Genomic DNA, 57,671 nt, shown 5'->3' with positions numbered 1-57,671 from the left:
TAATTGTTGCTTTAATTGCTTACTTCTCACAAGAAGGAATATCTACCAAAGAAGCATTAAAAAAGGTGCTTCAATTGATAGAAGGCTCTTATGCTATTGGATTAATTGATAAAGAAGACCCCACAACTCTTTATGCTGCTAAGAAAAAATCACCATTATTAGTGGGCATGGGAAACGACTTCAATGTAATTGCATCGGATGCAATGGCAACGATTGATTTGACCAGTGAATATATTGAAATTCACGACGGTGAATTATTGATGATTCAATCGGATGGCATTTTAATTGAGGACTTATCGGGTCAAGTCATTGACCGTTCTTCTTATATTGCAGACTTAGATGCTAGTGATCTTGATAAAGGAACTTATCCGCACTATATGCTTAAAGAAATGGATGAGCAAGCTGCTGTAGTTCGTAAAAATATTCTTTATTATCAGAATCAAGATAGTGAATTTACTATTGAAGCTGACCTTTTATCTGAAATTAAGCAAGCGGATCGTCTTTATATTTTAGCTTGTGGGACTTCTTATCATGCAGGTTTAGTAGGTAAAGTGATGATTGAAGACTTGGCGAAAATACCAGTGGAAGTTCATCTTTCATCAGAGTTTTCTTATCACTTGCCGTTATTAAGTCAAAGACCTTTCTTTATATTTATTTCTCAATCAGGCGAAACAGCTGATAGTCGACAAGCTTTAGTGAAAGTCAATGAATTAAACTATCCATCTTTAACTATAACTAATGTCAAGGGATCTACTCTCTCGAGAGAATCGGATTATACACTTTTATTGAATGCAGGACCGGAAATTGCTGTGGCTTCTACAAAGGCTTATACAGCTCAATTAACAGTCTTAGCGATTTTAGCAGATGTTCTTGCAAGCCAAAAGGATTTCTCAATGAAACATGAGTTATCATTAGTTTCTCAAGCCATTGAAAGGGTCCTTACTCAAAAAGATGCTTTAAATTCTTGGGTAAAAAATGGACTTGCAGATAAAGTGCATGCTTTCTATTTAGGGCGTCATATGGATTATTTAGTAGCCATGGAAGCAGCTCTTAAACTAAAAGAAATCTCATACATTCACACCGAAGCTTTTGCTTCAGGAGAATTAAAACATGGAACAATTGCTTTAATAGAAGAGGGAACGCCTGTTACTGCATTAATAACTGACCCAGTAACAGCTTCCATTACGCGGTCTAGTTTAGAAGAAGTGAAAGCGCGCGGAGCCAAAACGTTTGTAATAGCAAGTGAACCATACGCAAGTGAAGGAGACTTTGTTCTTCCATCTGTGCATCCGCTCTTAACTCCAATTGTGAGTGTGGTTGCCTGCCAAATGATTGCCTATTTAGCAACAGTTGAACGGGGGCTTGATGTAGATAAACCACGTAATTTAGCTAAATCGGTAACGGTGGAGTAATTTATAAAAAAGATGAGAAATGACTGAGGTTTTATCCACAGAAATTTAATTAAAAAGTCATCTGAAGGTTCTGTTTTTTAAATCGAATAAACGCTATAATAGATAATGAAATATAAAATTAGGAGCGAATAAATGAAACCGTCAATTTCAAAACTTCAGCTACAGGTGAAACCATGGGCACTTGCCTATTCCATCTTTATGGTTACTTTAGGCTGTCTCGTCTATGCTGCTGGGGTAAACAGTTTTGTAATCCCCAATCATTTTGGTAATGGTGGAGTGGCAGGTATCGCGATTATCTTAAAATATATCAAGGATATTCCTACTGGGACCACAAACCTCATTATAAATTCTTTTATTCTATTGATTGGTTATCGATTTCTTGAAAAACGTACGTTAATTTTTACAATTTATGCCATGATTGTAACCTCCTGGGCTTTAAACACTGTCTTTCCACCTGTTTTTATTTCAGAAAACCGGCTAATTTCGGCAATGGCAGGCGGAGTTGTAATGGGTATTGGTTTAGGATTAATTCTTAAAGGACATGGTTCTTCGGCTGGAACAGATATTATCGCCATGATTTTAAAGAAATACCTTGGGATTAATTTTGCCACAGCTACCTTTTTATTAAACATGTCAATTGTCTTAGCTTCTGGGTTTGTTATAGGTGCTGAAAACACTATTGTTACTATTTTTATGAAATTTTTAACCTCAGCTGCCTTAGAATTTGTTACGGATGGCTTTAGTCGTCGGAAGGCAATGTTAATTATTACTAAAGAACCAGAACAAGTTTGTCAGATGATTACCGAAGAAATTGCAAGAGGGATCACTGTTTTCAGAGCTTATGGTTATTACACCCATAAGGAAAAAGAAGTGTTATATATTGTTGTATCTAAACAGCAAGTGGTGAAAATAGAGCGACATATTGCTTCAATTGATCCAAATGCTTTTGTTACAGTTAGTGATGTTCAAGAAGTTATTGGACAAGGATTTACCTTTTATAATCCTAATAATAAAAATCGCCGTTTTTACGATGAATAATAAAAGAACTCGTCTTCAAAATTGGAAGGCGATTTTTTGGACGAGATAAAAATTAGAGTCAATTTTATAATACTGTGAGCTAATTATGCTATGTATTCTTTAATGAATGACGGAGGGAAAATGATGATTAAAGTATATGGTTTAAAGCAATGTTCAACTTGTCGCAAGATTATGAAGTATTTGCAGGAAAATGGTTTGGAATTGACTGAGATAGAAGATATTCGCGACAATCCCCCCTCTCTTTCGGAATTAAAAGTGGCTTATCAATCGACAGATGGCAATATTCGCAAAATGCTAAATACTTCTGGACAGGTCTACCGAGATATGAAATTAAAAGACCGTTTAGATAGTATGTCTTCTGAAGAAGTTTTAAAGCTAATGAGTAAAAACGGTATGCTAATTAAAAGACCATTTTTAATTGAAAAAGAAAAGGCAAGTAGTGGTTCTAATTTAAAAATAATTAACCGAGTGTGGGAAATTAACAAAGCTTAAAACATAAAAAGAGGTTATCAACTATATAGTGATAGCCTCTTTTTTAAAAGAATGATGTTAACCAATGTAAAATATAAGTTGTTCCAAAACCATAACAAGCTAAGGAAACAGGTTTGCCAAATAGCAAGGATAAAATGAAGTACTTGCGAGTCATAGTAGTGATTCCAGCTCCATAACAGAGAATATCAGCTGGCGAGAAGGGAAAAAACATTAAAAAAGTAAAAAGCCAATTTCCCATGTTTTTTCTTTCGTAAAGTCTGATCATTTTACCATAAGACTTATCACCGAGTATGGCTCGGACAGTAGGTTTTCCATATCTTCTACCAATCCAAAAGTTGACCCAAGATCCGAGATAGATGGGTAACAAATTGAGGACGAAACCCCAAAAGGGACCAAAGGCTAAGATTCCAATGGGAATAGTAATCGCTCCCGGCATAACTGGAATAATGGTTTGAGCTATCTGAATGATAATAAAAATCAAGGGCGCCCAAAAGCCAAAACCTTTAATCATTACTAGCATTTTTCTCTCGTCGGTAAAAACACCTGCTTGAATTCCCCACATAACTAATATGAAAGTAATTATGAGTCCCAAAATATTGAGGAAATGCATCCATTTTCGGGTTAAAATTTGTCTTTTTTCATCCATCGGGTCACACTCCTCAAAAACATTTTAACATATGTTGATGATATGACAATCATAGATGAAAATTAACCAAAATCAGACAGACTTAAGTCTTAATTAATTGATTGATCGGACTGAAAAGGTTCAACCGATAATTGATAGTTACGAATATAATTGATAAAGTTTTTAACGGATTCAGGAAGGTGTGTATTTTTACGATAAACCAAGTAAAAGTTTCGTATAGAATTCACTCCTTCAATATCGAAGGTTAAAACTTCTTTATGTTTCACATCAGGCTGAACAGCTAGCTCTGATAGAATGGAAATCCCAACCCCCAACTTAATAAATTGTTTTATCGTTTCATTATTATTTACTTCAAAAACTTTATTCAGTTTGAGTGGATCGATATCCAACTCTCTCAGTATCAATGCTGATTCTTTAAGTGTTCCTGAACCTTCCTCGCGAGTAATGAAAGGTTTTTCTAAGATCTTCTTAATTGGATAAGCTGTTTCTTTATATTGTATGAATTCTTGATTATAAGGGGTAACAATGACTAATTTATCCGAAAAGAGCTTCTCAAAAGTCAAGTTACTATTCATCGATTGAGAGCCAACAATACCAATATTTAAAGACCCTAGGGCAATATCATTAATAATATCAATGGTATCACTTTGGTGAAGGGAGACCCGCATCTCTTTATTATCTTTGGCAAATTCCGAAAGAGCTAACGGAAGAAGATAAGAAGCAGCAATGGATGAGGCACCGATTGTGATTTCATGGTTGTTTCTTTGAGAAAAGGTGGTTTCAATGTTACGTGACATTTTTAATAAGGATTGTGCGTACTTATAAAATTCCTGTCCTTGGGTAGTTAATTCATGGCTTTTAGTTGTGCGTGAAATTAATTCGATGCCTAATTCATTTTCCAATTGTTTAATGTGCAAAGAGACAGTTGGTTGAGAGAGGTAGAGTTGGTTAGCAGCTTCTGAAAAACTACCCCATTCTACTATTGTTATAAAGGTTTGGATTTGTTTTAATTCCACAAAAGTCACTACTTTCTGATATCGATTTAATATTTATTTTTGATTTTAAGGTGAGAGAGGTATTTATTAGAAAAAATAATAAATAATTGTCGAATCGTTTAAAATTACTCAGATAGATCTTTTTGAATGTCTTTAAGACATTCAACGGCGACCATGAGGTCTTCTTTTTTCGTATAATGCGATAGTGAGAATCGCACAACTCCTTGTTCCTTGGTTCCTAATGCTTCATGCATTAAAGGAGCACAGTGACCACCACCTCGTGTTATAATTTCAGCTCGGTCAATCAGTTCTTCAACTACGATGGCCGAGTCAAAATCGCCTAGATTAATTGAAAGAATTCCACAGCGGTCTACAGTAGGATTAAAATGACCGTAAAATTTTATTTGGGGAATGGATTGAAGTTCCTTATAAAAGATGTTTAAGAGATTCCTTTCATAATCTCTTACTTTATTCACTCCATAATCAATTAAATAATTTACACCTGCTGCAAGACCAGCAATTCCATGACTATTTAAAGTTCCGGCTTCTAAGCGTGAGGGGTAATCAAGAGGTTGATGATGACTAAAGGTATCAATGCCTGTTCCACCTGATTTTAGTGGATGAATCTCTACATCTGGGTGAACATATATACCACCAGTTCCTTGCGGACCTAAAAGACTTTTATGTCCTGTAAAACAAAGAACATCTATGTCCAAAGCTTCTACGTCGATAGGTATACAGCCAATTGTCTGTGAGGCATCTACAATACCTAAAAGATTGTGTTGGTGTAGAATTTGAGTGATTTCCTTGATCGGATTAATGTCACCAGTAACATTGGAAGCATGAGTGATGACCATTCCTTTAGTGTTGCTTTGAATGGTATTATTTACTGTTGCCGGATCAATAATTCCTTTCGAATTGATGCCTAAAATAGTCAGTTCAAGACCATTTTCTTCTAGTTCATAGAGAGGTCTTAGAACGGAATTATGTTCCATGACAGTCGTAATAACATGGTCACCTTTCTTAAATAATCCTTTAATAACTGTATTTAAACTATCTGTAGCGTTATGAGTGAAAATTATTTGCCGAGGGTCTTTGCCGTTAATCAATTGATTCAAAGATTGACGGGCTTGAAAAATGCTTCGAGAAGCTTGCATGGCTGAATCCGAAGAACCTCTGCCAGCATTGCCAGAATGCTGAATGGCGTCAATGACCGCGTCAATGACTACTTGAGGTTTATTTAGGGAAGTGGCTGCATTATCTAAATAAATCATAAGATCTTCTCCTCTTTAAAATTTATATTATCATTCCCATTATATCTTAATAGATAAGGGCCTTCATGGTTAATTTGAATTGATATCGCTTTCATCAGTTATTCTGATAAATGCTCAAGGCTGTTCTAACAAAGCTTGTCGGTGCATATTTGAAGTGATATGATTAGCCAGTAAAAAAATATATATAAGGAGGTGTCTTATGAAAAAAATGTTTTCATGGTTGATGTTGACTGTATTATTTGTTGGGCTTATGCAACCATTTGCTAGAATTAATGCTGAAGATGAAGTTGAAGAAAACACTACCGAAGCTTCAAGTGAGGAGCAATACCCTGTCGATCCGGCCAAACAAGTTTATGTTGATGCAGAATGGATTAAAAATGTCTTAGATGGTAATTCAGACATTGAAAAATATGTATTGGCGGAAGTCACTTGGGGCGAAGCCGATGCAAGTCCAGATTATTTGAGAAAACACTTGCCTGGAGCGATTCATATTAATACGGATTCGGTTGAAGAGGGTCCTGTATGGAATTTGCGATCTGCCGAAGAAATTGAAGAATCTTTATTAAAATATGGGATTGATAAAGATACGACGTTGATTTTATATGGACCTGATACAGGTGTAGACCGTGTAGCTTATGCTGCATTGTACACAGGAGTTGAATCCGTTAAAATTCTAGATGGCGGCTTAGCTATTTGGGAAGCAGCAGGTTACGAAATAGAAGAAGGTGAAGTGGTCCCTGCAGCTGTTAAAGAATTTGGAGTCGAAGTGCCTGCTCATTCTGAATATCTTATATCTTTAGATGATACTGTGGATGCTTTAACTAATAATGACAACTTTCGCTTAGTCTCTCTACGTTCTGAAAATGAATGGTTAGGTATAGAATCAGGATACTCTTATATTCCTAAAGCGGGAGAACCTAAAGGAGCAGTTTGGGGACGTCCATTATTGAGGGGCTCTGGAGAAGCTAATAGTTCAGGAATGGAAGATTTTAAAAATGAAGACGGTACAAATAAAAGCTTCGATGAGATTTTGGCTTTTTGGCAAGAAGAAGGTTTTGATGTTGAAAATGATTTAACCTTTTATTGTGGAACTGGTTGGAGATCTAGCCTTCCATTCTTGTTGATGTATGAGCGGGGTTTAGATGTTACCATGTTTGATGGTGGATGGAATGAATGGCAAATGAATGATGATTTGGAAGTTCAAATTGGTGATCCTCAATCAGATTCGGTAAAATATAAAACAGTTGGAGATTTAGAAGAAGGAAAAGAAACCAATTAGAAAGCATCTTCAAAAATACAAGGAAGCGTGCTCGCCATTGACGACGAGCATGCTTTTTATTAAGGAGAATATTAATGAAAAAAATTCTAAAATTATTAAGTTTAGCTGTTATAACCAGTTTAATAGTCAATACTACATATGTTTTTGCCAATGAGGGAGGCCCATTAAACAACTTATCTTTTGAAGAAATAGTAGAGCAAGCAAAAGGAAGTGAAGTTAATTTTTATGGATGGGGCGGCGATGAAAAGCTTAACCAGTGGTTAGATGAAGTATATGGACCAAGACTTAAAGAAAAATATGATATTACGTTAAACCGTATTCCGATGGATATCGATCAAATTTTGAGTCAATTAGTGAGTGAGAAGCAAGCTCAAACTAGCGAAAGTGAAATGGATATGATTTGGATCAATGGCGAGAATTTTAAATCTGCTCGAGAAAATGAACTCTTATATGGTCCATTCACAGAAATTTTACCAAATTATCAAGAATTTCTAGATATAGAAGATATAGAAAACAATCAGGATTTTGGCTATCCAATTGAAGGTTTTGAAGCTCCTTACTCAAAATCTCAGCTTGTTTTAATTAAAGATTCAGAAGTAACTAAAGAAACTCCTACAGATGCTGAATCCTTGTTAGCATACGTAAAAGAAAATCCTGGAAGCTTTACTTATCCGGCATTGCCAGATTTTACCGGTTCCGCTTTTGTTCGGAATATTATCTATGAATTTGTTGATTATCAAGAATTTCAAAAGATGGAAACAGATAAAGAAGAGCTGAAAGTTCTCATTCAACCGGCTTTGGATTACTTAAATGAATTGGCTCCTTATTTATGGAGTGAGGGGAAAACTTATCCAAGCGATGGTCCTGCCTTAAACAATTTATTTATGGATGGAGAAGTTGCTTTTCATATCAACTATAACGCTTATGAAATTGCTCGATCAATTGAACAGGGAATGTATCCATCGACTGCCCAATCATTTGTTTTTGAAAAGGGCACAATAGGTAATACTAACTTTATAGCAATTGGTAAAAATGCATCACACAAAGCAGCCGCTATGGTAGCAATAAATGAAATGCTATCGCCAGAAATGCAATTATCAAAATACGAACACCTCGGTCTAATTCCGGTAATCGATAATGATAAATTAAATGATCAATTAAAAGCAGACTTTGAGGAAGTAGAAATTGGCGAGGGGATAATACCACAAGAACAACTTTTATCTAAGCGACTGCCAGAAATGCCCGCACAATTAGTGCCTTTGATCGAAGAAATTTGGCTAGATGAAGTGGCAGGAAAATAAAATGGAGCTTACGAAGAAGAAGCGTTTTTATGCAGTTCTCTTATTTATGCCTCAGTTCATTTTAAGTTTGTTTTTACTGTTAGGTGTAATGATTGGAATAGTGCAGTCTTTTGGATACATTCCTTCTTTAAATTTAAATGAGTTCAGTCTGACTTACTATCAAGATTTATTAAATGATAAACAATTTAAGCAATCAGTGTTTTTTTCATTGAAAATTGCTTTTTATTCAGCTTTTCTTTCAACGATTATGGGTCTAGCTTGGGCTTACTTTTGGCTTGTTCAAGAAAAATTAAGTAGATGGCAACAGACGCTAGTAAAAATTCCTATAATTGTTCCTCATTTAGTGGTCGCACTGTTTACTTTACAACTGTTTGGACGAACCGGAATATTTGCACGAATTTTATTTGCAATGGGAATTTCAAATGCCCAAGCTTGGTTTGATGCATTAATGTTTCAACCAAATGGTTGGGGCATTATTTTTTCTTTTATGTGGAAAGAAATTCCTTTTGTTTTATTTTATTGTTATCCTATAATAAGTTCAATCAATAATAAACTTGGCGAAGCTGCACAGACGCTTGGAGCCAGTCGCTTACAAAGTTTTATTAAGATTGTGCTACCCTTATCAAAAAACACAATCTTAGCTGCCTTTTTCATTATATTTATGTACGCTTTTGGTTCCTACGAGCTAGCAGCTTTATTAGGACCAACTTTACCTAAGGCATTACCAATTGCAGCTTATCAAGCATATATGCATCCTGATTTAAGCCAACGTCCTTTGGCAATGGCATATAATGGAATTTTAATACTCATTAGTTTGATGGCCGTTGTAGTAATTTATCTGATAGCATTTTATCCACAACTAAAGAAACAACTATTCAGTGAAGAAAAGGTGGGTCGAGATGTATCGTAAGACTATTCATTTCTTAATATTTATAGTTATTTTTTTGCCAATTAGTATTTTATTAATCTGGGCATTTACTGCTCGCTGGCCATGGCCTCATTTGATCCCGCACAATTTGTCCCTAAGAGGGTTTGAAAATCTGGTACGGCAACCTAATCAATTACTAACACTTATACTATCTTCAGTATTTATTTCGTCATGTGTAGCCATGCTGTCATCTTTGATTGCCTTAATGACTGCTAGAGCGACGGTAATGGCTAAAGGCTTCTTTAAGAATTTTATTCAGTTGACTATCGCCCTACCTTTTCTAATTCCTGTGATTGTTTTTGCTACAGGTATTCATCAAAAAATGTTTGAATGGGGCTGGGCTAATAAGCTTTGGGGCGTGATATTAGCCCATTTGATTTATTCCTTACCCTATGCTTCATACTTAGTGATTGATGCCTACCATGCGGTTGGCCTTCATTTAGAAGAGCAAGCATGGGTATTAGGAGCAAATAAGTTGAAAGCATTCTGGAAAATAACTTTTCCACTGCTGCTCCCTGTTCTTGCGACCAGTTTGGCTACGTCATTCATTGTTTCTTTTAGTCAGTATTTCCTGACTTTAATGATAGGTGGGGGGAAGATTCAAACCCTATCAGTAATTATTTTTCCTTATTTACAAAGAAACGATCGTACAATTGCTAGCATATACGCTTTGTTCTTTTTAATTATTAGCTTTTTAGTTATGGGACTACTCTCTTGGCTTTCCAATTTATATCAAAGTAAATATGAAAAATTCGACTATTATTAGGAGGTGAACCGTGTCTTTAATCATTAGAAATATATCAGTGAGTTTGGGTCATAACAAAGTCTTAAAAGATCTTAATCTTGAAGTTAAAAAAGGAGAGTATTTAGCTTTACTTGGGCCTTCTGGATCTGGAAAAACTACTTTTTTGAAAACACTAGCTGGACTAATTGAAAATGCTGAGGGAGATATTTTACTTAATCAAACTTCTATTATGAAAGAACCAAGTCATTCCCGTCCAGTTTCGGTGGTTTTTCAAGATTTAAGACTTTTTCCGCATTATAACGTTAAAGAAAATATTGCTTTTCCTATGAGGTTAAAGAAAATGAAAGCTAAAGAGATCGATGAGCGGGTAGCATCTTTATTGAATGATGTGCATTTACCTGGTTTACAAGCTTCTTCCATCCATAAACTATCAGGTGGTCAACAACAAAGGGTAGCACTCGCAAGAGCCTTAGCCAATGAACCTCAGGTTCTTTTGTTGGATGAGCCTTTTTCCGGACTCGATGAGCCTCTTAGAAGGGAGATGGGCCAGTTAGTACATAACTTACATGTTAAAAAAGGGCTGGTAACCATCTTAGTGACACATGATAAGCGAGAAGCGGTACAATTTGCTGATCGTATCGCTTTTCTGCATGAGGGTAATTTAGTGCAAGTGGATTATCCTAAAAATGTCTTTGATCATCCTAAAAATGAATATGTGGGTAGTTTCTTTGGAGTGTTGAACCGTTTAAAAGTTATTGAAGAAAGTAGAAAAGACTGGTTAGAGATGGATTTTAATGTTAAATTAAAAGACTATATTGGCAAAGAAATTTTTGTCAGACCAATTCGTGTGGAAGTTAAGACAGAACGTTTATTTTCCTCTTCCAGTCTCATTTTCCCTGCTAAACTAACCCATTTTTTTGAATACCCAGAGTATGTAGATTTAAAATTTCAATTAATCAATTCAAGTGAACAATGGAGTGTCAATGTCTTGCACCAGTCATTAAAAGATTATAAAGTAGGCGAAAAATATTGGCTTTATGTTAATCATGCAGATATTATTAGTTTTGAATGATAGATTTAAATAGAAAAAGCCCAATTATAAGTTGGGCTTTTTGCTTACAATCGTTTATGAAGCTTTTTCAATAATTGGAATTTTTTTATTTTCTTTTGTACCATCTAGAGAATTCTTGACATTAGTATAGCCCTTTTCGGTTAAGAAGTTAGCTATTTGAGCGGATTTATTACCAGAATAACAGAAAGTAATAATTTCAACTTCTTTGTCTTCAGGTAATTGTTCTAAAACAGTTTCTGGCTTATCAACTGAAGCATGAATGGCTCCTTCTACACTTGCTTTTTCAAAGTCTTTAAGATCACGTGCATCAATGAAAATGGTTTTGCCTGCTTCGGCTGCTTCAATGAAGGTATCTGGCAAGATAGATTCATAAGTTACTAAAGTATATTCAAAGTCTTTAACCCCTACAGCATCTTTAACATCTTCAAAGCCATTATCGATTAAAAGATTAGCAGCTTCTGCAGACTTATTACCTGTGTTGCAATAAACAATAATTGGCATCTTTTGGTAGTCTTCTAATCGTTCTAATTGTTCTTCTAATTGATCTAAAGGGATATTAATGGCATGTGAAAGATGTCCTTCTGCATAGTCTTCTTCAGGTCGGACATCAATTACCAAATATTTTTCCTTTTTCTTTTTATCTAGTTGGATTTTTTCAAGTTCTTCGCCTGTCATTATCTCAGCTTGGGCGTAAACGTTCGAAAGACCCAAAGCAAAAACTGCTACAAAAGTGACAATAAGTTTTAAAGATTTTAAAAGTGTTTTTTGCATTATACCCACTCCTTTATTTTGATGTCTTTATTTTATTAAAATGGTCATCTAATCACAAATAGACTTATTAAATAAATACGGGCTATTTATTAGTAATATCAATAAAACATTCATTCAAAAAAAGTAGCTGTATGCTATAATGAGCAAGGTTATAAGAGGAGGTCCAAAATGTTAAGTAAAATATATTGGGCGATTGAAATATTAATAGTCACAGGTGGTTTTTTTGTGAATGAATATGCTAGTAAGCGGATAGGACTCTATCGCCATGTGTATTATCGAGAATTTCAATTTAATCAGTTTTGGTTTGCTGAAAACTATCATTGGATTTGGTATGTTGTAGCTATTTTCATTATTTTAATTGCTATTATTGCTCTATTTAAAACTAAAAGCTGGATTCAATTTTGTTATCAATTTTCTTGGAAAACACATTGGGCGATACTGTTGATCGTTTCTCTGTCTGAACTAATTATTATGAGCTTTTTTACAGATAAAAGTCTTTTAATTATGTATCCGTATTTCCTAGTAGGATTACCACTTTTAGGAGTTGGAAATTTGATAGGTTGTTTATTAATTTTTTTATTCCATCCTCAGACTAAAGAATGCGAAATTAAGATAGGAGCCATATAATGTCGACTGCAATTATTTATTTTGTCAAATTACCTTTAATTGGATATAACAAAACTAGATTACAAGGGTTTTTACCTAAGGAAGATATTCACCATCTATCGATTCACCTTTTACAACAAACTTACAAAGAAATTTGTAAGGTGGATGCAGACATCTTTCTTTTTGTAGCACCTGCTGATCAAAAATTAGCCATTCAAAAATACTTAGCTATTGATAGTGATAAGATATTCGGCCAGCTTGAAACAGCTCATTTAGGAGAACGAATGTCGCGAGCCATGCAGCAAATTTTTAACCGTGGCTATGATAAAGTTCTTTTATTAGGCTGTGATCTAGTTGACATCAAGCAATCTTTGGTTGAGCAAATGATTGACATGCTAGACACTGAAGATGTTGTTTTAGCTCCTACCTTAGATGGAGGTTATGGCATTATAGCCAGCCGTTTGTTCTCTAAGTCTCTTTTTGATTTAGAGAATTATTCACACGATGAAGTATGCCAAAGGACGATCAATAAAGTTTCTGCAGCAAAACTTTCCTATGCGTTGACAGAAACCATTCGTGACCTAGACACGCGGGAAGATGTGGTGCGTTATCTATCAGGAGATCCAGATGCAGTTTATTTTAATCAGGGGGAATATAATGCCAACTTTCTAATTGATAAGGGCAGAAAGATTTTTAGGATTGCTTTAGGTTCGCAAATGAATTTAGACAATCAAATTGAATATGAATACTTAGCACTGAAGGGTTTGGCTTCTTCAGGGGTTGTGCCGAAGGTATATCAATGCCAGCCTCATACTAAGTTGTTAGGTAAGGGTTATTTAATTGAAGAATACCTCCCCGGTCATCCCTTAGACTATCAAAAGGACTTATCCAAAGCTGCTAATATTTTGGCTAGAATCCATAGTGTAGATAGCCAGACCATTCCTCATCTTATTAAGGCTAATAATCCCTTCCAACTGATGTATCAGGAATTTGTTGACATGTATAGTCATTATCAAAAATGGAAGGGCAGAGATCTTGAGGTTATTGATCTAATCGATGCATTGATGGCAGGTCTGAAAAAATATTCGTTCAATAATAAATTAAGCAATCCTTGCGTTATTAATACAGAACTTAATTCACACAATTTTTTGATTAATTCTAAAGGTGATTCCTATTTAATTGACTGGGAGAAGCCTTTGGTTGGTGAGAGGGAACAAGATATCGCTCATTTTCTAGCTCCCACAACCACATTATGGAAAACAGACCACTTACTTTCATATGAGCAAATCTCCGCTTTCATTAAAGAGTATGATAAGTCCTCCCAGGTGAAAATTAATAAAGATAAGCTTAAACAATATCTTCATTTTACTTGTTTAAGAGGAGTCACTTGGTGTTCGATGGCTTATGTTCAATATTTAGAAGCACAAAAAGTTAAGTCAAATGACCACTCTTTTGAAACCATCTCCCGCTTTATTAGCCCTGTTTTCTTACAAGAAATTAAAGCTTATATTGAAAAGTTGGAGGATATTACCTTATGAATTATTTGATCAGTGTGATTATTCCAGTTTATAACGAAAGAAAAATTTTACCTCAAACTTTAAAGCATCTACAGCATTTAAAGGACGAAGAAATTGAAATTCTGTTTGTAGATGGTGGTAGTGAAGATGGAACTCAAGAATTTATTAGCGAAAATCAATATAAAGTCCTGAATGGTCCAAAGGGTCGTGGTAGTCAATTAGCTGTAGGGGCTAAAAAGGCCAAAGGAGACTATCTTTTATTCTTACATGCAGATAGCTACTTTAAACGTTCTCCAAAAAAGGTCATCCTGAGTAGTCTGTTGAAAGGAAAGATTGGAGCTTTTCCATTAGACTTTCAAACAGATAATTTATGGCTAAGAGCGATTGCTTATGGATCAAATTGGCGACTTAAACATCGACAGATAGCTTTCGGTGATCAAGGGATTTTTATGACAAAAGATTACTATTGGGAACTAGGAGGTTTTCATGCTTTATCTTTAATGGAAGACTATGATTTATTTTTACGAAACAAGGCTAAGGGTGAAGAATTAGTTGTAGCAGATCAGTTCATTTATACCTCGGACCGTCGTTTTAAAGAAAAAGGTGTCTTTAGAACACTTCTTAAGATGCAATATTGCCAGTATCTATTTCGTAAGGGTTACTCAATGAAAGCAATCACTCAAGTCTATTATTCGTAGAAGGGGATTCGAATGAAAAAGAGAAGTATTAAAGAAAATATCATTGCAGCCATAGCCAAAAGAATGGTGGTTACCATCGATGAAGCCCCCTCTAATGTTGAATTAACTAAGCCTCTTTCAGAGTGTAGGGTAGCATTTATCACAACAGCAGGAACCCATTTGAAAAGCGATGCCCCTTTTAATATTAAGGGAGATCATACTTTCCGAATGATTCCTGGGGATAGTCGGGTGGAAAATATTATGATTACTCATGATCATTATGATCATGGACCGGCAGATGAAGATTTAAACTGTGTCTTTCCCATACAGATGCTTCAAGAGATGGCAACAAAGGGCAAAATCGGCTCTGTTGCACCGCGCCATTATGGCCTAATGGGTTATATACCAAAAGTAAATTTACTAATTGATGAAACAGCACCTGCGATTGCCCGTCAGTTAGTTGAAGATCAAGTAGATTTGGTACTCCTTTCTCCTGGCTGATATATTTGCCATCAGTCCGTTGGGCTAATCCAAAGAGAAGTAGAAAAGCAAGGGATCCGTACCGCTTCAATTATGCACTTACCTAAAGTGGCAGCCAAATCGAGACCACCTAGAATGTTTACCATTGATTTTCCTTTAGGTTTAACTTTTGGAGAGGCGAATGATTCTATTAAGCATTGGCAAGTTATGGATCAATTCTTAGATTTTGCTGTATCAGGTGGGGCAGAGGAGATAAGACCTTTTAAAAAAGCTTAATTATTCAATCACATAATGCGAATAGCGGCTTACTTTCAAATAATTAATTTATTTATACTAGCGTGATTACTTTTAGTTGAATGACTCCAATGGCATGATAATCTTTGTGAGAAAGGAGCTTAAAAATATGGACTATCTATTATTATTTATCGAGGGATTAATGACTTTTGTCTCTCCTTGCTTACTGCCAATGCTTCCACTTTATATTGCATTCTTTGCAGGCAGTGAAGGGGAGAGCTCTACTAAACAAACCTTCATTAAAGCAATTTTATTTATGTTAGGATTTTCTACGATATTTATCTTATTAAGTCTTTTTGTGTCCACTGTAGGATCCTTTTTTATGATGCACCGACAAGTCGTTAACTTTATCGCAGGAAGCATTATGATTATTATGGGTGTCGATTATCTTAATGGTCAAAAGCTAATGACTAAGTTAAGGCCTCATTCGCGAGGTTCCTATGTGGCCAATCCTTATTTATTTGGTCTAGTCTTTGCCATTTCTTGGTCGCCATGTGTTGGAACATTTTTGGCTTCTGCATTAACTTATATAGCCAGTGTCGCTACTAGCTGGACTTCATTTTTGCTTATAATTAGCTATTGTTTAGGTTTAGGTATTCCTTTCATTCTGTCTGCATTATTGGTAGATGAAAGTAAAAAAGTCCTTACATTTATCAAGGAACATTATCACTTAGTCAATCTATCTTCAGGCTGGTTTTTAATCCTTTTCGGTTTATTAACAATATCAGGCATCTTAGAAACGCTTTTACTACAACTAGTCTAGGAGGAATACAATGAAAAAGTTATTAACGTATGGTTTGCTTTTAATCGTTATTATAGGTCTGGGGGGCTTTATTTATAACAAAGTTCAAGATCAAAGTTTATCTATCGATAAAAAAGAAACAATTCAAGAAACTGTCAATGAGATCGATTTAACATTTAACAAAACAAGCGAAGAGGTTATTGAAGGAAAAGAAGTATCTCTTCAAACTTCAAGGGAAGAAAGTAGTCAGCTTAATAGCACAAATGAAGAAAAACAAGATCGATATGGTCATCTTAATGTAGATAGTGTAAGGATTAAAGATCAAGTAGATAAATCAATGACTTTATCTGAAAATTTTGGTCGACCTATGGTTGTTAATGTTTGGGCAACTTGGTGTCCACCATGCAAAAAAGAAATGCCTTATTTTCAAACGGCTTGGGAAGATTACCAAGAAGATATTGATTTTTATATGATCAATGCCACTAATTCGCAACCTGGCGAAACTAAAGAAGCAGTGAATGAATATTTAGAAGACCTTAATTTGACTCTTCCTGTATTCTATGATGTTAACTTTTCAACCATGGTGTCCCTACAAGCTACCTTTTTGCCCGCTACTATTTTTATAAATGAAGAAGGAGAGGTAGTATACCATCATATTGGCCTAATCAATGAAAAGCAATTACTAGAGCAAATCGAGGAATTGTTATAAAAATGTAAAATTTTGATGGTGGTGGAGTTTAATATTTAGGAGGTTCTTATGAAAAAAAATAAATTGGCAGTGATTGTTGTACTTGTATTATCACTTTTATCTTATCTCTTTATTCCCTCGGTGCAGTCATTTATTAACGAGTCTATTTCAGCCATGAAAGCAGTTAATTTAGAAGAGACAATTGCTTATATTCGTTCTTACGGAAATGTTGCTGCTGGTGTTTCCTTTTTCTTGATGATTTTGCAATCGATTCTTTCACCCATTCCTGCTTTCTTAATCACTCTATCTAATGCTGCCATTTTTGGATGGTTTTGGGGAGCGGTATTGTCTTGGACATCTTCAATGGCTGGAGCGACCTTATGCTTTTACATTGCTAAAATTTTGGGACGCGACGCAGTTGCCAAGATTACCAGTAAAACAGCCTTAAAATCTTTAGATGTGTTTTTTGAAAAATATGGAAAGTACACCATTGTAGTTTGCCGTTTATTACCATTTGTTAGTTTTGACCTAGTCTCTTATGCAGCTGGTTTAACTTCTATGAAATTCTGGCCATTCTTTTTAGCAACCGGAATCGGTCAATTGCCGGCTACTCTTGTTTATTCTTATATTGGACAAAACTTCGGTGGTGGCGGTAAACAATTATTTATTGGATTAATGTCACTATTTGCTGTAACAATTGTCATTTATATTGTTAAATCGATTTATAATGAACGCCATGCAAAAAAAGCAGCTAAGTAAATGGTTTAAGGTTTGCTTAGTGATTGCTTTAGTAGCTTTAACTATCTGGCTGACCTTAAATTTTTCAACCGAGCGTGTACGAGAAATAATCTTACAATCAGGGTCTTCTGCAAAATGGATTTATGTATTACTTTGGGTTTTCTTACCGATGGGGTTTTTCCCTGTTCCTTTCCTAGCTTTTGCTGGAGGAATGGGATTTGGATTATGGTTAGGCTCCATCTTGACTTTTATAGGTGCGGCTTTGAATCTAACTTTCATGTTTTTAATTTCGCGCTATTTATTTAGGCAACCGGCACAAAAATTTTTATTTAAAAGATATCCTAGTTCCAAAGGGATATTGACCACCGATAACCAACATTTAAAGTTAGTTCTTGCATTGGCTCGGATTATGCCTGTAATTCCCTATAATGTTGAAAACTATGCTTTTGGCTTAACGGATATCTCATTCTGGGACTATCTTTGGATTTCTCTCATATGCATTTTGCCGGGGACATTTATTTTTGTAAATGTTGGCGATAAGGCTTTAGAACCTAGTGATGCCTCTTTTTCACTATCAATAATATTAGTGGCTTTACTAGTATTCGGCACAGCCTTTTTAGGGAAATTTATTAAGAAGAAAAATCCAGAAGTAGCCCAAAAGCTTGAAGTAGATGAGGAGGAATAAGGGATAATGAAAGTTTTAATTGATTTTGATAATACTTTTTTCACACCCCATCGCGACATTGATGATGGTTTGGCGCTGATGTATTTATTAGGGAGTCCAGAAGTCGCTATAGTGGGTATCACTTCGACATTTGGGAATTCGACCATTGAGCAAGTAGACCAATCGACCCGTCAATTAATAAGCAAACTTGGCCTTCATTCAATTCCTTATGCAAAAGGTGCAAGTGAAACAGCTGATTATTTAACACCAGCAAGCCAGCTATTGGTAGATTTGGCTAATAAATATAAAGATGAGTTAATCATTATTGCAGTCGGTTCAATGACCAACTTGCAAGGGGCCTATCTAAGAGACAGTAATTTCTTCAAAAAAGTTAAACAACTTGTCTTAATGGGTGGGATTACTCAGCCGTTGATCTTTGACAAGCAAGAAATGCGAGAAATGAACTTTTCCATTGATCCGCAGGCTGCTTTTACCGTTTTAACTAAGGGAAGAAATGTTTCTATTTTAACAGCTAATCACTGTTTAGATCTTTTATTTACTCGATCAGAATATGAAGAAGCTTTTTCTAACCAACAATCGGCCATTGCTCATTTAATTCAAAACTATGCAGAACCTTGGTTTGTCGATAATGAAGATGAGTATGGTATTAAAGGCTTTTATAATTGGGATTCATTAGCAGCGGTCTATTTAGTAAATCCTGAATTATTTGAGGATCAATGGACTTCTTTTAATGTTTCTGTTAATAGTCTCTCAATGGGTTCTTTAATAGCGGAAGATTTTGATTTCAGTCCTTACTCAAGCTCTAGACCTTTAAAAAAAGCTTTAATCAATACACCTGTTGTTAAAAAGGCAGATCAAATACGAAAGAATTTATTTCAGCGCTGGCTAAATGTTAAATTGGAAGATTAAATAGCAAAGGAGGTTTTTGGATGTTCAAATGGCATAATTTACTAATAGCAATTTGCTCAGGGTTTATTTTTGCTCTTCTAGCAAGCGCTTTAATGTCATATTGGGTATGGTTAGAAATGCGAGTGCATACTTGGGTATTGTGTTGGATAGTTTTTGTTCTATTTATCATGGTAAGTTTTTTGTTCAAGATAAAACCAATAACTTACTTCCTAGGACTTATTAGTGTCGTTACTTTAATGCTTGTTAAATCACCTAATATTTTTTATTATAATGTTCGCGATATGTTTTTTTTAGATATGAAGATAGGTCAAATTAAAATGATTACTTTAATTTTGATGATAGTCATGACTCTTTTAATGATTTACTTTTGGTTGAAAGATCGAAAGCTAAAAAGTCAGCAAGTTTAATTTTGAAAGGATGAATAATATGAACAAAATGATTAAAAAATTAATGACACTTGTCTTTGCCTTCGTTACCGTTTTATCTTTATCTGTCCCAACACTTGCAGAGGAAGATGCTCCTGCAAATTTACCGACAGAGGAAAACCCGATGGTGGTCGATAAGGAAGCAGGCACCATTTCGATATATGCTTACGTAAATGGAAAATACTTAGAAACATCTACCCGTCATGCCGTGGTCTTCGATGATGGTAATTTTGGTGGAAAATCGGTATTCGGAACAACTGCTAATCAAAATAAATTCTATGAAGCTTTAATAGAAATCGGGGCAGAACCAGGCGATAATATGACGGCTGAAAATGCGGAAGAAACGCATGTTGCAGGGGATTTAATGGATATTAAAGTAACTTGGGAAGGCGCTGAAAAAGAATACAACCTAAGTGAAACAATTATTGATTCTAATGGCAATGACTTTGAATTCCGCTTTGGTGGAAATAAAGGGCGTGCCCATGATAAACATACAGGTTGTATCACTTGTTTAGATTCATGCCCAGTCGGACTTATTTCAAATGCTACTTATACCTACGGGGCCGTTGAAAAAAGAGGGGAAGTAGCGTTTTCAGGAAATGGTGAGATTTTACCAGAAGAAGGGACTCCGGTAATCATTACTTATTCAATCCACAAAGAGGATAGTAAAGATAAGAAAGTTGAATCAAACGAAAAAGCTGAAGCAGAATAATAATTCATTGGAGGTCTGTATCTAAAAGATACAGCCCCTTTTGCTTAAAGAATGTTGCTTAATAGACTCATAAAAGCACTTGCATTTTCCTTTAAATATTGTTAATATTGTAAGAGTCTTCTTTAAAGATTTTAATTGGGAGCGGATGGGTTCTGGTGTGCCCTCTGGTCTTCAAAACCAGTATGAGGCGTTAAGAGCGTCTTGGGTGAGTTCGATTCTCACACGTTCCCGCCAGGAAACTAAACTAGCCTAGTTAATCACAGTTTAACTGTGATTAACTAGGCTATTATTTTTGCTTTTAATTGATTTGTTTTATTTCGATAATTGCTCTTGTCTAACCCAACATCTTGTGTTAATCTAGCTTTAAGACACAATATATAGACAAAATGTAAATAATTCTGGGGAAGCAGGTTAGAATCCTACACAGTCCCTATGCTACTGTATTTGAGCTCGCTCATAAGTCAGATCGCCAGGTTATTTATTACACTTATCACTTCTCAGGGTTTAGTGATCTTTGGAAATATTCTTTAGTAGTGAGTATAGGTACACCTATGCTTTGCTTTCTTTTGATTTTACCATCGGCTTTCCTGGGAAGGGAAAGCCGTTTTTTGTCGAGGAGGAGCATTTTATGGAAAAAATCACATTATATAGTAAAACGGGTTGCGGACAGTGCGTTTTCTTAAAAAGATATTTAGATAGCAAAGGTCTTAACTATTTAGAAAAAAATGTCGAAGACGAAAGTTACTTAGAAGAAGTAAGAGAACTCAATTGTCAGAGTTTGCCAGTTGTTCTCATCGGGCAATCAGCTCCTGTTGTTGGTTTCCAACCGGATGTAATTGAGAGGCTACTCAGTCAATGTTAGCGATTGTCTTTATTAGCTTAACAGGTCAAACCCGTCGTTTTGTTGAAAAACTATCAGCTGATTACCAATTAGAATTGGACGATCTTACATGTGACATGATAGTCAATCAGCCCTATTTATTGATTGTTCCCACTTATCAAGAAGTGGTAAGAGACTTAGTGGATGATTTTTTTGAAAATGAAGTTAATCGACAAAATTGTCGCGGAGTAGTAGGTGGTGGTAATTTGAATTTCGCCCAATTATTTTGTTTTACTGCTAAAGACATTAGTCGTGACTATCAAATTCCTTTAATTCATAAGTTTGAATTCCAAGGAAACGAGTCAGATGTTTCATATATTAAGGAGGTAATGCTGAATGACTGAGAGACAATCATTAAAGAAAAAAAGCTATTTCCAATGGAATAATCAATTGAATATACCGGAAGATGGAGCTATTCCTCTTTATAAAGATCAAAAGGCATTGGAAGCTTATTACCAAGAAGAAATTGAAGCCAATAGTCCAAAGTTTGCGTCTTTAGAGGATCGCTTAAATTATTTATTGGAGAATGATTACTTAGAAGAAGACCTCATCAATAAATATTTAGAAGCTGATGTAAATGATAAAGATCCTTATGCTTTTATCAAGAAACTATATGACTTCTTACAAGCTAAGAATTTTAACTTTAAATCTTTTATGGCTGCTTACAAATTTTTCAATCAATATGCTTTAAAATCAAATGATGGTCGTCAATATCTGGAAGGGTTCATAGATCGAGTGGCTATGAATGCCTTGTATTTAGCAGATGGAGACCGACAATTGGCTATGGCTATTGCTGAAGAATTAATTTCGCAACGCTATCAACCCGCTACACCTACTTTCTTAAATGCAGGTAAAAAGCGTCGAGGTGAAATGGTGTCATGCTTCTTGTTAGATGTTGATGATTCCATGCTGTCGATTGGTCGAGCCATTAACTCAGCTTTGCAACTTTCAAGAAAAGGAGGCGGAGTTGGCGTTAATTTGTCTAATATTCGAGCAGCGGGCGACCCTATTAAAGCGATTGAAAATGCTTCTTCAGGTGTCGTTCCTGTCATGAAATTGTTAGAAGACTCGTTTTCTTATTCCAATCAGTTAGGGCAGAGGAATGGGGCAGGTGTAGTTTACCTAAATGTTTTCCATCCAGATATCTTAGCTTTCTTATCGTGTAAAAAAGAAAATGCCGATGAAAAAATCCGTGTCAAAACTCTCTCTCTAGGAATTGTAGTGCCTGATAAATTTTATGAGTTGGTAAAAAACAATCAACCAATGTATCTTTTTAGCCCTTATGACATCGAAAAAGAGTACGGTCTCCCTTTTTCATACTTTGATATAAGTGAGAATTATCAAGCTTTAGTAGATAATCCAAGAATCCGTAAAAAGAAAATTCAAGCGCGTGAGTTAGAAACAGAAATTTCTAAATTACAGCAAGAATCCGGCTATCCCTACATCATTAATATCGATACAGTTAATCGAGCGAATCCAGTCCATGGAAAAATCATTATGTCCAACCTCTGTTCAGAGATTTTTCAAGTTCAAGAACCTTCACTCTTAAACGATGATTTATCTTATCAAAGATTAGGTAGCGATATTTCCTGTAACTTAGCTTCCACTAACATGGAAAAAATGTTGACCAGTCCTGATTTTGGTAAGTCAGTAGAAGTGGCTGTGCGAGCTTTAACCACCGTTTCTGATAAAACTAAAATTGCCGAAGTGCCAACGGTTCAAAATGGTAATGATCTTTATCATACTATTGGCTTAGGAGCGATGGGCTTTCACACTCTCTTAGCAAAAAATAAAATCACTTATGGGTCTAAAGCATCTATCGAAATTATTGAAGCGTATTTTATGGCTCTCAACTACTATAGCTTGCTTGCATCTAATAAATTAGCAAAAGAAAAAGGGCAGACATTCCACAAGTTTGAGCAATCAAAATATGCAGACGGGTCTTATTTTGCTCCTTATATTGAGGAAGCTTTTAAATTTGAAGAAATGGCAGCGGCTGAACTTTTCAAAGCTGTAAAATTACCCACTCCTAAAGATTGGCAAGATCTAGCAGCTAAGGTTAAAGTAGATGGTCTTTATCATCGTAATCGTTTAGCCGTTGCACCGAATGGGTCAATCTCTTACCTTAATGAAACTTCTGCTTCCTTACACCCGATTACTCATCGAATGGAATTAAGGCAAGAACAGAAAAATGGGGCCATTTATTATCCAGCTCCAGGACTTTCAAATGAAACGCTGCCCTATTATCAAACAGCTTACGAGATGGATCAAAGAAAAATTATAGATGTTTATGCCGCCGCTCAAAAGCATATTGACCAGGGAATGTCTTTGACTTTATTTATGCTATCAGAGATTCCAGCAGGTCTTTATGAGTGGAAAAAAGCAGGGCTTAATCAAATGACTACACGTGATTTGAATATTTTACGTCACTATGCCTTCTCTAAAGGGATTAAGTCACTTTACTATGTCCGAACACATAGTCTGGATGGTGAGATTGTTGGAGCTAATCAATGTGAGTCATGTATGATTTAGGAGGAAATTATGACCAATTATTTACATTATCAAGCTATTGATTGGAATCGTATTGAAGACATAGTAGATAAAATGACTTGGGAAAAATTAACTTCTCAGTTCTGGCTAGATACGCGTATTCCAGTTTCAAACGATTTGAAAGATTGGCGTTCACTGACTGAGGTTGAAAAAGATGTGGTCAATAAAGCTTTTGTGGGATTGACTCTTTTAGATACTTTGCAATCAGAAGAAGGCGCAAATGTCATGCGAAATGATATTCGCTCCCCTCACGAAGAGGCAGTGCTGAATAATATTTTATTTATGGAATCAGTCCATGCCAAATCTTATTCGACTATTTTTATTTCTTTAAACGATTCAGCTACCATTGATGAAATCTTCGAGTGGGGGAATAATCATCCCTCCTTGCAGTACAAGGCTAAAGTAATTGAAGATGTTTATCTTTTACCTTCTGGAAAAGAAAGTAAAGAACAAATAATTAACGGCCTCAAGAAAAAAATAGCCAGTGTTTTTCTAGAATCCTTTCTCTTTTATAGTGGTTTTTATACCCCTTTGTACTATTTAGGAAATAATAAACTAGCCAATGTGGCTGAAATTATCAAGCTAATTATTCGTGATGAGTCGGTTCATGGAACCTATCTAGGCTACAAATTTCAATTAGGTTATCAAGAATTAAGTGATCAAGAACAAGCTCAACTTAAAGAATGGGCCTATAATTTAGTGTTTGATCTCTATATGAATGAAACCCAATATACTCAGGAGGTATATACAGAGATTGGTTGGGTAGAAGAAGTAGATTGCTTTGTTAAATATAATGCCAATAAGGCATTACAAAATCTAGGCTTTGAAGCAGTATTTGATGGAGCGAGTGCGCAAGATATTAATCCAATAGTCTATAACGGTCTGTCGACAGAAACAACTAATCATGATTTTTTCTCTCAAGTAGGTTCCGGTTATTTAATGGGCCGAGTAGAAGCAATGGAGGACGAAGATTACCAGTATTTATAAAGGAGTGACGATAAGACAATGGTTCAAACTGCAACATTAAAACAAGAACAATCGAGTAAAGTTAGAATTAAAATAAATAAAAGAGACGGCAGTATTGAAAAGTTTATTAGGGGGAAACTAAAAGCCTCACTAAAAAAAGCGTTAGATACCAAAGACCATGTTTTAATTGAAGGTATATGTAATGAAATAGAAAGACAAGTTGTTCACTTGATGAACAGTTCTGACATCAAGCAATCGGTTATTGAGCAATTAAACAAGCGAGGATTGGAAACAGCCGCAAATAAATATGTCGCTTTTGCTGAAACTAAATTAGCAGACTATCAATCGCAGATGCGGTTACAGGACCGTATGGATCAACTGATTAAACGCGATCCGACTTTAGTCAATGAAAATGCCAATAAGGATAGTCGTGTTTTTAACACCTTGAGAGACCTTACCTGTGGGGTTACGGCCAAAGCCATTGGCTTGAATATGCTGCCCGAGCAAGTAGCTAATGGACATTTGAAGGGGAACATACATTTTCATGATCTAGATTATTCGCCCTATAGTCCAATGACTAATTGCTGCTTGATTGATATTGAGACTATGCTGAAGCACGGTTTTCATATAGGGAATGCAGAAGTGGAAAGTCCGCGATCTATCAATACAGCTACAGCACAAATTGCTCAAATTATTGCCAATGTTTCTTCTTGTCAATACGGGGGATGCTCGATTGATCGAATTGATGAGGTGCTGGCTCCTTATGCGGATTTAAATTTTAAGAAGAATCTTAGCTTAGCTAAAGAATTGACGGATGATCCTCAACAGGCTGAGAATTTTGCTAAGAATAAAACGCAAAAAGATATATATGATGCCATGCAGAGTTTGGAGTATGAAATCAATACACTTTATTCATCAAATGGTCAAACACCATTTACTACACTTGGATTTGGTTTAGGAACATCTTGGTATGCACGCGAAATTCAAAAAGCTATATTGAAAATTCGTTTGAATGGTTTAGGTAAAGAACACCGTACAGCTATTTTTCCTAAATTAGTTTTCAGCTTACGCAAGGGAACTAACCTTTTAATGAAAGATCCCAATTATGACATTAAACAATTAGCCCTCAAGTGCGCTTGTAATCGGATGTATCCAGATGTTCTAATGTATGATAAGATCAAGGAACTAACTGGAAGCTTTAAAGTGCCAATGGGATGCCGATCATTTCTTCAAGGTTGGCAAGATGAAAAAGGAAAAGAAGTAAATAGTGGACGAATGAATTTAGGGGTAGTCACCTTAAATCTTCCCCGTATCGCTATGGAGTCGGATCATTCCTTCGATAATTTTTGGGAATTGTTGCATGATCGCCTGGAAGTTGTCGGTCGAGCTCTTGTGTATCGAGCAGAGCGAGTCAAACAAGCTAAGACGGAGAATGCTCCAATTCTATACCGTGAAGGAGCTTTTGGTCATTATCTGAAAGCTGATGAGAATGTTGACCAATTATTTAAAAATAAGCGCGCCACCATATCTTTAGGTTATATTGGTCTGTATGAGATTACGGCTTATTTCTTTGGTTCTAATTGGGAGCAGAATGACGCGGCTAAAACTTTTTCATTGAAAGTAATCCAAGAACTTAAAAAGAAGGCCGATCAATTAGCTCAGCAATACGATTATCATTTCTCTGTTTATTCGACTCCGAGTGAGTCCTTGACGGATCGCTTCTGCCGTTTAGATCGAGCTAAATTTGGTGCTATTAAGGATTTGACAGACAAGGATTATTACACTAATTCTTTTCATTATGATGTGCGTAAAAGTCCAAATCCTTTTGAAAAAATTGATTTCGAAAAGGACTATGCTCCATATACTTCAGGAGGTTTTATTCATTATTGTGAATATCCCAATTTACGTCAAAATCCTAAGGCCTTAGAAGCAGTTTGGGATTATGCCTATGACAAAATTGGGTATTTAGGGACCAACACCCCTATCGATCATTGCTATGAATGTGGCTTCCAAGGAGAATTTAATCCTACAGAAAAAGGTTTTGCTTGTCCGCAATGTGACAATCGTAATCCTGAAACTTGTGATGTAGTGAAGAGAACCTGTGGTTACCTCGGTAATCCGAATATAAGACCGATGGTCAAAGGACGTCATAAGGAGATTCAATCCCGTCAAAAACATTTAACCGAAAGAATGTGTGACCAGTGATTGAAAATTTCAAAAATCCTAAACCAAAAGAATGGCTAGCCCAAGATTATTGTTTAGGAAAGATAGCAGACTATAAACCTTTTAATTTTGTGGATGGGGAAGGAGTACGTAATAGTCTTTATGTCAGCGGCTGCCTCTTTAATTGTAAGGGTTGTTTTAATCGTCGGGTCCAAAACTTCAATTATGGTGTGCCTTATACTAAAGAACTTGAAAATCAGATTATTGAAGATTTAGCCCATGATTATGTTCAAGGTTTAACCTTATTGGGTGGCGAACCCTTTCTTTCTACACCAATTCTAATTCCCTTAGTCAAAAAAGTGCGATCTATTTATGGAGACCGTAAAGACATTTGGTCTTGGTCGGGTTATTATTGGGAAGAGCTATTAAAAGATTCCTCTGATAAACTAGAACTCTTGTCATTAGTGGATGTGCTTGTCGACGGTCGCTTTGATAATGACAAAAAAGACCTCAGTTTGCAATTTAGAGGAAGTAGTAATCAAAGGATTATTGATGTTCAACAATCTTTACGGCAAGGGCAAGTGTCCTTATGGCACCAAGGTTCTTATCATTAAAAACTGTTATTATAATTTATTAAACAATTAAGAGGCTGGACCAAAAGCCTTAAAAACAGTGGCGAATCATCAAATATGAGATTCGCCACTGTTTTTGTGGTTTAAAGAATAAAAATAGTGACCAGCAAGCATTAAAGGGGTGGGAAGTTCGTAAATAATGAACTGATTGGGTGAGTTTTATAGCCATTAAGAAGAGACCCAGGTTATTTATTGTCTTTTTTCTCCTCCAAGCTGTTCGCATACTAGAATTACACCCTTCTTGCGATCGAATACTCTCTCAACAACAATCTTAGGTTGAGCATAAGCGCAAGGAATACTTATCAGCACCGGCGCATACAGCTTTGTGCCGTCAAGAAATAAAACTTTAACTTGGAAGAGATAATTGTCTTTTAAAGCGAAAGAACAAACTGATTAAAGACGCTTCACGATCCTTAGGAAGACCAAAGTCTAAATTAAGTAGAAGATTGTACTCAGTCAGCTTCTCATTTTCATACATAACAGAAGCTTTTTAAGAGTTAAAGATCGTCAGAACAAGTAATTGATTTCAATGATAAAAGGTGGCTTACCAGTAGGTATTTTTGGAATGGGTGAACCATTAATTTATGCAATAAGATGACCTTTAGGATGACCATTTATTCTAACGTGTATCGGTGGTGAAGGTGCAGTAATTGGCGCAATGGCTAATACTGGTGAGAAAGCCATCGGGTCAAGTAGTGGGACTTTAATACCATTAAGTGCAGATATTCATTCTTTACCAGCCGTTTTAGCCGCAATAAAAAGCATCAAAAACTTTACTACAAGCTAAATCGACGACTATGTCACCTAATTGAGGTTTAGCTTTCTCATGAGGATTGGCGAAACCCAACCCTATATTTGATTCCTCCGGTGCAAAAGCTATATTTTCAACAGATTATCCAATAGTCCGTCTTAATTTATTATTATCTAGCTGTGTTTTATTTTTCTATAACAATCTCATGATAAAAGTCAGCGACTGACTTTTTGATACGATTAGCAAGCATTTTTAGTAGGTGCTTATTTGATATCGGACTAGCTCCTTTTAAATAAAGTCTTTTTCATTATAAATCTAAATAAATAAAAAATCACATCTTTTGTTTATAAGTGAAAAGATGAGGCCAACCCCTTTGCAAAATGTAAAATTTGTGATATTGTGAACCTATACACATAACTAACTATATGGAGGTTTAATTATGAACGCAATTTTAGGTAAATTTGTTGAAGATGGATTATTTAACGAGAAAGTAGCAAACGCAATTGAAGAGGCTTTTGCAGAAAAATCTTCAGTAATTATTGCTGGACACCGCTCAACTGGATCTCGCCCTTTGATGGCTAACATCATGCAATTAGCTAAGAAAACGCATGATTCTGTTCAAGTTCGTAAAGCTGAAGACTTAGAAAAAGAAGGCGACTACTATTTAATCTTTGGAGCGCCAGCTGATCAAGTTGAAGATTTAGTTGCAGCAGCATTGAAAAAAGGTAAAGCAATCGTTACATTAAAAGAACCTGAAACACCAATCTCTATCATGAAGGTTATGAAATCAGTTCTCAAAGAAACTGAAGGCTTTGATCATAAAGCTTTACAAGTTTCACTTCGTAAAGATGGTGTAGGAGCAGACGCAACACCTTTCACTGACCGTGTAGACTTATACTATGTTAATGAAAAAGGTCGTGTTAAATCTGAAAAAGTTGAGTTCTAATCAAAATTTTAACTTAGCAGCACAAGTCAGACTTGTGCTGCTTTTATTATGAAAACTAATAAATCCAAGTTTTTGATTACTGAAAACAATAATTAAAAAGGCTATAATAGGACTATCATAAAAGGAAGTGGGGAGATATAAATGATAGATAAAGAAAAAATGAATGAATTAGAAATATGTGGTGGATGAAACGCTAAAATTGGACCAGGCAGTTTGTCTGAAATTTTAGAAGGATTACCCAAGCAATTTGATGGTAATTTACTAGTAGGTTATGATTCTAGTGATGATGCAGCAGTTTACCAAGTTTCACCGGATGTTGCAGTTATTCAAACAACTGATTTCTTCCCTTCAATGGTCAAAGATCCATATGTTTTTGGTCAAATATCAGCAACCAATGCTTTATCGGATGTTTATTCAATGGGAGGAAAAGTGATTACGGCACTCAACATAGTAGCTTATCCTGATAACAGTCAACCGCTCGAAAATTTAGCTGAAATTCTACGTGGGGGAGCTGAAAAAGTCTTAGAAGCTGGAGGAGTTCTAGCGGGAGGACATACAATTCGTCAATCCACACCGCTATATGGTTTAGCAGTAGCAGGAGTTGTGCATCCTGATAAAATAATTACCAACAATGGTGCAAAAGCTGGCGATGCTATCATTGCGACTAAAAAATTGGGAGTAGGCATTGTAACCACTGCACATAACAAAGGATTAATTGATGAAAAGGCTTTTGATGAAGCAATAGAATTAATGACAACTTTGAATAAGTATGCAGCTGAAGTCATGTTGGATTATCAAGCTACCGCATGTACAGATATAACTGGCTTTGGCATTTTAGGTCATTTGATGGAGATGTGTGATGAGCAGTTGACGGCAGAAATATTTGCCGATAAAATACCAATTATTGAAGGTGCCTACCAAGCAGCTAAAGAACATTTAACCACTGGTGGTGCCAAACGTAACCGCGCTCATTATGCTAAGAATATTGATTTTCAAATTGAGGATTCAACTATGGAGGAAGTGCTATTTGATCCACAGACCTCAGGAGGCTTATTAATAACAGTTCCTGAAGATCAGCTAGAAGCAATTTTAGTGGCTTATAAAGAAAAATCCATTCAAGCCGCTCATATTGGTTATATGGTTGAAAAAAAAGACAAGGCAATTGTGGTAAAATAAGTGAAGTTTAGGAGGAAATAATTTGACTGATTACATTGTAGTTATTGCAAGTGACAAACTAGGAGAAGGTAATAATGATCTAGGTCGTACACTAATTAAATCGTTTATTAGTGTATTAGCTCAAGAAGAGGAACTACCAAAAGAAATTTTATTATACAATGGTGGAGTAACCTTAGCAGCAGAAGGTGCTGACACCGTCGAAGATTTACAAACGCTCCTTGACAAAGGGGTTGCAGTTAAAGCTTGTGGGACTTGTGTTTCGTTCTACGAATTAAAAGACAAGCTTGCGGTCGGTGAAGAAACCAATATGCGCTATATTCTTGAACAATTAAGATCTTATGACCGAGTTGTAAGACCCTAGTTAGTTGATAAGAAAGGAATTACTTAATGAAAAATGTCGTTTTAGGAACGGCAGGCCATATTGATCATGGAAAGACCACGCTCATCAAAGCCTTAACAGGTATCGAAACAGATACTTCTAAGGAAGAGAAGCAGCGTGGCCTTTCTATCAATTTAGGCTTTGCTTATATTGATTTAAATAATGGGGAACGAGTTGGTATAGTAGATGTTCCCGGACACGAAAAGTTCATCAAAAACATGTTAGCAGGTGCGGCCGGTATTGATCTAGTAATGCTAGTGATTGATGTGAACGAAGGCATAATGCCGCAAACTAAAGAACATGTTTCTGTCCTTAACTTGTTAGGTATTAAAGATTTCATCATTGTCTTAACAAAGGTAGCGGATGCAGATGAAGAGCTTAAACTACTAGTTTACGAAGATATTCGTGAACAATTTGAAGGAACGCCATTGGAAGACGCACCTATCGTTGAAACGGACGCTATTTCAGGCATTGGTATTGAAAAAGTAAAGGCCTTACTGGCTGAAAAGGTTGAGAAGATTCAACGGGATAATGAATCCTTACCGGCACGCTTAAATGTTGATCGAGCTTTTTCTGTTAAAGGATTTGGGACTGTCGTAACAGGCACTCTAATTGATGGTTCTATTCGAGTAGGTGACGATTTAACGATTTATCCATCTGGCATACCAACTCGGATCCGTACAATTCAAATTCACGAACAAGATCAAGAAGAGGCGCATGCTGGCAATCGGACCGCTATCAACTTAACCAAGGTCGACCTTGATCAAATTGGTCGTGGCGATGTCCTAAGTGCAGCGCCTTTAGAGTCTTCATATATGTTGGACACCAAGGTGCAATGTCTTAAAGATGCCAGCCAACCGATGGAACTTTGGGATAGAGTACATGTGCATATTGGAACGCGTGAAGTTATTGGTAGACTTGTACCCTTAGGCGTTGAAAAAGTTCAACCGGGACAGACAGCTTTTATGCAAATACGTTTAGAAGAACAAATTGCTGTAAAGAAAGGCGATCGTTTTATTTTAAGAAATTATTCACCTGTAATTACAATCGGAGGGGGCGAGGTTCTCGATCCTACCCCTAAGAAACATAAACGATACAATCAAGATGTCATTGAGTCATTAGAAGTGCTAGAATCAGGCACTATGTCAGATGTGTTATTGGATTTCTTATCCCATCGTTCTGCCGGCTTTACATCCATTAAAGAAATGGCTGACTATCTGAATGAAGAAATGCGTACGATTGAAGGATATGTGAAAGAGATGGTCGAAGCCGGTGACTTAATGAAATTTGGCCAGTTCTATATGGCCCGAGTTTCATTTGATGCCATTCAAAAAGAAATGGAAGAAACATTATCAGAATTTCACCAGGTGAATAATATGATTGCTGGTATGTCCTTAGAAGAATTCCGTTCACGCTTTAATAAAATTGCACCTAAGGAGCTAAATGCAATCATTCAAACCATAGTTGGTCAGGGCCACTTTGTAATTGAGGGCGATTTAATTCGCTTAGTTGACCACTCGATTGCTATTACGCCAGCTCAAGCGAAAGCAAGAAAAGCTATTGAAGCAAAATTAGCTGAAACCCCTTTCGCACCGCCACTTTTTGAAGAAGTGGTTGGTAAAGATAAAAACATGCGAGAAGTTTATAGGTTGATGCGTAAACAAAATGAATTTTACCGTTTGGATAAGCAAACTGAGATTCACGTTTCTTACTATAATGAAGCGCTCAAAAGGTTGAGAGATTTCCTTAAAGAACATGATACAATTGCCTTGGCAGATTTTAGAAACCTTTTAGGAACTAGTCGTAAATACACTCTCTTACTGTTAGAGGATTTCGATAAGCGTGGGATAACCATAAGAAATGAGGATGTACGTGTAATGAACCCTAAATATCTGCAAAAGATTGAGGAGGCTTTCATTTAATGAAACATTTATTATCATCACTACCAAAAGTTGATAGAGTTCTACAAGATGAACGTATTAGAAAATGGACCGAAAAATTAGATCCAGCTTATGTTAAAGAAAGTATTCAAAAACAAATTGACTTTATCAGGCAAGGTGTCTTAAGTGGGGAGATTACTGAGGCTAGTTCATTAGAGTTTGAAAGTGTGATAAAACATATTGAAGAAGCTTTAGCTAAAAGACTGAATCCCTCTCTTAAACCAGTAATTAATGCCACCGGAACAGTTTTACATACCAATTTAGGACGGGCGCCTTTATCTCAAACAGTTATTGATGCTCTTGTTGATTTAGGGCCCAATTACTCTAACTTAGAGTATGATTTAGAAGAGGGCAGACGTGGCTCTAGATACACTCACTTAAAAGATGTATTGAAACAAATAACAGGTGCAGAGGATGCGTTAGTAGTTAATAATAATGCTGCAGCAGTACTTTTAATGCTTTCAGCCCTAACAGAAGCTAAAGAAGTGGTTATATCTCGTGGTGAGTTGGTTGAAATTGGCGGCTCATTTAGGATACCTGATGTGATAACCCGTGGAGGAGCCCTGCTCCATGAAGTAGGATCTACTAACAAAACACACCTTAGTGATTATAAGGCTGCTATCAATGAAGAGACCGGAGCTTTATTAAGAGTCCATACATCCAATTATCATTTAGTTGGCTTTACTGAAAAAGTGGATGATCAAGAACTAGTAGACTTGGCTCATGAACACAGTCTTCTTGCATTAAACGATTTAGGTTCAGGCCTATTTATGGATATGCAAACATTTGGTCTGCCTTATGAACCAACGGTTCAAGAAGCCATTCAAGCGGGATACGATGTAGTAACTTTCTCTGGCGATAAGTTACTAGGTGGGCCGCAAGCAGGGGTTATAGTTGGTAAAAAAGAATTGTTAGATAAGATGCGTGCCCACCCATTAACTCGTGCCTTACGAACTGACAAGCTAACGCTTGCAGCCTTGGAAGTGACCATGCGACAATATTTAAATCCAGAACTGGCCTTTAGCAAAATACCAGTCTTACAAATGATTAGCCAAGATCGTGAACAATTACTTAAAAAGGCTCAAAAATTCCAACAAGCCATTGGGGAATTAGCCGGTTCTTGGCAAGTAGATTTGATAGAAGGACAATCGCAAGTAGGGGGAGGATCATACCCTGGATCAACACTATCAACCATCTTGGTTCAAGTCGACCACCGAAAGTTGTCGGCAAGTCAAATTGAATCTTACCTAAGGAGTCAAGATAAGCCAGTTATAGCACGTGTTCAGCAAAATCATGTACAATTTGATGTTCGCACACTTTCTTTAGCAGACATGGAGCAAATCATTAGTTATTTAAAACAATTGTAAATAAAAGAATAAGGTTTAAGATTGAAGACCAAGAGGCGACAACATAAATTACGCCAACACCCAGTAAAAATCTGTCCCTGCTGTGGTAACAGTGTTAGGGACGGATTTTTGTCATGTATAATAAAAAGAAAACGGGTGATTTCCATGACGTCAGTCAATGCAGACAGTAAACATTTGAAGGGTTTTTGCCTGCAGTCTTAAAGTTTATGCTTTATCTTTTTCTTTAAATAAGAAGTTTATGCAATGATATTGTTTATCTATTAAACGTTCCCATGAGTATTGCATTATTAAATCATATATATGAGGATCGATGGCTTGTTGCGACTGTAATCGATTTATTTGTAAAATAATAGATTGACTTAAGTTTGCAATAAATTCTGGGATATCTTCTTGATGTGCTTTATCTTGGTCAACAATGCGTGGAAGCGGAACATATTCAATCCATTGAGATTGGTTAATCTCATCAGCTAAGAAATTCTTTAAAGGGGCTAATTCAGAAACTACTGTACGCAAACCACAAGCCATGGCTTCTAAACAAATAGTTGCTAAACCTTCATAATATGATGGCAGAATAAAAATATCAGATTTTTTCATCCAACTGGCTAATTCTAATTGAGGAAGTGCTGAAAGAAAGTGAATATCTTCTATTCCATAAGAAGAGACAATTGTTTTTAATTCTTTAATTTCACTAGGATCGCCGTTACCAATTAGTAACAGTTGGCTTTGAGGAAAAGATTTTTTGACTTTTTCAAAAGCTAGAACTAATTCAAAGACACCCTTAGAACGAGTGATTTTACCAGCATAGATTAAATTTATTGAAGACTGCTTGGACTTTCGTGAACCTTCTAGATTAAAAATGGCAGAATTAAAACCATTGCCGGTAACTATAATTTTTTCAGCATCAATTTGAAACTCCTCGATTAAATTGTCACGATCATCTTGAGTTAAAGAGAAAATCAAAGCCAGTCGGTTCATATTACCCAAATAGCGTGTTTTTAAATGAGGGTGGCGTCTAGCTTGCCGAATATCCGTCCCATGACTGATACCAATCACCGGAATTTCAGGAAAAGTATCTAGCACCAAAGAAGTTAAGTACCAAAGATGATGGGTTAAGATAATATCCGGTTGAAATTCTTCTTTTGCTTGCATTAATCTTTTAATAAAAGCTTGTTGCCATTGTTCAGTCTGCTGATCTGTTAATTGAGAATAAATAGAATTTTGATAAGGCATCACATCTGACATACCGACAATTGAGAAGGGGAGTTCATTGGATTGGAAATGAACAGGGTAACAATTATCTGTTTGCAATAATTCTTTAAAAGGGGGTTGAGTGGCGTAGATAATGCCATTATCTATGCCTTTATCTTTTAAGCCCGTGATTAAATTTTGAAAATAAATGCCAGAACCTGTTTGAGCAGGTAGCTGGGCTAAAACATGTAAGACCTTCATGGAAAAACCTCCTAAATCTGACATTATTATAGCTTAAAATTGATACACATGCTTATTAAAAAATTATTTATTATAAATTTAAATAAATGTTTAAAGCTTGCTGTTAAAGTGTTTTTGGAGGGTGGATTTAGTGAATAATGAATAAAACGTAATCGTTTATAAATTGGTTTGACAAATATGAAAGCTAGGGTTATACTACAGTCATAGTAGTGATATATTGTTGTTGCGAACATTTTATTTCGAATATCTTAGGAGGTAACATTATGTCAATGGATAATAAAAAATTATTGATCATTGGAGACCGTGACGGTATTCCAGGACAAGCAATCGAAGCTAGTTTAGAAGGTAAACCAGTTGAGATTTTAATGTCATCAACAGAGTGCTTCGTTTGAACGGCTGCAGGAGCCATGGATTTGGAAAACCAACGTCGTATTAAAGAAGCTGCTGAAAAACACGGTGCAGAAAATCTTGTTGTAATCTTAGGTGGGGCTGAAGCAGAATCTGCTGGTCTAGCAGCTGAAACAGTTACCAACGGAGACCCAACTTATGCGGGTGCTTTAACAAACACACCTCTAGGTTTAGCTGTATACCATGCAACTGAACCTGAGTTCAAAGAATACGCTGATCCAGACATTTACGATGAACAAATCGGTATGATGGAAATGGTATTAGATGTTGATTCAATCGCTGAAGAAATGAAATCAATTCGCGATCAATTTTCTAAATATTCAGTATAATTTTTAAAAATTATATCTAAAAGGAGGGCCAGTAAAAGCAGTTTGCTTATGCTGGCTTTTTTATTCAGAGAGTTCTAAAGACTTGCTTTTTTAACAGATATGTGAAATAATATACAATATAAACTAACCATAAAAAAGGAGAATGCAAATGACTCTTCCAGTATTGAAAGGTGCAGCTTATACTCTAGCACATACACCTAATATGTTAATTCATAATGGTACGACTCAAACCACTGAGCGCATCACCACTCCAGATTCTGAATATCTTAAGAATCTAGATAAACATTTACGTAGTTACGAAGAGGTTCTAACAGACCCTAATAACCAAACGTATATTAATAATATGCATTATTCTGAATTGAAAAAAATTGAAGAACCACGTTTCAAAACTAAAGCTGAAGGTGGACGTTACTCAAAACGTGGCGAAATTATGCCAGAGATTGAATTTTACGGACTACTTTCAATCGTAGACGTATTTGACTTAGTATATCTTGAAGAAGGATTTGCTGCTAAGGTAAAAGAAGTTATGGCAGAAAATGAAATCTTTAAAGATGATGTGGACAAGATTAAAAACACCGAATCGGCTGAATGGTTACAAAAACATATCGATGAGTATGAAGCTGAGGGACTATATTATGAAGGTGAATTAGTCGGCGTGGTTTCACGTGCCCACGATATTGACCCTAACTTAAATGCTCATATCATGCTAGAAAACTTAGTTAACAAAGCTTCAGGTGTTTTATCTTTACGCCACTTATTACGAGATACTGAAGATATCAATGCTGAAGACATTGAATATGTGATTGAGGCATCAGAAGAAGCAATCGGCGACATGAACCAGCGTGGTGGGGGTAACATGGCTAAAGCTATTGCAGAGCTTTGCGGTCTAAAAAATGCTTCAGGATCTGACTTACGTGCTTTCTGTGGGGCACCAACACATGCCTTGATCAGTGCAGCTTCATTAGTAAGAGCTGGAACATATAAAGCAGTAGCGGTTGTTGCCGGAGGTTCTACTGCTAAATTAGGTATGAATGGTAAATCTCATTATGAAAAAGATATGCCATTATTAGAGGATTCAGTAGCTGGTGTGGCCTACTTAATTTCTCAAAACGATGGAAAGAGCCCAGTGATCCGTACAGATGTTACTGGACGTCATACTGTTTCATCTGGTTCTTCACCTCAAGCGGTTATGACTGCTTTGGTAGGAGATCCTTTAGATAAAGCAGGCTTAACTATTCCAGATGTTGACATTTTCTCAGTTGAAATGCAAAACCCAGATATTACTAAATCTGCTGGTGCTGGAGATGTGCCAACTGCTAACCTTAAGATGATTGGTGCGGTAGGAGTATTACGTAAAGAATTAGAACGTGCTGATTTAGCTAACTTTGTTGCAGAAAAAGGAATTCCTGGTTGGGCACCAACTCAAGGTCATATTCCTTCAGGAGCTCCTTACCTAGGATTCGCTTATGACGATATGACAAGTGATTCAGGTATTAATCGGGCAATGATCGTTGGTAAGGGTTCATTATTCTTAGGACGTATGACTAACTTATTTGACGGGGTATCAATAATTATTGAACGTAACTCAGGAGAAGTTGAAACAGCTGTTGACGGCGACTTGAAAGAAGTTGTTAAAGCAGAAGTTGCTAAGGCATTACGCCAATTTGCTGAAAACTTTTCATCAGAAGAAGAATAGAGGTGAGCAATACGCATGTCTAACCAAGTGAATCAAGCAATTAAAGATGTTATAAACGAATTAGCTCATACGTTAGAGAGCGGTCAAGTTGGACCATCTATTAAGATTGGTCTAACCATCAATGGCTCTGAACTAGGGTTTGATGTTATGCGTGAAGCAGCTGCTCTGGCAAAATCAGAAGGTCTATTTGAAGTCGTTCTGATTGGTGAAAAATTAGACTGGACTGAAGAATACGAACATTATGAAGCTAATGATGAATCAGCGGTTGAAGAAACGCTTGAAAAATTATTAAATGATGGAACTATTCATGGGGCAGTAACACTTCACCATACATTCCCGATTGGTGTATCAACTGTAGGCCGTGTAATTTCACCTGCTTTAGGGCGTGAAATGTTCATTGCTACAACTACTGGTACTACAGCTACTGTCCGTACAGAAGCAATGGTCTTAAACGCTATTAATGGTATCGCAGTGGCTAAAGCCAAAGGAATTCAAAACCCAACAGTTGGAATTGTGAACGTTGACGGAGCTAATACTGTTGAACGTGCTTTAAGACAATTACAAGAAAAAGGCTATGATATTACATTTGGCGAGTCTGCTCGTTCAGATGGTGGCGTAGTTTTACGTGGTAATGACTTGTTATTGGGTTCTGCAGACGTAATGGTTTGTGATTCTTTAACAGGTAATATCTTAATGAAACTATTCGGATCATACACTTCAGGTGGTACTTACGAAACAACTGGATTCGGATATGGTCCAGGTGTTGGAGATGGATACGACCATATTATTAATATCGTATCACGTGCTTCAGGAGCACCTGTTATTGCCAATGCATTAAAATATGCTTTCCAAATGGCTAAAGGTAAATTAACGACTGTAGCTAAGCAAGAATATGAATCTGCTAAAAAAGCAGGTCTTAAGGATGTTCGTGAAGGACTTCAACCTAAGGCTACTGTAGCTGAGGAAGAAATTAAAGCACCAGCTAAAGAAGTAGTTACAGCTCAAATTAACGGAATTGATGTATTAGACCTTGAAGATGCTGTTAAAGCATTATGGAAAGAAGGTATTTACGCTGAATCAGGGATGGGATGTTCAGGTCCTATCGTAATGATTAGTGGCGCAAATGCTAAGAAAGCCAATGAAATTGTTAAAGAAAAAGGTTATATGTAAACACTTTACATAAGTAATTAAAACGGGACTGAGCAAAAAGTCCTAAAAACAGTGGCGAATCATTAAACATGAGATTCGCCACTGTTTTTGTCGTTTAATGAATAAGAATAGTGAATAGCAAGCCCAAAATGTCGGGAAGTTTGTAAATAATGGGGTGATTGTGTGAGATTCATAGTCATTGTAAGGAGACTCCGGTCATTTTTTATCCCTTTTCTCCCTTGAGCTTTATTCTTCGCACAATAAAATTGCGACCAAATACTATCTCAGCATCAAACTAGGATTGAGCGTAAATGTTAGGAATGCTAATCAGCATCGGCTTCTAGCTTCGTGCCATCAGTAAATAAACTTTATCTTGGAAGAGATGGTGGTCATTTAAGACGAAAGTACCGACTGATTAATGGCGCTTCCTGATCCATAGGAATATCAAAGTTTAAATGAAGTAGAATAATATATTTAGCTACGGTTTAATTTTTATCCATAAAAGCCCCTTTTTATCGGCATCCTAGCTGTTAATTACTATTATGTATAGTATGCAAGAATTATTATTTTAATCAAAACAGCAAAAATCAGCGAGCCTAAGCACTCTGGCTCGCTGATTTTTATGTTGTATTGAGGACTTTTAGCCCAGTCTCCCAGACTGAAGCCAGGGTCTCGATTAAGTTATCCTCAAATGAGGTTTAAGCTTTATTCGAGTAATTCTTTAAGTTTTTCTTCTAAATAGTCCTTAAGCTTTTTACCTTCTATGAGTACCGTTTCGAAATCTGTGAAATCAATACCAAGTTTGAAGAAATTAATTGTCAGTGTATCACCATCAATTTGATCCACGATGTCGTATGCAGGAACAAAATTAATTTTTACTTCTTCATACTTTGTGTCTCCTGAAAAAGTTTCTTTCATTTCATCGACATTTAAAGTTTTAACAGTAGGGAGGGTGAGTTCGACATTTCCAGGATCATCAGCAAAGAATTTGTTGGATTGATAGAATTCTAATTCTTTTTTAGTTGCTTCATTGACTGGTTCATAGTTAATAACGGCCGATAAAACTTTTCTTACTGAGTTTGAATCGAATCCCTCAGTATAGATAACTTCCATTTCTGGACGATTGGCTATATCTAAAAAGTAAGAATCGGTTAATTTTTCACGACGAGCAGCTGTTTGCCAAAAGAAGTCCATTAATTCGATGGTTTCAAAATTAATTTTAATCGTTTTTAACATGTTCATTCTCCTTAATTAACAATTTACACCCATAATTATAACAGATATAAAAACTGAATAAATAGCTGATACTAGAAAATAGATATACTTTGTAAAAAATCTGAAGCTATAAGATTTCTACTTGTTTCAAATTTATATTATTTTTTTCAGCAACCGTTAGTAACACTTCCTTTAAATGAGGTTCAGATCTCCAAGACATTCCACAACCTGCTGAAAGTTCTCGAGGAATCATAACCAGACGACCTTTAATATTAGCGGCTTTAAATTGTGCTTCAGCAGCTATGGCATCAGTTGTAGAATCAAATGTTAAATACAAATATTTATTTTTAGTCATATTAAACCTTCTTTCTAAAACAATAAGATAGCTTAATGTTTCTAACTGATATTAATTATAATGGATAATTATTTATAATTCTAACAATTTAAGTTAAATAATACTAATAAACCCATAAACATGTGATCTTGTTCACAAAATTATAATGATGTTATAATAAGATTATATGAATCGGTAACTTAGGAAATTCAAAATGGAGGAAATATGAAAAAGCTTATATTTTTAGGACATTCTATTCTCTCATTTTATAAGAAAGAAAGTATGGGAGACTGGAAGATTATTAACGTATCTAAACAAGGTATTATTGCTAAAGAGGGCCTGCAGATGGCTAAAAAAATTGCTAATGAATTAGTTGAAAGTGATGCAGTTCTTATTATGTTTGGAATTAATGAACTTTATTATCAAATGAAAAAAGAGTCTATTATTACCTATTTGACACAATTATTAGTTTTTATTAGTGAATTGAACCCTAAAATAAGAATAGTCCTTTCTGAAATTATTCAAACCGATGAAACCGAAAGGCTAAAACCAGAAAAAATCACTTGGGTAAATCAAGAACTTAGAAAACTATCAAAAAGATTTCAAATAAAATTATTAACATGGGAACGAGTTTATGACTCAAACGGTAAGATTTCGGATAGATATACTATTGATGGTATCCACTTAACGAAAGAAGGCTATGCAATTTTTGAAGATAACTTACTCCAATTGTTAAATTAGAGTCTAAATCACTCACATTTTACCAGTTATCTATTCCAATATATTGTTCACTAATCTAATAAATTTTTTTAAACTTGTTAGAGTTTTAGGTGATTTTTATATTTATTTTATAAACAGAACACATTTGGAAAATATACTTTATTGGGGAATTTTGTTGTAAATTTTTTTTGTTTTTGTTATAATGTTCACAAGAACTAAGGAGAGTGCGGCCAAGTTTTGGCTTTGTTCTTAACATTTAGAAAAGTCCGATGTAATCGTTCTTAGTTAAATGGCAAGCACTGGCGTCTAGAGGTGAAACCATGAAAATCATATCGAATAATCCAAAAGTGAATGAAACTATCGACCAATGTCCAATCATTTTTATTGATGGGGACTATGGTGATGTTCTTTATGAGACTAAAAAGCTCGTTATTAATGAACATTATGTGTTGTTGACTCATCCACTGAGTGGTTCAATCAAACCGAACGAAACTTTCTACAAATCAATAATTATCACTACTACTAAACAATCACAAATCGATCTAGAAAGTCTCGAGATAATTGAACAAGCCATCGCAGTTTATGAAAAATTCATCAAGGACCGAGCAACTCCAAATTGGCTAGATTCAGTCTTGGAGGATTTTGCTACGATCGATTTAGATTTAATGGAGAGTACCCTTCAGCGTATTCATTTTTCACCAGAATTACGCTTTAACTAACTCCTGAATTTAGAAAATAACAATAGAGGTGATTGAATGAAACTTGAATTAGGTAAAATTCAAATTAACGATGTAAAACTTGCAGATTCATCTAAAGTAGAAGGCAATGTTTTATACATCAATGAAGAAGAAATTAAAAATATCGTTTTAGAAGACGATCATATTGCTAATGTTTCAATCGAAATTGCAAAACCTGGTGAGTCAGTACGTATTACACCTATTAAAGATGTTATTGAGCCACGTGGTAAAGTAGATTCAACATCAGAAGTTTTCCCAGGTGTAGTCAGCAAAGTTGATCGCGTTGGGGAAGGCCGTACTCATGTATTAAAAGGTTGTGCGGTCGCTACAGTTGGTAAAATTGTAGGATTTCAAGAAGGTATTGTTGATATGCAAGGGCCTGGTGCTGAATTAACACCATTCTCCCAATTAATCAACATCTGTTTAGTGGTTGAGCCAGCTGAAGGTGTAAAAACATACGCTTATGAGCAAGCTGTTCGTGAAGCTGGATTGAAGGTTGCTAAGCATTTAGGAACATTAGCTGCAGCAACAGAAGCAGACGAAGTGGTAACTTATGAAACAAAACCACTATTGGAACAAATTTCAGAATATCCTGATCTTCCAAAAGTTGGTTATGTATATATGTTACAAACTCAAGGGTTATTACATGATACTTATGTTTATGGAACTGATGCTAAGCATATTGTTCCTTCAATTTTATATCCTACAGAAGTAATGGATGGAGCAGTTATTTCTGGTAACTGTGTGTCTGCATGTGATAAGAATACTACTTACCACCACTTAAACAATCCGATCATTGAGGATCTTTATGAGCGTCATGGTAAAGATATCAACTTTATGGGAGTTATCATCACAAACGAAGCTGTATATTTAAATGATAAGAAACGTTCATCTGATTGGACATCTAAATTATGTTCATTCCTAGGTTTAGATGGTGTAATTGTTTCTCAAGAAGGATTCGGTAACCCTGATACTGACTTGATCATGAATACTAAGAAGATTGAAGCTGAAGGCGTTAAAACAGTAATTGTTACTGATGAGTACGCTGGACGCGATGGAGCTTCTCAAGGATTAGCAGACGCTGATAAATCTGCAAACGCAGTTGTAACAGGTGGAAATGCCAATGAAGTAGTTGTTTTACCTCCAATGGATAAAGTTATCGGAACATTAGATTATGTTGATACAATTGCGGGCGGATTTGACGGAAGCTTACGTGAAAATGGCGAAATTGAAGTTGAAATTCAAGCAATTACTGGTGCTACAAACGAATTAGGCTTCAACAAACGCACAGCTCGTGGCGTATAATTATTAAATAAGGAGGTAAAACCATGACAAAAAAACGTGTAGTTCATTACATTAATCAATTCTACGCTGGTATCGGTGGAGAAGAAAAAGCTGATACAAAACCATTCAAACAAGATGGTGTTGTAGGACCAGGTGTTGGAATCAATGGTGCAATTGCTGAAAATGGAGAAATCGTTGGAACTGTGGTATGTGGTGACTCATACTTTAATGAAAATACAGATGCTATTAATGAAGTAATTGAAATGATTAAGTCATTCGAACCAGATTTAGTAATCACTGGACCTGCATTTAACGCTGGACGATACGGTGTAGCTGCTGGAGCTGTTGCAACTGCAGTTATGCAAGAATTGAATGTACCAGCTGTTGCCGGTATGTATGAAGAGAACCCTGGTGTTGACATGTATAAGAAAGTTCCTTACATTGTTAAGACTGGTAACTCTGCTGCAACAATGCGTAAAGCAATTCCTGCAATTGCAAATGTTGTTAACAAAATCTTGACAGACCAAGAATTAGACCCAATTACTGACGAATACTTTGAGCGTCACCGTAAAAACTTCTTTACAGAAGATCGCGGTTCTAAACGTGCAGTGGATATGTTAGTTAAGAAATTAGCTGGTGAAGAATTCACTACTGAATTCCCAATGCCTGATTTTGATAATGTAGAACCAGGAAAAGCAATTAAAGACTTAACCAAAGCTAAAATTGCGATTGTTACTTCAGGTGGTATTGTTCCATTTGGTAACCCTGACCATATTGAATCCTCTTCAGCTTCTAAATATGGTCGTTATGACATCTCTGGTGTTGAAGACCTTAAAGAAGGCGAATATGAAACAGCTCACGGTGGTTATGACCCGGTTTATGCTAACCAAGATTCAGATCGTGTTATTCCAGTGGATGTTTTACGTGAAAAAGAACGTAATGGAGAAATTGGCGAATTACATAACTATTTCTATACTACTGTAGGTAATGGTACTTCAGTTGCATCATCAAAAGCATTTGCTTCTGAAATTGCTAAGGACTTAGTAGACCATAATGTAGATGCAGTTATTCTAACCTCCACTTGAGGTACTTGTACTCGTTGCGGAGCAACAATGGTAAAAGAAATCGAAAAAACAGGTTTACCTGTAGTACATATGGCAACTGTAACACCTATCTCATTAACAGTAGGTGCTAACCGTATCGTTCCTGCAATTGCTATTCCTCACCCACTAGGTAATCCTTCATTATCAATGGAAGAAGAATACAAATTACGCACTCACTTAGTAGACAAAGCTTTGAAAGCTTTAACTACCGAAGTTACAGAACAAACTGTTTTTGAAGACTAATTAATCTTCATTATAAAGGGGCTAGGATAAAAGGTTTTCTCAGTCGCCTCAAAACTTACAGCGAGTCTAGATTGGAAAGTTACTTTCCAATCTAGGCTCGCTGCTTTGCGTATTTACGTAGATTATAGAACCGAAAAAGTCCGATTAACGATTGTATCGTTGACCGGACTTTCTTTAAGGCTTTTGTCCCAACCCATTTTTGAAACAATAGGAGTTATGAGGATTTTAATAGCTGCTTGTCCTGTGAAGGCTGAAGCCATTCAAATAGCTCAGCTTATAAGATTAAGGTCTTTGTTATAACGATAATAGATTATTTTTCAAATAGAATATATGATTCTGATTTGTTAGAGACCATCTATATTGAAGCAGTTGCAGATACGATTAATTATTTTTTCCCAATGCTAAAAAGCTAATATTATAATTACTCAAGATTATGGCATAACTTCTTTATTATTTTCAAAATATCGCGTGAATTATCATTCTGACAGATTATATATTGAATATAATAGAGAACATCTTTTCTTCAAAAGACATTTAGGACAAAATGTGGAAAGCTGGTAAAAGAATCAAGGGGCCTAGCAAGTATAACCCAATGAATTGTAAAGAATTTATTTATAATCTTGCTAATTTAATTACGAATAGTGAGCATTAAATTCTAAAGAAGAGTAAGAGACTGCTATAATAAGACAAAGGAGTGATTTTATGCCAAAAGTATATAAAGAAGATTTTGCTTATCCAGTAGAAGCAAATCGTTATCGTCTTGCGTTTAGTTTTCCATGTCCTTATGCTCAAAGGGCTGATATTGCTAGAAGATTACTAGGTTTGGATAAAGTAGTTAGTCTAGCTATCGCTAGTCCAATAAAAACTAGTAAAGTATGGGATTTTTCTAATGAAACTGGAGGCAAAGATGCGATTTTAGAAGTTGAATATGTTTCGGAACTTTATAAAAATACTGATCCAGAATATGAGGGTCCTTTTTCTGTACCTGCATTAATTGATATTAAAACTAAGACAGTGGTTAACTCTGAGTCACTAGATATTTTAAGAGACTTTACAACCCGTTTTAAACCTTTTCATGCTGACAATGCTCCAGATCTTTATCCAGAAAATTTGAGATCAGAGATTGATAGTTGGATCCAAAAAATAATTGATGAAGTATTGGGAGGAGCAAATCGTGCGGGATATACTCGCTCTCAAGAAGAATTTGATCAAAATGCAGAGGCTTACTTTAAAGTATTAGCCGAGTTAGATCAACATTTCGCTGAGAATCAGTTTTTATTAGGTGATCAATTGACTGAAGCCGATTTAATATTATATACCCCTTTAATCCGTCATGATTTACTTTATATGCCAATCTATGGCTTATTCCATCATTCATTGCGCGATTACCCTAATTTATGGCGCTATATGAAACAACTTTATCAAATGCCAGCCTTCAAAGCCACTACTAGCTTTAGAGACTATCAAATTGGACAATATTCTGGAAGAACAGGACGTATTTTTTTCCGCAGAGAAGTAGTTCCAATGCTACCAGATCTTTCACATTGGGAGAAATAAAATATAAAAAAATTAACTATTCCTCTTGCTTTTATTCCGAATTCGAGATAAAATACATATGTTCAGTAAATTAACTACTAGAACAAATACATATAAAAAGGATGATTAAATATGACTAAACTAGGTGTAATTGTAGGATCAACTCGGAAAAATTCTTTTTCTAAACAATGGGCAGATAATATTGTGACTTTATACCCTGAGGGAACAGAAGTAGAGTTTTTAGATATTGCAAACTTACCTCTTTATAACCAAGATTTGGATGAAAATTCACCACAAGCCTACACTGATTTCCGTGAAGCAGTGAAACGCCAAGATCTGATTTTATTCGTAACTCCAGAGCATAACCGTACAATCTCAGCAGCATTAAAAAATGCATTAGACGTTGCTTCTCGTCCATGGGGACAATCTGTATGGAATGGCAAACCAGCTTTAATTGCGTCCCATTCAATTTCTGCTATGGGTGGTTCAATAGCCAATAAAGATTTGGTTAAGATTCTTTCATTTTTAAATATGCCAACAGTGGGACAACCTGAGGTTATGTTACCAAGTTCAGCTAATTTATTGAACGATGGTAAAGCTCCTCAAGATACCTTAGACTTCTTACAAACAGCTGTAGATGCACACTTAAATTTATTAAAATAAGTTCGTTTTTCGAATTATAAAGTATGAAGGATAGTAGTGATTGACTAATATGACTAATTACAGTATACTTAATTGAGTAGAGAGTAATAAAATATTTAAAAGCTTAATTCATTATCATAATTAATCCTTTTCTTTATCTTATGTAACATCTGCAAAAAAATCGCGCTCAGCGCAAGGAGGATTTCATTTATGAATAATGGAACAGTAAAATGGTTTAACTCAGAAAAAGGTTTTGGCTTTATTGAACAAGAAAATGGTGAAGATGTATTCGTGCATTTCTCAGCTATTAATAACGAAGGCTTCAAGACTTTAGAAGAGGGCCAAAAAGTAACTTTTGATGTTGAATCAGGAGAACGTGGCTTACAAGCTAGTAATGTGTCAGTTGTAGCATAATCTTAAATATAAACATTCAAACGACAAACTTTTAGTTTGTCGTTTCTTTTTTTTGCTAGATTTTAGAAGAGATCGTTAAAAAAATTAGCCCAACACCTCCTTTTAGTGTGAACACTAAAATGTAAATTTACATTTATGATTGTAAACGCTTCGAAATTGAGGTATATTATATATGATAAATAAAAAGGAGTGAAAAATATGTATCCATATTTACAAAGACTGGGACGTTCATTAATGTTACCAGTTGCGGTACTACCTGTTGCTGCCTTAATGCTAGGGATCGGCTATGCAATTGACTCTCAAGGTGGGAACCAGTTCAGTGCTTTATTGATGACTGCTGGAGATACCATTCTCAGTAACTTAGGCATTCTATTTGCTTTGGGTGTTGCTTTAGGTATGTCTAACGATCGAGATGGGTCAAGTGCCTTATCAGGTTTAGTCGCATTTTTAATGGTTACTACATTACTGAAACCGGATAAATTAACAGATATTGTCAATATTCCTTTAGAAGAATTATCCTATTCTTTTGAAAAAATAGATAATGCTTTTATCGGAATTATATCCGGTCTTACCGCTTCATCACTTTATAATAAATTCTCAAAAACTAGATTACCTGATGCATTTGCTTTCTTCTCTGGGCGTCGAATGGTTCCCATTTTGACTTCAATTGCTATGATTTTTGTTTCAGGATTATTATATTTTATCTGGCCACCTGTTTATGAAGGGCTAGTAGGCTTTGGAGAATGGATTTCAGGGATGGGCTGGTTCGGAGCAGCCTTATATGGTTTCTTCAACCGTCTACTAATTCCTACCGGTTTACACCATGCTTTAAATGCTGTTTTCTGGTTCGATTTAATAGGTATTAATGATATCGGTAATTTCTGGGCATCTGTAGGTGAAAAGGGTGTTACAGGAATGTATCAAGCTGGCTTCTTCCCGGTTATGATGTTTGGTTTACCAGCTGCTGGTTTAGCGATCTATCGTAAGGCTGATCCTCGCTACCGTAAAGAAGTAGGGTCCTTATACTTAGCAGGCGCAGTCACAGCTTTTGTTACAGGTGTTACTGAACCCATTGAATTTTCGTTTATGTTTATAGCCCCAGTTCTTTATTTTGCTCATGCTATTTTATCAATGCTATCTTTAGGATTTGCTGCCTTTATGCAATGGACAGCTGGTTTTGGCTTTTCTGCCGGAGCAATCGACTTTATTTTATCTTCACAAATTCCAATAGCTAACAAGCCCTTTATGTTAATATTACAAGGCTTAGTTTTCGCCGGTCTATATTATTTGGTCTTCTCTTTCTTAATTGAAAAATTGGATATTGCTTCACCAGGAAGAAAAGGTCCTTTGTCTTTAGACTTTGATGCTGGAAGTGGGCGAAAAGGTTCATTACCTGAAAAGGATTCTAAAGAATTAAAGGATTCAAAAGCCGAAAAAGAATACCAACAAGCTCGCCGCATTCTTGAAGCTTTAGGTGGTAAAGACAATATTGAAAACTTTACCAATTGCGCGACACGACTTCGCTTGAATGTTAAAGACACCTCAGTAATTGACCAAGAAAAAATAAAATCTTCTGGCGCTGCGGGTGTTAAGATCATGGGAGAAAATGCAGCCCACGTAATTATTGGAACGAATGTTCAATTTGTGGCAGATGCTTTACATGATGTTATGGACGAAGAATAATAAGTTAGATATAAATCGAGTAGGAGGCTAGCCATTAGTTGACTAGCCTCCTACTTGATTGGTGGTAACTTCCTTCAGGGGATAAGTTGAGTTATAATAATATCTAGTAAAATGTCATGAAAGATTGAGGGAGATATGGATTTAGCACTCATCATTTTTAAGCAATTAATTATACTGATTTCCATAGCGGTGATTGGGTTTAGTTTAGTTAAAAAAGAACTTCTGACGCAAACGACCATTAGTCAATTGAATACGGTAATTGTTAAATATTTGACCCCTTTGATAATTATCGAAGCTTTTTTTAAGCCGATTCAGCAAGACCTTATGACTCAGTTTTTCTTAGCAATGATTATTTATATTATTTTTCTGTTAATGAGGATCTACGTAGGGCATTGGTATTTTGGGAAAAATGAGGATGGGGTATCCAAGTTTGCAACAGTCTTTGGTAATGTTGGTTTTATTGGTATTCCTCTGACCTTAGCAGTTTTCGAACCTTCCTATGTCATGATTACCACAGGCTTATTTCTAGTTACAAATTTCTTTTCTTGGACACTTGGTTTAAAAATGATTAGAGCCAAAGAAAAAGAACCAAAAATAACATTCTCTGCTCGTCCAATTCTGTTTGCTTTTCTGATAGGAGTAGTCATTCAAGTTTTTAAGATCTCTGTTCCATCGGTTGTATCCGAAGGGATTCATCAATTAAATCAGGTTTATTCCCCGATTGCTATGATTATTCTAGGTGCTTATTTTGAAGACATTGCTACTTTATCTGACTATCTTGATTGGAAATTGTGGAAAATAGCTAGCATAAAGCTTATTATTTGGCCTTTAATTAATTTGATTATGCTATTGTTCATCCCTGGTTTAACCTTTGAAAGTTTTTTTATTTTAGTAATGATACTAGCTGGACCTTCTGCTATGATGACAGCTCTTTTAAGTCAAATTGTAGGTGGTGATTATTTAAGTGGAGCAAAAATTGTTTTACTGACAACAATGTGTTCACTTGTTACCATTCCTTTAATACTCAATTTAGCTACATGGCTTTTTGAAAACTATTATCTATTTTCTTAGGAGGAATCACGTGGATAAAAAATTATTAGCAACCAATTTAGCAAGTGTACTCGAAGACATTTCGACCTATCCGACTCATATGGTGGCGATCACTAAATTTGTGGATGCTGAAACGACGAGAGAGTTATATAATTTAGGCGTTCGAGATATGGGCGAAAATCGCTCGGATAAATTCTTAGCAAAACTAGAAGCTTTGAATGATATTGCATCAGAAATTACTTGGCACTTTGTTGGTCACCTCCAATCTCGTCAAGTGAAATTGATTATTAATCAGATCGATTATTTACATTCACTGGATCGATTATCATTAGCCAAAGAAATTCAAAAAAGAGCAGATCGGACAGTAAAATGCTTTCTACAAGTCAATGTTTCAGGTGAAGAGACGAAAGGCGGATTTGATCCGGATCGTGTCATAGAGGCGGTAGAAGCCATTAAAGACTATAACAAAATTGAAATAGTCGGTTTAATGACGATGGCGCCGATTGATGCCAGCGAAACGGAACTTCATCATTATTTTGCCGAATTAAAAGAATTACAAGTATTAATACTTGGCAAGAATTATCCATGGGCTCCTTGTGGAGAGCTAAGTATGGGGATGTCACGGGACTATCGCATCGCCTTAGAAGAAGGAGCGACTTACATTCGAGTGGGCAGTGCCTTGTATGATCAAAAATAAATATTTTTAAAGAGGAGTTTAAACGATCGTTTAAACTCCTCTTTATTATGATTATTATATTTCGGTTAGAAGGTAGTTAGTTTGTCAAAAGGAAAGAGGATTATTTTAATTTCTGAAAGTAGATTTTTTTCAGGTATTAAACCGATTTTTCTTGAATCTACCGAACTTTTACGATTATCGCCTAAGCAATATAAGTAACCTTCTGGGATCGAATCAACTTTAAGATCCTGTGTTACTTGGTCTGTTAAATAGGGCTCATCAATTTTTTCACCATTGATATAAAGTATATTATCAATATATTCAATGGTATCTCCCGGAAGGCCAATAACTCTCTTAATATATTTTTTCTTTTTTTCCGGAACGTTAAATACTACTATATCAAAACGGTCAATCTTAGTAATTTGACTTCCTATAACGATATCGTTTTGTTCAAAGGTATTCATCATAGAAGCTCCTTCAACTTTATAAACACTGAAGATAAAAAGTCTTAGCATCATTAGGACGATAAAGAGTGAAATAAACCACTTATTATCTCTTACTAAAGACTGGATTGTATCCATTTCAATTCTCATTATATGTCTCCTTACATTCCATAAATCACGAAAACATTTTTTAATAATTATGCAAATAGAACTAAGTTATGAATAAAAAATTTTATAAGAAAAAGATTTAAATAAAGGCAATAGCTTTTCTCCTATTCTTTCTTCATAGCATATTTTGAAACTAATTGTAAAAAATATCCATTCTCTAAAGTTATTTCTGATTTAGTAGGTGTTACATTGAGTAGAATGATATTATCGAGTGTCTTTACCTAATTGAATTATCAAAAGATCAGCGCTAAGAAAGATTTATTTAAATAGTCTTATTCAATTAATTAGATAGGAGAGCTACCGTTTAATAATAGATAAAACACCCTCTCTTTTCATTTATTCATCACCATAAGAGACCGGCAAATGCCAAATGGCATCATTATAGTCTCCAATGGTCCGATCACTTGAGAAGAAGCCAGAATTTGCAATATTAACAACTGATTTTTGATACCAAGTGTCAATATCCTCATAGTCTCTTAGCATCTGTTCCTTAGTTGCAATATAGTCTTCTAAATCAATCAAAGTCATAAAATAATCCTTATGAATTAACTCCTGATGCAGACGGTTTAAACGCTCTTCGTTACCAAAATACAACATACCATGGGAAACAATGAAGTCTACTAGAGGTTTGATCGTTTCTCTTTGATAATATTCATTGGATGAATAACCATTACTTTTATAGAGTTGAATAATTTCCTGACTTTCTTTTCCAAAAATATAGATATTATCTTGGCCAACTTTTTCAAAAATTTCAACATTAGCACCATCTAAGGTACCAATCGTTAGGGCACCGTTTGCCATAAATTTCATATTTCCTGTACCCGAAGCTTCTTTTGAAGCCAAGGAAATTTGTTCAGAAATGTCGGCTGCCGGAATAAGATAGGAAGCATTGGTAACATTATAATTTTCAACCATTATTACTTGTAAGTGTGGAGCAACCACCTTATCTAAACTAATCAATTGTGACAAAGTTAAGATAAGATGAATAATATCTTGTGCAATTGTATAGGCGGGTGCAGCTTTTCCTCCAAAAATAACGGTAATAGGTGTTTCAGGAATATTCCCCTTTTTAATATCTAAATATTTATGAATTACCCATAAAGCATTCATCTGTTGTCGTTTATATTCGTGGAATCGTTTGATTTGAATATCAATAATTGAGTGTTCATTAATTGTAATCTTCATTCGGTCTTGCAATCTTTTCTTCAACCGCATCTTGTTATTGTGTTTGATGGCTCTTAGTTTACTTAATGTGCGCTCATCGTCTTTAAAATCTATAAATTGTGAAAGATCAGCATTTCTATGCCAAAGCGTTCCGATTTTAAGGTCTAGATATTCTGAAAGTTCCTTGTTAGCGTCCATTACCCAACGGCGGAAGGTGATGCCATTGGTCATATTGTGGAACTTGTCAGGATAGATCTCATAAAAAGGTTTTAAAGCCGTTGTTTTTAAGATTTCAGTATGTAATTCTGCGACACCGTTGACAGAAAAACCAAAGTGAATGGCTAAATGAGCCATGTGGACATAATTTGAATTATCAATAATCCAAACTTCAGCCTGATCGGGATAGTGTTTTCTAATCACTTGGTCGAGCCGTTGAATAATATTGGCGATTTCTGGCATGATTAATTGAATATCATTGAAAGGCCAAGTTTCTAAGGCTTCGGCTAAAATAGTATGATTTGTAAAAGCAGTAATCTTAGTCACAATTTGATAGGCTTCTTCAAAGTCAATGCCTTCCTTCATTAAAAGGCGCACTAATTCAGGAATTATAAAGCTTGGATGGGTATCATTGATTTGAATAACGGCATAATCAGCTAAATCATGTAAATTGCTACCTTTTTCTTTAGCTTCATGTAGAACAAGTTGCGCTCCATTTGAAACCATAAAATATTGTTGATAAATCCGTAGCAATCTTCCTTCATGGTCTGAATCATCAGGATAGAGGAAGAGTGTAAGGTTTTCTTTAATATTTGTCTTATCAAAATCAATTGAGTCTTCAGAAACAATAGACTCATTGACAGTGTCTAAATCAAATAGACGCAAGCGATTACGATGAGTTTGTTTATAACCTAAAACATCTAAGTCATACAGAGTTGATTTTAGAGTGAAAGAAGCATAGGGGACTTCGAAAGTCAGGTGAGATTTTTTAATCCAGTCTTGACCAGTTAACCATGCATCTGGCACGGTGTGTTGTTGATTATTAAAAAACTCTTGTTTGAATAAACCAAAATGATAATTCAAGCCAATTCCATCACCATTAATCCCCATCTTGGTAATAGAATCGACGAAACAAGCAGCGAGTCTACCGAGGCCGCCGTTTCCTAAGGAAGGTTCTCTTTCAGCATGTTCTATGTCCATTAAGTTCTTTCCGTTAGCGATTAATTCGTTATTAATTTGATTGTAAATACCTAAATTAATTAAATTGTTACTCAATACTTTTCCAATTAAGAATTCTGCAGAAAAGTAATAGAGTTTTCGCTTTTGGTCTTGATCTCGGTAGGGTAATCGGCGAGATTCATCTTTTACCACTTCCATTAATACGGTATATAGTTCTTTATTATCACAATCATAAACTTTTTTTTGAAAGAGGTCTTGAGTATAACGCTCTAGTAAAGTCATAAGTTTCTCCTTTATAGCGATTTATTGAAAAGAATCGTTTTATAACAAAATTCAAATATCCTTTTGTCTTCTTCATTATAAGTGAAAGGGCAATGACCTGCAATTTAATCTACTACTGAATGGGACGAAAAAGGTTCCCATCCATCGATTAAAGCTGATGAATAGGGTGGAGTGTGAACATTTATAATTAATTAATTTTTTTATACTTCTCTTCTAAGCGTGCCATCCACCAACCTAAAGCACTTCCTAATAAGAGCATGAGGCCGCAAATTGCATAGCCAGTAAGTTGAAAACTTGTGTATTCGGTTGGAATGATCATAAAGGTAGATGCCAGAACAACACCGAAAATAAAGTGGAAGAACTTTGCATAGTAGCGGTCAAAAATTCTCTCAATTAGTTTAGACAAGAGCAGTATTGTTAATAGACCACCAACTCCAATTGGAATAATTACAGTCAGGTCTAAACTTTTGAACCCATCAGACATTAGCTTGTACATGCCCATGTAAAGAATAAAATTTGAAGGGCTCAATCCCGGAATCAGAACTCCTAATGCAATCAAAGCACCTGCGATCATCCAAGTAAAGAAGTTTGCTGAAACCTGTCCGCCAAACCATGATTGTCCAAATATAAGCAAACATAAGGCCGCAATAAAAGAAAGAACCATTACAATCAAATCTGACTGATTGCGTCCTTCTTGACTAGCTTCTTTCCACAGTGAAGGAATCATACCCACTATGCATCCTACAAAAAACCACATGACATAAGTTTCATAATTTTCGAGAACATGGCTAACCCCGAAGGATAGGATGACTATGCCAAACAGGGCACCTAAACCGACAGGTATGAAGAAAATGATGTTTTCAACGAAGTCTTTGGTGATATTAGCTAGAAAACGGATAATTCGTTCATATAAACCAAAAATTGCCGCTAAAGCACCACCAGAGACTCCGGGTAAAATAAAGCCTGATCCAATGAACATGCCTTTGACAAAACGCCAAATCCAATCAATTGTTTTTTTCATAAATTGCCCTCCATAGTTCAATACTTTTTCAGTTTAGCCCTTCTTGGTAAAATTTTCAATGAAAGTTAGCATGATGCTTGAGTAGGTCTTTTGAGGAATCTATTGTATAATAATATTAGTATGATATAGGAGGAAAAGTTATGAACATAGTTTATTTTTCTGATAAATGTCCGAATACGGAGGCTTTTATTAGCCGCTTAGATCAAATGGAAGTGAGCTACGAAGCAGTCAATATAACTGATTCAATGAAGAATTTAAAAGAGTTTCTTAAATTAAGAGATAGTCGTAATGAATTCGATGAAGTTAAAAAAAATGGCAATGTGGGTATTCCTGTTTTATATTCTGAGGATCGGTTAATCTATGATTTGGATACAATTAATGAAAAAAAGTAAACAAGTCTTCAAGAGAATAGTTATAAGTATTACCTTCATTATTTTCAGCCTCTTTTTAAGACTGCCGACTAGCCACGCCCAAACGGAGTCTGATTTTTATGACATGTCTATTGAGATAGTAAATGACTTAACAACTGAAGTTAGTGATCAAGAAGATCAACAGTTACGAACCTTAAAAGATTCCTTAACAGAGTTTGATGTGGAGTATAAAGTAGAACAATTGGCTAAGAAATATGATCTAGAACCTAAAAGAACGACCCTCGATTTAGAAGAAAATTACCGTATGGAGTCCTTCCTTTTAAGAGAAGATGCCCCATATGGTATGGAATTAATTGCTATCTATCAAGTCGATCAGCTAGTCTATCTAGCCAGTCAATATTATGGGGCCCTCGAATTTATTGAAGAACAAAATCAATCCATTGAAATAGCTCGTGCTGTTGCCAAAGATTTTCAAATAATGGCCAGTCTGCAAGGGAATATTATGGAAGATGACGGCCTGTTAGTAGAAGTATCGTCTAAAGACAAGCAAGATGACTATCGTTTAGCTTATTTTAGAGAGCAAGCGGTTTTATCAGACTATCTGATCAATGAATTTTTAAAAAGCCAAAAGATTGAGGGCATCAATTCTCAACTAACCCTTGAATTAGCAGAAAAGAAAGAAATTCCTGATCCAACAGATGAAAAGTCAGAGGATTTAGAAGACGATAAGCGTCCTCTAGAAGAGAAATTAAAGGGCATGATACCCGCTTCCTTAGCTGAGTCTGAAATAGTTGCATTTGATGACTATCAAGATAATATTATAAGTCTTGAAGATCAAATTAAGCTTTATCAATCAAGAATCCAGACAGAGATTACGGCTGATAATTTTTCTCGAGAATCTATTATCGAGCAATTAGGACAAGCAAGTAAGAGTAAAAAGCAAGATAACTTAGAGTCGGACGAATATTACTTTCTTTCTAAAAATAATTTAGTCTATCTTAACTTTATTTATAGTGAAGAACAATTGTTGCAAGCTAATTTCCATTATTTCGATGAAAATTGTTTTAAAGAAGGTAAAGATTTCCAGTCTCTGCTAACAGATTATGAAAACAATGGTTCTATCACAGTAGCAGAAATTGAAGAAGACCTCGGTTCAGCTGATAGTGCGGCATATTATATGATGACTGGCTTTTCTTATTATTCATGGGTGAGTTTTTCGGATAATATCCGCCAATTAATTGCAAGTATACAACAAGATCAAATTATTAATCTTCAAATTGATGAATAAAATCACTAATTATCACACACAGGAAGAAGGATCAAAGTGGATCAAACAACAATTAATTCTTTGATGGAACAAGCTCGTGAAGCAGTAAAAAGAGCCTATTGCCCATACTCAAATTTTCCCGTTGGAGCAGCATTGTTAACTAAGGACGGCAAAGTTTATACAGGTGTTAATATTGAAAATGTGTCCTTTGGTGCTACTAATTGTGCAGAGCGCTCAGCAATCTTTACGGCTGTATCCGAAGGATACCGTCCAGGTTTTATTGAGGCAATTGCAGTAGCAGGGGATACGGAAGACTTTTTAATGCCTTGCTCAATTTGCCGTCAAGTATTGGTAGAAATGGCAGAGCCTGACACTCCTGTCTATTTAACACGTAAGGACCAATCCATCTATCAAACAACAGTCAGTGAACTTGTACCAATGGCTTTCCAAAGCCTAGATATGTAAAAAATACAGGAGGAATTATAATGACACAAAAATTGTTACATACTTGCTATCGAATTAAAGATAGAAAAGCGAGCTTGACTTTCTATACGGAAGTTTTTGATTTTAAAGTGATGCGTGATCGTCGCTTTCCAGAACATCAGTTCGATTTGCTTTATTTACAAGTTCCTGGATCAGATTTTGAATTAGAATTAACCTATAACTATGACTCGGAAGGCTATACTATCGGAGATGGATTCTCTCACATGGCTATTGGAGTGGATAATCTTCAAGCGCAACATCAAAAATGTAAGGAAGCTGGTTACGAAACAACAGAGCTCAAAGGACTTCCAGGTCAAAAAGCTTCTTACTTCTTTGTATCTGACCCTGATGGCTATCGACTGGAAGTGATGGATAATAAAAACTTAGCAGTATAAGCTGTCAACCGTAAATGAAAATGTCCTGAAATTTTAAAAATTTGCGGGATAAAACTA

At 35.6% G+C, this 57,671-nt stretch carries 58 protein-coding genes, 1 tRNA gene and 1 riboswitch (1 of these 60 running past the window's edge); of the genes, 49 read left to right on the top strand and 10 right to left on the bottom strand.

Annotated elements, in window-relative coordinates:
- From glmS to ACQV2G_RS00285, 3 genes are all read left to right on the top strand, one after another.
- Positions 1 to 1,412: the 3' portion of a glutamine--fructose-6-phosphate transaminase (isomerizing) gene (gene glmS, locus ACQV2G_RS00295; protein ID WP_428875769.1), read on the top strand. Its footprint begins 379 nt before the window's first position; only the last 1,412 of its 1,791 coding nucleotides appear in the window; the start codon falls outside the window, past its left edge; it ends in the stop codon at positions 1,410 to 1,412.
- 132 nt (positions 1,413 to 1,544) lie between these two features.
- Positions 1,545 to 2,450, top strand: a complete 906-nt coding sequence (locus tag ACQV2G_RS00290; protein WP_428872773.1) for a YitT family protein — start codon at positions 1,545 to 1,547, stop codon at positions 2,448 to 2,450.
- 123 nt (positions 2,451 to 2,573) lie between these two features.
- Entirely contained in the window at positions 2,574 to 2,942 is a 369-nt protein-coding gene (locus tag ACQV2G_RS00285; RefSeq protein ID WP_428874892.1) for a Spx/MgsR family RNA polymerase-binding regulatory protein, read from the top strand.
- 43 nt (positions 2,943 to 2,985) lie between these two features.
- Here ACQV2G_RS00285 and ACQV2G_RS00280 read toward each other — a convergent pair whose 3' ends face one another.
- The 3 genes from ACQV2G_RS00280 to ACQV2G_RS00270 all read right to left on the bottom strand — a co-directional run bounded on the left by ACQV2G_RS00280 (position 2,986) and on the right by ACQV2G_RS00270 (position 5,857).
- Positions 2,986 to 3,588 (bottom strand): TVP38/TMEM64 family protein, encoded by a 603-nt coding sequence (locus ACQV2G_RS00280; RefSeq protein ID WP_428874891.1) that lies wholly within the window; start codon positions 3,586 to 3,588, stop codon positions 2,986 to 2,988.
- An 89-nt stretch (positions 3,589 to 3,677) separates the two neighbouring features.
- Entirely contained in the window at positions 3,678 to 4,604 is a 927-nt protein-coding gene (locus tag ACQV2G_RS00275; RefSeq protein WP_428872777.1) for a selenium metabolism-associated LysR family transcriptional regulator, read from the bottom strand.
- A 104-nt stretch (positions 4,605 to 4,708) separates the two neighbouring features.
- Positions 4,709 to 5,857 carry an aminotransferase class V-fold PLP-dependent enzyme gene (locus ACQV2G_RS00270; protein WP_428875766.1) on the bottom strand — a complete coding sequence of 383 codons (1,149 nt, stop codon included), beginning with the start codon at positions 5,855 to 5,857 and terminating at the stop codon, positions 4,709 to 4,711.
- Positions 5,858 to 6,056: 199 nt separating this feature from the next.
- Between ACQV2G_RS00270 and ACQV2G_RS00265 the strand changes: the two genes are divergently transcribed.
- From ACQV2G_RS00265 to ACQV2G_RS00245, 5 genes are all read left to right on the top strand, one after another.
- Complete coding sequence (locus ACQV2G_RS00265; RefSeq protein ID WP_428875765.1) at positions 6,057 to 7,136, top strand: sulfurtransferase; 1,080 nt, start codon at positions 6,057 to 6,059, stop codon at positions 7,134 to 7,136.
- Positions 7,137 to 7,210: 74 nt separating this feature from the next.
- Positions 7,211 to 8,437, top strand: coding sequence for an ABC transporter substrate-binding protein (locus tag ACQV2G_RS00260; protein ID WP_428874888.1), 1,227 nt, complete (start codon positions 7,211 to 7,213; stop codon positions 8,435 to 8,437).
- A 1-nt stretch (position 8,438) separates the two neighbouring features.
- Positions 8,439 to 9,347, top strand: a complete 909-nt coding sequence (locus tag ACQV2G_RS00255; RefSeq protein WP_428874887.1) for an ABC transporter permease — start codon at positions 8,439 to 8,441, stop codon at positions 9,345 to 9,347.
- The gene (locus ACQV2G_RS00250) at positions 9,337 to 10,131 is read left to right on the top strand and encodes an ABC transporter permease (protein WP_428874886.1); all 795 of its coding nucleotides are present in this window, start codon (positions 9,337 to 9,339) and stop codon (positions 10,129 to 10,131) included. Before ACQV2G_RS00255 ends, ACQV2G_RS00250 begins: the two co-directional genes overlap by 11 nt.
- Positions 10,132 to 10,141: 10 nt before the next feature.
- Positions 10,142 to 11,182, top strand: coding sequence for an ABC transporter ATP-binding protein (locus ACQV2G_RS00245; RefSeq protein ID WP_428874885.1), 1,041 nt, complete (start codon positions 10,142 to 10,144; stop codon positions 11,180 to 11,182).
- Between the two features lie 54 nt (positions 11,183 to 11,236).
- On the opposite strand, the gene ACQV2G_RS00240 is transcribed toward ACQV2G_RS00245, so the two are convergent.
- A complete protein-coding gene (locus tag ACQV2G_RS00240; protein ID WP_428872786.1) occupies positions 11,237 to 11,953 on the bottom strand; it encodes a rhodanese-like domain-containing protein in 717 nt (238 codons plus the stop codon).
- 168 nt (positions 11,954 to 12,121) lie between these two features.
- Here ACQV2G_RS00240 and ACQV2G_RS00235 point away from each other — a divergent pair, with 168 nt between their 5' ends.
- The 24 genes from ACQV2G_RS00235 to selA all read left to right on the top strand — a co-directional run bounded on the left by ACQV2G_RS00235 (position 12,122) and on the right by selA (position 34,176).
- A complete protein-coding gene (locus ACQV2G_RS00235; protein ID WP_428874884.1) occupies positions 12,122 to 12,580 on the top strand; it encodes a hypothetical protein in 459 nt (152 codons plus the stop codon).
- Complete coding sequence (locus tag ACQV2G_RS00230; protein WP_428874883.1) at positions 12,580 to 14,097, top strand: TIGR04282 family arsenosugar biosynthesis glycosyltransferase; 1,518 nt, start codon at positions 12,580 to 12,582, stop codon at positions 14,095 to 14,097. The genes ACQV2G_RS00235 and ACQV2G_RS00230 overlap by 1 nt, the downstream gene beginning before the upstream one ends.
- Positions 14,094 to 14,774: a TIGR04283 family arsenosugar biosynthesis glycosyltransferase gene (locus tag ACQV2G_RS00225; RefSeq protein WP_428872789.1), complete on the top strand. Its 681-nt coding sequence runs from the start codon at positions 14,094 to 14,096 to the stop codon at positions 14,772 to 14,774. The genes ACQV2G_RS00230 and ACQV2G_RS00225 overlap by 4 nt, the downstream gene beginning before the upstream one ends.
- A 12-nt stretch (positions 14,775 to 14,786) precedes the next feature.
- Positions 14,787 to 15,509 (top strand): glycine/sarcosine/betaine reductase selenoprotein B family protein, encoded by a 723-nt coding sequence (locus tag ACQV2G_RS00220; RefSeq protein ID WP_428872790.1) that lies wholly within the window; start codon positions 14,787 to 14,789, stop codon positions 15,507 to 15,509.
- 127 nt (positions 15,510 to 15,636) lie between these two features.
- Complete coding sequence (locus ACQV2G_RS00215) at positions 15,637 to 16,290, top strand: cytochrome c biogenesis CcdA family protein (RefSeq protein ID WP_428875764.1); 654 nt, start codon at positions 15,637 to 15,639, stop codon at positions 16,288 to 16,290.
- A 10-nt stretch (positions 16,291 to 16,300) separates the two neighbouring features.
- Positions 16,301 to 16,978 (top strand): TlpA family protein disulfide reductase, encoded by a 678-nt coding sequence (locus tag ACQV2G_RS00210; protein WP_428875762.1) that lies wholly within the window; start codon positions 16,301 to 16,303, stop codon positions 16,976 to 16,978.
- Positions 16,979 to 17,026: 48 nt separating this feature from the next.
- Positions 17,027 to 17,716 carry a TVP38/TMEM64 family protein gene (locus ACQV2G_RS00205; RefSeq protein WP_428872794.1) on the top strand — a complete coding sequence of 230 codons (690 nt, stop codon included), beginning with the start codon at positions 17,027 to 17,029 and terminating at the stop codon, positions 17,714 to 17,716.
- A complete protein-coding gene (locus tag ACQV2G_RS00200) occupies positions 17,694 to 18,380 on the top strand; it encodes a TVP38/TMEM64 family protein (protein ID WP_428874880.1) in 687 nt (228 codons plus the stop codon). Before ACQV2G_RS00205 ends, ACQV2G_RS00200 begins: the two co-directional genes overlap by 23 nt.
- A 6-nt stretch (positions 18,381 to 18,386) precedes the next feature.
- Positions 18,387 to 19,289, top strand: coding sequence for a nucleoside hydrolase (locus tag ACQV2G_RS00195; RefSeq protein WP_428872797.1), 903 nt, complete (start codon positions 18,387 to 18,389; stop codon positions 19,287 to 19,289).
- 20 nt (positions 19,290 to 19,309) lie between these two features.
- Positions 19,310 to 19,696, top strand: a complete 387-nt coding sequence (locus ACQV2G_RS00190; RefSeq protein ID WP_428872798.1) for a hypothetical protein — start codon at positions 19,310 to 19,312, stop codon at positions 19,694 to 19,696.
- A 19-nt stretch (positions 19,697 to 19,715) separates the two neighbouring features.
- Entirely contained in the window at positions 19,716 to 20,426 is a 711-nt protein-coding gene (locus ACQV2G_RS00185) for a YdjY domain-containing protein (RefSeq protein WP_428872799.1), read from the top strand.
- 137 nt (positions 20,427 to 20,563) lie between these two features.
- Positions 20,564 to 20,660, top strand: a tRNA-Sec gene (locus ACQV2G_RS00180).
- A 150-nt stretch (positions 20,661 to 20,810) separates the two neighbouring features.
- A riboswitch (adenosylcobalamin-variant (AdoCbl-variant) riboswitch) is annotated at positions 20,811 to 20,906 on the top strand.
- Between the two features lie 148 nt (positions 20,907 to 21,054).
- The gene (locus ACQV2G_RS00175) at positions 21,055 to 21,288 is read left to right on the top strand and encodes a glutaredoxin family protein (RefSeq protein ID WP_428872800.1); all 234 of its coding nucleotides are present in this window, start codon (positions 21,055 to 21,057) and stop codon (positions 21,286 to 21,288) included.
- Positions 21,282 to 21,650 carry a class Ib ribonucleoside-diphosphate reductase assembly flavoprotein NrdI gene (gene nrdI, locus ACQV2G_RS00170; protein WP_428872801.1) on the top strand — a complete coding sequence of 123 codons (369 nt, stop codon included), beginning with the start codon at positions 21,282 to 21,284 and terminating at the stop codon, positions 21,648 to 21,650. The genes ACQV2G_RS00175 and nrdI overlap by 7 nt, the downstream gene beginning before the upstream one ends.
- Positions 21,643 to 23,838, top strand: coding sequence for a class 1b ribonucleoside-diphosphate reductase subunit alpha (gene nrdE / locus ACQV2G_RS00165; protein WP_428872802.1), 2,196 nt, complete (start codon positions 21,643 to 21,645; stop codon positions 23,836 to 23,838). Before nrdI ends, nrdE begins: the two co-directional genes overlap by 8 nt.
- A gap of 9 nt (positions 23,839 to 23,847) precedes the next feature.
- Positions 23,848 to 24,843, top strand: coding sequence for a class 1b ribonucleoside-diphosphate reductase subunit beta (gene nrdF, locus ACQV2G_RS00160; protein WP_428872803.1), 996 nt, complete (start codon positions 23,848 to 23,850; stop codon positions 24,841 to 24,843).
- Between the two features lie 18 nt (positions 24,844 to 24,861).
- Positions 24,862 to 27,027, top strand: coding sequence for an anaerobic ribonucleoside-triphosphate reductase (gene nrdD / locus ACQV2G_RS00155; RefSeq protein ID WP_428874627.1), 2,166 nt, complete (start codon positions 24,862 to 24,864; stop codon positions 27,025 to 27,027).
- Positions 27,027 to 27,599: an anaerobic ribonucleoside-triphosphate reductase activating protein gene (gene nrdG, locus ACQV2G_RS00150; protein WP_428873008.1), complete on the top strand. Its 573-nt coding sequence runs from the start codon at positions 27,027 to 27,029 to the stop codon at positions 27,597 to 27,599. Before nrdD ends, nrdG begins: the two co-directional genes overlap by 1 nt.
- Before the next feature lie 676 nt (positions 27,600 to 28,275).
- Positions 28,276 to 28,404, top strand: a complete 129-nt coding sequence (locus tag ACQV2G_RS00145) for a hypothetical protein (RefSeq protein WP_428875760.1) — start codon at positions 28,276 to 28,278, stop codon at positions 28,402 to 28,404.
- Between the two features lie 403 nt (positions 28,405 to 28,807).
- Positions 28,808 to 29,314 (top strand): hypothetical protein, encoded by a 507-nt coding sequence (locus ACQV2G_RS00140; RefSeq protein WP_428872807.1) that lies wholly within the window; start codon positions 28,808 to 28,810, stop codon positions 29,312 to 29,314.
- Positions 29,315 to 29,512: 198 nt separating this feature from the next.
- Entirely contained in the window at positions 29,513 to 30,490 is a 978-nt protein-coding gene (gene selD / locus ACQV2G_RS00135; RefSeq protein ID WP_428875799.1) for a selenide, water dikinase SelD, read from the top strand.
- A 22-nt stretch (positions 30,491 to 30,512) separates the two neighbouring features.
- Positions 30,513 to 30,851, top strand: coding sequence for a sulfurtransferase-like selenium metabolism protein YedF (gene yedF / locus ACQV2G_RS00130; protein ID WP_428872808.1), 339 nt, complete (start codon positions 30,513 to 30,515; stop codon positions 30,849 to 30,851).
- A gap of 26 nt (positions 30,852 to 30,877) precedes the next feature.
- Positions 30,878 to 32,791, top strand: coding sequence for a selenocysteine-specific translation elongation factor (gene selB / locus ACQV2G_RS00125; RefSeq protein ID WP_428872809.1), 1,914 nt, complete (start codon positions 30,878 to 30,880; stop codon positions 32,789 to 32,791).
- Complete coding sequence (gene selA / locus ACQV2G_RS00120) at positions 32,791 to 34,176, top strand: L-seryl-tRNA(Sec) selenium transferase (protein ID WP_428872810.1); 1,386 nt, start codon at positions 32,791 to 32,793, stop codon at positions 34,174 to 34,176. Before selB ends, selA begins: the two co-directional genes overlap by 1 nt.
- A 204-nt stretch (positions 34,177 to 34,380) precedes the next feature.
- Here the strand turns inward: selA and ACQV2G_RS00115 are convergent, their stop codons facing one another.
- A complete protein-coding gene (locus tag ACQV2G_RS00115) occupies positions 34,381 to 35,625 on the bottom strand; it encodes a glycosyltransferase family 4 protein (RefSeq protein WP_428872811.1) in 1,245 nt (414 codons plus the stop codon).
- Positions 35,626 to 35,888: 263 nt separating this feature from the next.
- Between ACQV2G_RS00115 and grdA the strand changes: the two genes are divergently transcribed.
- From grdA to grdD, 3 genes are all read left to right on the top strand, one after another.
- Entirely contained in the window at positions 35,889 to 36,362 is a 474-nt protein-coding gene (grdA, locus tag ACQV2G_RS00110; protein WP_258435592.1) for a glycine/sarcosine/betaine reductase complex selenoprotein A, read from the top strand.
- A gap of 148 nt (positions 36,363 to 36,510) precedes the next feature.
- Positions 36,511 to 38,058: a glycine/sarcosine/betaine reductase complex component C subunit beta gene (gene grdC / locus ACQV2G_RS00105; RefSeq protein WP_428875758.1), complete on the top strand. Its 1,548-nt coding sequence runs from the start codon at positions 36,511 to 36,513 to the stop codon at positions 38,056 to 38,058.
- Positions 38,059 to 38,073: 15 nt separating this feature from the next.
- Complete coding sequence (gene grdD / locus ACQV2G_RS00100) at positions 38,074 to 39,228, top strand: glycine/sarcosine/betaine reductase complex component C subunit alpha (protein WP_428874629.1); 1,155 nt, start codon at positions 38,074 to 38,076, stop codon at positions 39,226 to 39,228.
- Positions 39,229 to 39,912: 684 nt separating this feature from the next.
- Here grdD and ACQV2G_RS00095 read toward each other — a convergent pair.
- Complete coding sequence (locus ACQV2G_RS00095; protein WP_428872814.1) at positions 39,913 to 40,443, bottom strand: hypothetical protein; 531 nt, start codon at positions 40,441 to 40,443, stop codon at positions 39,913 to 39,915.
- Between the two features lie 106 nt (positions 40,444 to 40,549).
- Entirely contained in the window at positions 40,550 to 40,777 is a 228-nt protein-coding gene (locus tag ACQV2G_RS00090; RefSeq protein WP_428872815.1) for a DUF3343 domain-containing protein, read from the bottom strand.
- 204 nt (positions 40,778 to 40,981) lie between these two features.
- Between ACQV2G_RS00090 and ACQV2G_RS00085 the strand changes: the two genes are divergently transcribed.
- The 10 genes from ACQV2G_RS00085 to ACQV2G_RS00040 all read left to right on the top strand — a co-directional run bounded on the left by ACQV2G_RS00085 (position 40,982) and on the right by ACQV2G_RS00040 (position 50,865).
- Complete coding sequence (locus ACQV2G_RS00085) at positions 40,982 to 41,497, top strand: SGNH/GDSL hydrolase family protein (protein ID WP_428872816.1); 516 nt, start codon at positions 40,982 to 40,984, stop codon at positions 41,495 to 41,497.
- A 299-nt stretch (positions 41,498 to 41,796) separates the two neighbouring features.
- Positions 41,797 to 42,195: a GrdX family protein gene (locus tag ACQV2G_RS00080; protein WP_428872818.1), complete on the top strand. Its 399-nt coding sequence runs from the start codon at positions 41,797 to 41,799 to the stop codon at positions 42,193 to 42,195.
- Positions 42,196 to 42,231: 36 nt separating this feature from the next.
- Positions 42,232 to 43,518: a glycine/sarcosine/betaine reductase component B subunit gene (locus tag ACQV2G_RS00075; protein ID WP_428872819.1), complete on the top strand. Its 1,287-nt coding sequence runs from the start codon at positions 42,232 to 42,234 to the stop codon at positions 43,516 to 43,518.
- A 23-nt stretch (positions 43,519 to 43,541) separates the two neighbouring features.
- Positions 43,542 to 44,843 carry a glycine reductase complex selenoprotein B gene (gene grdB, locus ACQV2G_RS00070; RefSeq protein WP_428874630.1) on the top strand — a complete coding sequence of 434 codons (1,302 nt, stop codon included), beginning with the start codon at positions 43,542 to 43,544 and terminating at the stop codon, positions 44,841 to 44,843.
- A gap of 702 nt (positions 44,844 to 45,545) precedes the next feature.
- Entirely contained in the window at positions 45,546 to 46,400 is an 855-nt protein-coding gene (locus ACQV2G_RS00065; RefSeq protein ID WP_428872822.1) for a glutathione S-transferase C-terminal domain-containing protein, read from the top strand.
- Positions 46,401 to 46,511: 111 nt separating this feature from the next.
- Positions 46,512 to 47,042 (top strand): NADPH-dependent FMN reductase, encoded by a 531-nt coding sequence (locus ACQV2G_RS00060; RefSeq protein WP_428872823.1) that lies wholly within the window; start codon positions 46,512 to 46,514, stop codon positions 47,040 to 47,042.
- A 189-nt stretch (positions 47,043 to 47,231) separates the two neighbouring features.
- On the top strand, positions 47,232 to 47,435 hold the full coding sequence (locus ACQV2G_RS00055) for a cold-shock protein (protein ID WP_258435605.1): 204 nt from the start codon (positions 47,232 to 47,234) through the stop codon (positions 47,433 to 47,435).
- Between the two features lie 198 nt (positions 47,436 to 47,633).
- Positions 47,634 to 49,118 carry an N-acetylglucosamine-specific PTS transporter subunit IIBC gene (gene nagE, locus ACQV2G_RS00050; protein ID WP_428872824.1) on the top strand — a complete coding sequence of 495 codons (1,485 nt, stop codon included), beginning with the start codon at positions 47,634 to 47,636 and terminating at the stop codon, positions 49,116 to 49,118.
- A gap of 135 nt (positions 49,119 to 49,253) precedes the next feature.
- Positions 49,254 to 50,189: an AEC family transporter gene (locus tag ACQV2G_RS00045; RefSeq protein WP_428872826.1), complete on the top strand. Its 936-nt coding sequence runs from the start codon at positions 49,254 to 49,256 to the stop codon at positions 50,187 to 50,189.
- A gap of 10 nt (positions 50,190 to 50,199) precedes the next feature.
- On the top strand, positions 50,200 to 50,865 hold the full coding sequence (locus ACQV2G_RS00040; RefSeq protein WP_428875756.1) for a YggS family pyridoxal phosphate-dependent enzyme: 666 nt from the start codon (positions 50,200 to 50,202) through the stop codon (positions 50,863 to 50,865).
- Positions 50,866 to 50,930: 65 nt separating this feature from the next.
- On the opposite strand, the gene lepB is transcribed toward ACQV2G_RS00040, so the two are convergent.
- The 3 genes from lepB to ACQV2G_RS00025 form a co-directional block, all read right to left on the bottom strand.
- Positions 50,931 to 51,437, bottom strand: a complete 507-nt coding sequence (gene lepB, locus ACQV2G_RS00035; RefSeq protein ID WP_428875754.1) for a signal peptidase I — start codon at positions 51,435 to 51,437, stop codon at positions 50,931 to 50,933.
- Positions 51,438 to 51,791: 354 nt separating this feature from the next.
- On the bottom strand, positions 51,792 to 54,077 hold the full coding sequence (locus ACQV2G_RS00030; protein WP_428875752.1) for a glycogen/starch/alpha-glucan phosphorylase: 2,286 nt from the start codon (positions 54,075 to 54,077) through the stop codon (positions 51,792 to 51,794).
- A gap of 187 nt (positions 54,078 to 54,264) precedes the next feature.
- Positions 54,265 to 55,098 (bottom strand): DUF368 domain-containing protein, encoded by an 834-nt coding sequence (locus ACQV2G_RS00025; RefSeq protein ID WP_428875749.1) that lies wholly within the window; start codon positions 55,096 to 55,098, stop codon positions 54,265 to 54,267.
- Between the two features lie 140 nt (positions 55,099 to 55,238).
- Here ACQV2G_RS00025 and ACQV2G_RS00020 point away from each other — a divergent pair, with 140 nt between their 5' ends.
- Genes ACQV2G_RS00020 through gloA form a run of 4 tightly spaced genes read left to right on the top strand, consistent with a single transcriptional unit; the run spans position 55,239 to position 57,614 of the window.
- Positions 55,239 to 55,490, top strand: a complete 252-nt coding sequence (locus tag ACQV2G_RS00020; RefSeq protein ID WP_428872832.1) for a hypothetical protein — start codon at positions 55,239 to 55,241, stop codon at positions 55,488 to 55,490.
- Positions 55,477 to 56,757 (top strand): hypothetical protein, encoded by a 1,281-nt coding sequence (locus ACQV2G_RS00015; RefSeq protein ID WP_428874634.1) that lies wholly within the window; start codon positions 55,477 to 55,479, stop codon positions 56,755 to 56,757. The genes ACQV2G_RS00020 and ACQV2G_RS00015 overlap by 14 nt, the downstream gene beginning before the upstream one ends.
- A gap of 36 nt (positions 56,758 to 56,793) precedes the next feature.
- A complete protein-coding gene (cdd, locus tag ACQV2G_RS00010; protein ID WP_428872834.1) occupies positions 56,794 to 57,201 on the top strand; it encodes a cytidine deaminase in 408 nt (135 codons plus the stop codon).
- Positions 57,202 to 57,221: 20 nt separating this feature from the next.
- Positions 57,222 to 57,614, top strand: a complete 393-nt coding sequence (gene gloA, locus ACQV2G_RS00005) for a lactoylglutathione lyase (protein WP_428874635.1) — start codon at positions 57,222 to 57,224, stop codon at positions 57,612 to 57,614.
- Positions 57,615 to 57,671 lie beyond the last annotated feature (57 nt).

This window comes from Facklamia sp. P12955 (assembly GCF_050409565.1).
Taxonomy (GTDB): domain Bacteria; phylum Bacillota; class Bacilli; order Lactobacillales; family Aerococcaceae; genus Facklamia.
The sequence above is the reverse complement of the archived record's forward strand: the minus strand, read 5'-3'. Positions and strand labels throughout refer to the sequence as shown.

Excerpts from the sequence above, each read along its gene's own strand:
- ACQV2G_RS00290 (WP_428872773.1), top strand. The coding sequence starts at position 1,545 with ATGAAACCGTCAATTTCAAAACTTCAGCTACAGGTGAAACCATGGGCA.
- ACQV2G_RS00285 (WP_428874892.1), top strand. The coding sequence starts at position 2,574 with ATGATTAAAGTATATGGTTTAAAGCAATGTTCAACTTGTCGCAAGATT.
- ACQV2G_RS00280 (WP_428874891.1), bottom strand. The coding sequence starts at position 3,588 with ATGGATGAAAAAAGACAAATTTTAACCCGAAAATGGATGCATTTCCTC.
- ACQV2G_RS00270 (WP_428875766.1), bottom strand. The coding sequence starts at position 5,857 with ATGATTTATTTAGATAATGCAGCCACTTCCCTAAATAAACCTCAAGTA.
- ACQV2G_RS00265 (WP_428875765.1), top strand. The coding sequence starts at position 6,057 with ATGAAAAAAATGTTTTCATGGTTGATGTTGACTGTATTATTTGTTGGG.
- ACQV2G_RS00260 (WP_428874888.1), top strand. The coding sequence starts at position 7,211 with ATGAAAAAAATTCTAAAATTATTAAGTTTAGCTGTTATAACCAGTTTA.
- ACQV2G_RS00255 (WP_428874887.1), top strand. The coding sequence starts at position 8,439 with ATGGAGCTTACGAAGAAGAAGCGTTTTTATGCAGTTCTCTTATTTATG.
- ACQV2G_RS00250 (WP_428874886.1), top strand. The coding sequence starts at position 9,337 with ATGTATCGTAAGACTATTCATTTCTTAATATTTATAGTTATTTTTTTG.
- ACQV2G_RS00240 (WP_428872786.1), bottom strand. The coding sequence starts at position 11,953 with ATGCAAAAAACACTTTTAAAATCTTTAAAACTTATTGTCACTTTTGTA.
- ACQV2G_RS00235 (WP_428874884.1), top strand. The coding sequence starts at position 12,122 with ATGTTAAGTAAAATATATTGGGCGATTGAAATATTAATAGTCACAGGT.
- ACQV2G_RS00230 (WP_428874883.1), top strand. The coding sequence starts at position 12,580 with ATGTCGACTGCAATTATTTATTTTGTCAAATTACCTTTAATTGGATAT.
- ACQV2G_RS00225 (WP_428872789.1), top strand. The coding sequence starts at position 14,094 with ATGAATTATTTGATCAGTGTGATTATTCCAGTTTATAACGAAAGAAAA.
- ACQV2G_RS00215 (WP_428875764.1), top strand. The coding sequence starts at position 15,637 with ATGGACTATCTATTATTATTTATCGAGGGATTAATGACTTTTGTCTCT.
- ACQV2G_RS00210 (WP_428875762.1), top strand. The coding sequence starts at position 16,301 with ATGAAAAAGTTATTAACGTATGGTTTGCTTTTAATCGTTATTATAGGT.
- ACQV2G_RS00205 (WP_428872794.1), top strand. The coding sequence starts at position 17,027 with ATGAAAAAAAATAAATTGGCAGTGATTGTTGTACTTGTATTATCACTT.
- ACQV2G_RS00200 (WP_428874880.1), top strand. The coding sequence starts at position 17,694 with ATGCAAAAAAAGCAGCTAAGTAAATGGTTTAAGGTTTGCTTAGTGATT.
- ACQV2G_RS00195 (WP_428872797.1), top strand. The coding sequence starts at position 18,387 with ATGAAAGTTTTAATTGATTTTGATAATACTTTTTTCACACCCCATCGC.
- ACQV2G_RS00190 (WP_428872798.1), top strand. The coding sequence starts at position 19,310 with ATGTTCAAATGGCATAATTTACTAATAGCAATTTGCTCAGGGTTTATT.
- ACQV2G_RS00185 (WP_428872799.1), top strand. The coding sequence starts at position 19,716 with ATGAACAAAATGATTAAAAAATTAATGACACTTGTCTTTGCCTTCGTT.
- ACQV2G_RS00175 (WP_428872800.1), top strand. The coding sequence starts at position 21,055 with ATGGAAAAAATCACATTATATAGTAAAACGGGTTGCGGACAGTGCGTT.
- nrdI (WP_428872801.1), top strand. The coding sequence starts at position 21,282 with ATGTTAGCGATTGTCTTTATTAGCTTAACAGGTCAAACCCGTCGTTTT.
- nrdE (WP_428872802.1), top strand. The coding sequence starts at position 21,643 with ATGACTGAGAGACAATCATTAAAGAAAAAAAGCTATTTCCAATGGAAT.
- nrdF (WP_428872803.1), top strand. The coding sequence starts at position 23,848 with ATGACCAATTATTTACATTATCAAGCTATTGATTGGAATCGTATTGAA.
- nrdD (WP_428874627.1), top strand. The coding sequence starts at position 24,862 with ATGGTTCAAACTGCAACATTAAAACAAGAACAATCGAGTAAAGTTAGA.
- ACQV2G_RS00145 (WP_428875760.1), top strand. The coding sequence starts at position 28,276 with ATGGCTAATACTGGTGAGAAAGCCATCGGGTCAAGTAGTGGGACTTTA.
- ACQV2G_RS00140 (WP_428872807.1), top strand. The coding sequence starts at position 28,808 with ATGAACGCAATTTTAGGTAAATTTGTTGAAGATGGATTATTTAACGAG.
- selB (WP_428872809.1), top strand. The coding sequence starts at position 30,878 with ATGAAAAATGTCGTTTTAGGAACGGCAGGCCATATTGATCATGGAAAG.
- selA (WP_428872810.1), top strand. The coding sequence starts at position 32,791 with ATGAAACATTTATTATCATCACTACCAAAAGTTGATAGAGTTCTACAA.
- ACQV2G_RS00115 (WP_428872811.1), bottom strand. The coding sequence starts at position 35,625 with ATGAAGGTCTTACATGTTTTAGCCCAGCTACCTGCTCAAACAGGTTCT.
- grdC (WP_428875758.1), top strand. The coding sequence starts at position 36,511 with ATGACTCTTCCAGTATTGAAAGGTGCAGCTTATACTCTAGCACATACA.
- grdD (WP_428874629.1), top strand. The coding sequence starts at position 38,074 with ATGTCTAACCAAGTGAATCAAGCAATTAAAGATGTTATAAACGAATTA.
- ACQV2G_RS00095 (WP_428872814.1), bottom strand. The coding sequence starts at position 40,443 with ATGTTAAAAACGATTAAAATTAATTTTGAAACCATCGAATTAATGGAC.
- ACQV2G_RS00090 (WP_428872815.1), bottom strand. The coding sequence starts at position 40,777 with ATGACTAAAAATAAATATTTGTATTTAACATTTGATTCTACAACTGAT.
- ACQV2G_RS00085 (WP_428872816.1), top strand. The coding sequence starts at position 40,982 with ATGAAAAAGCTTATATTTTTAGGACATTCTATTCTCTCATTTTATAAG.
- ACQV2G_RS00080 (WP_428872818.1), top strand. The coding sequence starts at position 41,797 with ATGAAAATCATATCGAATAATCCAAAAGTGAATGAAACTATCGACCAA.
- ACQV2G_RS00075 (WP_428872819.1), top strand. The coding sequence starts at position 42,232 with ATGAAACTTGAATTAGGTAAAATTCAAATTAACGATGTAAAACTTGCA.
- ACQV2G_RS00065 (WP_428872822.1), top strand. The coding sequence starts at position 45,546 with ATGCCAAAAGTATATAAAGAAGATTTTGCTTATCCAGTAGAAGCAAAT.
- ACQV2G_RS00060 (WP_428872823.1), top strand. The coding sequence starts at position 46,512 with ATGACTAAACTAGGTGTAATTGTAGGATCAACTCGGAAAAATTCTTTT.
- ACQV2G_RS00055 (WP_258435605.1), top strand. The coding sequence starts at position 47,232 with ATGAATAATGGAACAGTAAAATGGTTTAACTCAGAAAAAGGTTTTGGC.
- nagE (WP_428872824.1), top strand. The coding sequence starts at position 47,634 with ATGTATCCATATTTACAAAGACTGGGACGTTCATTAATGTTACCAGTT.
- ACQV2G_RS00045 (WP_428872826.1), top strand. The coding sequence starts at position 49,254 with ATGGATTTAGCACTCATCATTTTTAAGCAATTAATTATACTGATTTCC.
- lepB (WP_428875754.1), bottom strand. The coding sequence starts at position 51,437 with ATGAGAATTGAAATGGATACAATCCAGTCTTTAGTAAGAGATAATAAG.
- ACQV2G_RS00030 (WP_428875752.1), bottom strand. The coding sequence starts at position 54,077 with ATGACTTTACTAGAGCGTTATACTCAAGACCTCTTTCAAAAAAAAGTT.
- ACQV2G_RS00025 (WP_428875749.1), bottom strand. The coding sequence starts at position 55,098 with ATGAAAAAAACAATTGATTGGATTTGGCGTTTTGTCAAAGGCATGTTC.
- ACQV2G_RS00020 (WP_428872832.1), top strand. The coding sequence starts at position 55,239 with ATGAACATAGTTTATTTTTCTGATAAATGTCCGAATACGGAGGCTTTT.
- ACQV2G_RS00015 (WP_428874634.1), top strand. The coding sequence starts at position 55,477 with ATGAAAAAAAGTAAACAAGTCTTCAAGAGAATAGTTATAAGTATTACC.
- gloA (WP_428874635.1), top strand. The coding sequence starts at position 57,222 with ATGACACAAAAATTGTTACATACTTGCTATCGAATTAAAGATAGAAAA.